Here is a 55,056-nt window from a genome sequence, read left to right as displayed (position 1 = left end):
CGACCGCAGACTGTCCCGCCAGCGCCCCGGATCCAGCTCCGGAGGCCGCCATTCGGACTCGAAGATCTCGGCTGCCACGGTGAGCAGATCGCGCCGGTCCTCGACGTAGTTGTACAGCGCGCGGGGCGAGACGCCGAGGTCGGCCGCGAGTGAGCGCATGGTCAGCTCGGCGGGGCCGTGGTGGTCGAGGAAGTCCAGCGCGGCTTGGCCGACCGATGCGCGGGTGAGGGTGGGGCGGCCCTTGCGGTGGGTCGGCCGCCGCCTGGCCGCAGGGTGACTGCTCATCAGGCCCGAGGCTACCAATCCCTTGAACTTCACACATGTTGACTTTATTGAGGGTGATCGACACAGTGGTCTCGATAAGGCTTACCTAACTTCGTTTGGAGTCGCCTCATGCGCCGTTCGGTCGGTCTCGCCATGGATCTCACCCCGCTCCGCGTGAGCCGCGACTTTCGCCTGCTGTACGTCGGGTTCCTCGGCGCGATGTTCGGCACGTTGATGACGAGCGTCGCGGTGGCGGTGCAGGTGTACGAACTGACCGGATCCCCGCTGCACATCGGCCTGGTCAGCCTCGCGCGGGCCCTGCCCCTGGTTGTCGGAGTGCTCGTCGGCGGCGTCCTGGCCGACCGCCACGACCGACGCACGCTGATGCTGGCCACCCGACTCCCGCTCACCCTGGTAGCGGTGGCTCTGGCGGTCAACGCACTGCTGCCGGACCCGCGGTTGTGGCTCATCTATCTCGCCACCGCCCTGACCGGTCTTCTCGCCGGACTCGGCGGCCCGGCCATGCTGGCGGCCATCCCGGCCCTGGTCGGCACCGAACGTCTTGCAGCGGCAGGCGCACTCACCTCCGCCTCCACTCAACTCGCGGCACTGGTGGGGCCCGCAGTCGGTGGCGTGCTCATTGCGGGCCCCGGCCTCGCGGCCTGTTTCGCCGTGGACGCAGCCGGGTTCCTGATCTTCTCGGCGACCCTGTACTTCGTGCGGCCGCTCCCTCCGACGACAGCACACGCGGAAGAGGCGTACGGCAGGCGTTCACAGCGGTGGCGGACGGCGTGCGCTTCGTGCGTGGCCACAGGCTCATCGTGGGCCTGCTCCTCATCGACGCCGCGGCGATGGTCTTCACGATGCCGCAGGCGCTCTATCCCGTCCTGGCAGACCAGCAGTTCGGCGGTGGCCCGGGCGTGGTGGGCCTGCTCTATGCCGCGCCCGCCCTGGGAGCACTGGTCGGTGCGGCCACCAGCGGCTGGACAGGCCGAGCCGGCGGTCATGCCCTGGTCGGCGCCGTCCTGCTGTGGGGGCTGGCACTGACAGGCTTCGGTGTGACCTCGTACTTGCCGGTCGCCCTCGCACTGCTGGCCCTCGCCGGGCTCGGCGACCTCATCTCCGAGACCCTGCGCTCGGCGCTTCTGCAGCATGGCACACCGGACGAACTGCGCGGCCGGGTCAGCAGTCTGTGGATGGTCCAGGCGACCGTCTCGCCCGCCCTGGGCAACGCCGCCGTCGGCTTCCTCGCCGAACTGGCCACTGCCCGTACCGCCGTGGTCGCGGGCGGCCTGATCTGTGTCGTGGCCACTGTCGTGGTCGCCGCGGCCTTCCCGGCCCTGCGCCGTACTCGCCTCACGGTGGCGTCCCTCGACCTTCCGCGAAAGGAGAACGATGCCAAATCCGCCGAAACGGCGGCGCCCACGGGCGACTTGAAGCGCTAGCCGCCCGCGGGATGGAAGGCGCTGATGAAGTACAGGGCCTCATCGTCGATCGCGTTCTTCTCCCAGTCCAACGAGATCCGCACTGGACGCCCGTCGGCCGCGTACTTCGCCTCCGCAGTGTCAGCCCCGTCGCGCCGGGCTTGCTTCATTTCCTCCAACAGCTCCCCGATGGTGGGGACTTCACCGGGCATCTGCCTCACCACGCGCCGACCGCTCTCGTCGAGACCGACCGCCTTGGCCACCTTTCCGTCCCGGACTGTCACCCGGAATACCCCGAGCAGGGACCGTTCCCCCTCACTCGACTTCAGCGTGTAGGCGTACGAGGAGGGCTCCTCCCAGGCAACCTCGCTCTGCGTTGCGACGCTGTCCAGATCAGCGCAAGCGGCAGTCGCGCACATCAGCCCCGCGATCAGCGCAACAGTGGACACGACATGGAGACCGGGGCGTGCGGCAGTCATGGGGCTCCCTCAGAGACGGTTGCCCCTACGACGCCGCTCGGCCCGAAAGCGTTCAGGCGGGCGCGTCTGGGGGAGTAACTCCCCCAGACGCGGCGGGTGCCAGTCAGCTCTGAGACGAGGCGGAGCGCCTCTTCATCAGCCACCACACGGCGCCACCGAGAACAAGCAGCCCCAGCACCACTGCGCCGATGACCAGACCCGCCGAGCTTCCGTCGTTCTCGTCGACGGCCCCCTCTTCGCTTTCGGAGCCTGCGGCCGTGGTCGGCGACTTGGCGGCCGACGGCTTCTGGCTTGGCGTCTGGCTGGCGGTGGGGCTCGGGCTGACCGGCTCGGCGCCCGGTGCGGCGGCCTTCAACTTCAGGGCCAGCGCGGGCTGTTCCGGTTCCTCGCCGCCTCCGGGCAGCTCGATCCAGCGGGAGACCTTGCCGTCGCTATAGGCCTCAATCGTCTTGAACGCGATCTTCTTGGCGTTCGGGAGCTGCCGGACCTTGATCTTGTACTCCGCGTCAGTGCCGATCGCCAGCTTCGGACCGCCGACGGTGTATCCGTCGTTGGTGGCCTTGAGCTTCCAGCCCTTGGGTGCCTCATCGAGCGTGACGTCGCCCGGCGCGATGCCCTTGCGGCCACCGCCTCCGCCGTATCTCCGTCCACTCGCAGATCCCCGGCGGCGGACAACGCGTCGACCAGCTCGGCAACATAGAACGGATTGCCCGCAGCACGGGCAGCCTGGCGCCGGAGCACCGGGCCGGGCCGGGCGCCGGCCAGCTGCGCCAGCAACTGGTCCACGCCCTTCTCCGGCAGCGGCCGCAAGGTGATCGTGATCGCGCCACGCTGCGACAGCCGAGCGATGAGCTGGTCCAGCTGCGGCGAGCTCTCCCCGGAACGGGTCGCCAGCAGCACCAACAGCACCAGCAGCGGCAGCTGCTCGGCCAGCCGGCTGATCCGCTGCAGACACAGCAGGCTCTGCGAATCCGCCCACTGCGCATCATCGAGCACCAGAGCGACCGGGCTGTCCTCGCAAAAGACCTCCACGAAGGCGATTACCCGCTGCAACAGCACCATCTCGTCCCCTAGGGTCGGCACCGCTGAGCTACTGCTCCGCTCGGCCTGAGCCCGCCCCTGCCGCTCCCCCCGGCGATCGCCCGCGGAACACCGGGCAGCCTCCAGGCAGTCTCCGATCGCGCTGAACGGCAAGCGCGTCTCCAGCACATCCGCAGCACCGCTGCACACCCGCATGCCCAAACCGGTCAGCTCCGGCATCAACACGCGCAGCAATGTGGTCTTGCCGATCCCGGCCTCGCCCCGCACAAGCACCACACCGCCGTGTCCCGCCACCGCCCGGTGTGCCGCCTCCACGACCGCGCACACCTCACCCTCGCGGCCCACCGGCACTGCCCCGGCCGACCCGCCACGCGCGTGGTCAGCTCTGGTCACACCGAACGTCTCACCCAGACGCGATGGACCCGCCATGTCAAGGCGCCGCCCGAGAATGCCGACCATCGCGCCGTTCCAGCCGGCTCGGCTCCACTGCACCCAACCCACGCTTGTCGCCTCGGGTCAGTTGGCGTGAGGCGCCCCGAACATCGCGCCGTGGGGGAGTACCTGGTATTCAGATCCGGGCGGTCGACCCGCAGGACGTGCCAGCGGGCAACGACCGGGTCGCGAGATCGCTGGCCGCACCGTCGCCGCATCAGTGCGGCCGTCAGGCATCCGCGCCGCATCCCTTAAGTCGCGACCAAGAAGCCGAGCCTGCTGACTACCCGACATGCGGGTCCGCCCCGCTTTCGAGGAGGCCCTTCGCACCGCGCGGGAGATCAAGACACACGCCCCGCACTGCCGGGTCATCTTCACCGTGCATGAGACGGCATCTGCCTCCGGCCGGCCCGGGCCACGACGAGCACCGGCCGTACGAGTTCGGCTGGCGTCATCGGGTCCGCCACTGGTGGTCGGGCAGGAATCGGACGTCGTACTGCTCGGGGACGCTTGCGAACTTGCCGGGTTCCGGGATGACCGGTTCGGTGGGCAGGCCGAGCTGTTCTACGGGCGCGCCGAGGCTTTCGAAGAACCGCTCGAAGGTGCCGCCGCGGCCGGCGGCGACACCGACGACCTGGCTGTGGTGCCGCTCCATGCGGTAGGCGTGCGGGCAGTTCCTGGGCACGAAGCCGAAGTCGCCGGGGGTCAGTAGCTTCTCCTGCTGATTGCCCTCGATGTCCTCGACGAACAGTCGCACGGCGCCCTGGGCGATGTAGAAGACCTCGTGGGTGTCGGGGTGCAGGTGGGCTGGGATGAGATCACCCTTGGGGCCTTCGACGGTGAAGAAGTTGAAGGTGTTCTCGGTCTGCTCGCTGCCGGCGTAGATGGTGATCAGGTCGCCGAACAAGTGGGCGCGGTCCCCTTCGCCCTTCTCGATGAAGTAGGGCTTGCCCGGCTCGGCGGGTATGCGCGAGGCGCGCCGGTAGCGGGTGGCGTACTCGATGGTCATGCAGTCTCCTCGAACGACTCCCAACAAGAGTGTCAGGTAGCCTGACACTCTCGGGGTAGACAGGCAAACCGCCGAAGTGAGCCCGGCCCCGCCGCCATCGCGAGGAACAGATGCAATCCACCCGCCGCAACCTCCCCCAGCTTCTCGGTGACGCCCGGCGCTGGTTCGAAGAAGGACTTCTGGCAGCCCTGGAAGCGGACGGCACCACGCCTGTGTCCCCGACGCAGGCGCAGCTCTTCGCCGTACTGGATGACCAGGGCACCACAGTGTCGGAACTGGCGCGGCGCATGGGCGTCACCCGGCAGACCGCGCACCAGGCCGTGCACGGCCTGGTCGCCGCCGGACTGCTCGAGCAGGTCCCCGACCCCGCCTCTGCCCGACAGCGACTGATCCGGCGCACCCGGGAAGGGGAACACGCGCACCGCCAGGCCGGCCTCATCCTGGAACGACTGGAAGAACAGCTCGCCGAACGGATCGGCCGGGAGACGGTCGACACCCTGCGGACCACACTGGAGGCGCCGTGGGGTCAGCCGCCCTCCCCAGGACAACCGTCCCGTCAGTGCCGACCCTGAGAAGCTGTTGTCGTTCCGATTTTGAGGGGTGTGTGTCGAACGGGAGTCTCGATCGGGTGATCGCAGTTGGCCGCGGGCATGAGAACAGGGCCTCTTGGTAGCTCGGGGTTGCGAAGCCAACCGAGAACCTGGCGACCCTGTTGCCGCAGTTGTACGCGCTGGCGCCGGTGGAGTTCAACTCGGCTGCACCGACGTGTGATTGTGTCGCTCACCGGTTCGGGAATGCGGCCGATCACCCGGAACGTGTTCGGCGGTATCCCTCGGACATGACAGACGCGGAGTGGGCAGCGGTCCGGTCGCTGCTGCCGGTGCCGGGCTGGATGCGCGGCCGGGGGAACTGCCGCACACTCCACCGAGGTGGCGTTCCACAGACCGCCCTTGAGCCCGGAAGGCGAACGAGGCAGCTCGAGGCAGAGACCGGGCAGCGCCACCTCCCTACGACGGAATCTCCCAGACGTCGACGGAACTGCACTTTGCACTGCTGATGACCACAGGGCGACCGTGGAGCTCGGCCAGCCGTAGCCCGAACACCTCGGCATCGTACTTCTGGAACGGCCGGCCCAGCAGCCGACGTTCCGCCAGGTCCCAGACGCAGATGGTGCCGTCCTCGGCCCCGGTGACAGCGACCGGGACCCCGTGCACGGTGCCGGCGTCGAGGCACACGATCTCGCCACCGGGCACGGTGAGCTCTTCTCCCCACTCGCCGGACCTCGGATCTCCCACCAGGAGCCGCTGCCGGCCCGCCGCCACGACCTGGGTACGGCCGTCTACCGCCGCCAGGGCGAAATCGGTGAGCGTCGCGTCGGGGAAGCGATCCGAGCTATCGGAGTCGTCGAGGCGATCGAGGCGGTCGAACTCGGCCAGAGGCTTTCCCTCGACATCCCATATGACCACGCCTCCGCTCGGGTGACCGGCGACCACCACAGGGTGGTCGTCCAGCAGTCCCGCCGCGGCAGCGCTACTGGTCCTCGAGTTGCACGCCAGCCTGATGCTGACCAGAGAATCGAACGGTGAAGGCTGCTCCGGCTTGTCCTCGTCGCCCTCGTTGCCTTCGTCGTCAGGTTCGGCCAGGGACGGGTCCCAGAGTTCCACGTCCATGAAGCTCGAACCCCCCACGACGAACCTCGAGTACCCCCCGAAGTCGGCCCTGACCGCGGAGGCCGTGCCGCCTTCCTGTGCGCTCAGCCGTACCCTGCCAGTCGTCAAGTCCCACATTGCGAAGCCTTGGTGGTCACCACCACCGCCGATCACGATCCGTCCGTCCACCACCGCCGCACAGAGCGAGGTGAGCTCGGTGTAGCGATAGTCCTCGTCCGGAGCGTCGAGCTCGTACGTCATCCAACGGTCGGCTCCCGGATCCCAGGTGCAGGCAAGGCAGTCCCGGTCAGGGGTGCCGACGACGAGCAGTTGACCGTCGAGGGTGACGAGATCGAAGTCGTACATGTGACTGCCGGACGGGCTGCTGATGAGCGGCTCATTGCTTGTCATGCCCGAACCTTGCCAGCACCCTCTGACATCCAGGAATCCAGGTACGCCACGCGCACCGGAGCCAGGCGGTCGCACGGGTGGACTGCGTGGGTACACGGCGACCGTGAGCGGTGCTGAGTCGATATGTCGACCCAGTCAGGAGTCCACCGCCATCTCGTGAAGGGAGCCAGCATCTACGTTAAGAAGCTGTCCTTCCGATCTTGAGGGATGTCCGTCGAACGTGAGTCTCGATTGGGTGGTCGCGGGGTGCTCGGTGCATACGAGGCCTCCTGAACAGCTCGTTGGTGTCGAATCACCGAGCAGCAACAGGAGGCCCTGGTGCCGCAGTGTTCCGTGTCGATGGCCGGGCAGTCCAGTTCCATCATGCTGGAGTGTGACTGCCTGGCTCACCGGTTCGGAAACGCCGCCGACAACGGCTGTCGGCAGCCGCGTTATCCGACGGACATCACGGACGCGGAGTGGGCAGCGGTCCGGCCGTTGCTGCCGGTGCCGGGCTGGATGCGCGGCCGGGGAGGGCAGCCGGAGACTTATTGCCACCGGGCGATGCTCGATGCGATCCGCTACCTGGCCGACAACGGCATCAAGTGGCGGGCGATGCCGGCTGGCTTCCCGCCGCGGGACCGTGTCTATGCCTTCTTCCGCCGCTGGCGCGAGAACGCCCTGGTCAAGGAGTTCCACGACCGGCTGCGCGGGCAGGTCCGCCAGAGGGCGGGCCGCGAGGTGGAGCCGAGTGCGGGTGTGATCGACTCGCAGTCCGTCAAGGCGGACGCTGTCGTCGGCTGTGACAGCCGCGGGTTCGACGGAGGCAAGCTGATCAACGGCCGTAAACGGCACATCGTGGTCGACACCCATGGCCTGCTGCTGGGCGTGATGGTCACGGGCGCGGACATCGGCGACCGCGCCGCCGCCCAGGTCCTGCTCTAGCAGGTGGCAGGCGCGCATCACCTGCTCGCTCTGGTCTGGGCCGATGGCGGTTACACCGGCAGCCTCGTCGAGTACTGCCTGGCCACGCTCGCCCTGGTCCTGGCGATCATCAAACGCAGCGACGACGTCAAGGGGTTCGTGGTGGTGTCCAAGCGATGGATCGTCGAGCGCTTCTTCGCCCACCTGATGCGCACCCGGCGCCTGGTGCGCGACTTCGAACGGCGCACCGCCAGCGCCGAAGCGATGGTCTACTGGTCGATGATCTCGCTCATGGCCCGCCGCCTGGCCCGGCCACGCCCGCAGCCAGCGTGAACCGGCCCGGCTGCTGCTCAGCCAGCCAACCGCGGGCAACCAGGCGCTTCGCCTTCGACCGCAGTGCCTCCACCCGCGCCGGCACCACGTCCATACCGAACGCGGCAGCCATCTCCCGGCAGGTCAACGGGCCTTGATGGAGCCGGACCCGGTCCGCGAGCGCGGTGAGGATGCGCTGGTAGTCCACCGACAGCACCGACCAGGTCAGCTCCTGACGCCACAGGGGCACTTGCGACCTCGCCTTCGCCGCACCCCGGGGCGCCGACTGCGCTTCCGTCTCCCCGCGCGGATCCTCGGTGACCTCCGCCTCGGGGGCGGTGCCGTCGTCTGGAGCCAGCACCGTATCGACCCGCGTGCGGGCAATCGCCCACTCCCTCCATTCCTGCTCGGCCTCGGCCAGCTCGGCCTGGATGCGGTCAGCCTCCTCCCGCAGCCCCTCGACTCCACGCCGAGCAGCGAGCTCGTGCTGCTCCAGCAGTCCAACAACCGGTGGCATCCGCAACCTCCTCGGGAGCAACGACCCGACAGGCCACCACTCCCACGGATCCACCACCCCTATCCCCGACCAGCGGAAACGCGTCGATCACGTCCGGAAAGACAAGAGCTTCTTAGACCGAGCGGCATTAGGCGTCCGAGAGGTGGGGCGGGCACCAGCGGGCATGGGTCCGCGTGATCATTGAGCTCTCTACGCTCAGTCGTCAACTACGGCCATGGGCGCGCTTCGTACGGGCGCGCCATCGACGCCTTGTCGCCCTTCCCGTAGTTCGTCGGGATGACGCTGTCTGATTGGCCCCGCCCGAGTCTCGGCAACGTTGGTCAGGACCTCGCCATGCACAGACTTGGCGAGGGACAGGACGGTGCGGGATGGGATGGGGACAGCCCCCGTATCAACCCGGGTGCCAGCAGGACGGGCGACTGGTGCGGCGGCCCGGCACGCTGGGGCAGGAACGGCACAGGCAACAGAAGCAGGAGCAATCGGTGAAGGCACGTGCGGGGGCCGCAGCACTGTGGGCGGGGATTTGCGCGGTGGTGGTATCGGTGGCGATATCAGGGACCTTCGCGGCGCCCGCGGCGGGAGAGCGGGCGTCGGCCTCTCCGCCCGCCGGCCTGAAGGAGGCCATCGAGCAGACGGTCGCGGACGGATTTCCGGGTGTCGTGGCGTATGCCAGGCACGGAGAGCGGGAGTCGCGGATGGCGGCCGGGCTCGCGGATACGGCGAGCGGTGAGCGAGCCCGGCCGGACCAGCGGTTCCGGATTGCCAGTAACACCAAGTCATTTGTGTCGACGGTGCTTCTGCAGCTAGAGGGCGAAGGACGGCTCTCGATCGACGACAGCGTGGAGAAATGGCTGCCCGGCGTGGTCCAGGGAAACGGCAACGTCGGCAGGGCGATCACTGTCCGGCAACTGCTCAACCACACCTCGGGCATCTACGACCCCACCGCTGAGCCGGAGTTCTTCGCCCCCTACCTGGAGCGCCACGACTGGGGCCACGTTTACACCCCTCGGGAGGTGATCGCTCGGGCCGTCCGGCACAAGCCGCTCTTCGCGGCCGGGGGTGGCTGGTCGTACTCCAATACCAACTACCTGCTCGCTGGTCTGGTGATCGAGGCAGTCACACGTCACAGCGCGCCCTCCGAGATTCATCGGCGGATTCTCGCCCCGCTCGGTCTGAAGGACACGTCCTTCCCGCTGACCGACCCGGCGATTCACGGCCCTCATCTGCACGGTTACGACCTCACGGGACGCGATGTGACCCGATTCAGCCCGTCGTACGACTGGACCGCCGGCGCCATGATCTCCACGGTCGACGACCTGGCCCGTTTCCACCGGGGCCTGTTCACCGGCAAGTTGCTGCGCCCCGTCCAGCAGCGCGAGCTCCTGACCACGGTGCAGTTCCCCGACGCGCCGGAGTACGGACTCGGCGTGCAGCGCATGGACGTGCCATGCGGCTCGAAGCCGGACACCAAGCCGATCAGTGCTTGGTCGACCGACGGCGGCGGACCCGGATTCACCAGCGTGTCCCTCACCACCGCCGACAGTGAGCGACAGCTGGTCCTCGCCGTCAATGTCTACGACCTGGGCGCGGATCTGAAGGGTGAGCCGCCCGTCCCGCGGAGCAAGGGAATGATGAAGGCGCAGCTGGCAGCCCTGTGCGACTGAGGCAGCGTCATGTCGTCGCGGATGACGTCGCACCGTGCGCGGCGCAGGACCTGCCAGGAAGCCGGACGTGATGACCGCCCACTCAGTGATCACGAAGGACGGCGGTCACGCTTCCCCTCCTCAAGCAACCAGACTGCGACGCGCGCACTGTGTCCGGTCGTCCTAGTGACCTGAGCCGGGGATTTGCTGAATAGGTACCGACCTTGTCCGGGATCTCGTCGGCGGTCTTGGTCCAGGTGAAGGGTCGTGGGTGGTCGTTCCAGTCTGCGACCCAGGCCCGGATGTCGCGGTCGAGTGCTTGGACGGAACCGTGGATGCCGCGCTTTCCTCGGGTGTGGCGTCTGCGAGCGTAGCGAGTGCTCGCCGTGAGGAGCGCTGTTGCTCGGCTACCTGTTGCGAATTGGTCGTGAACGATCGGCCGGTGTCAGATCACGGTGCCGTAAGGGCTGGGACTGAGCATGCTGCCTGTTTCCGTGTGGGAATGCTGTGGCGGGCGGGAGGATGGGTGGGTGCTGTCCCGGGTCTGGGTCTGACTCATGACATCTCTGACCGGAGCGTCTGAATTTCCAGTGTCGGCTGTTGGTCGGGGATGGTGCGTTGTCGGTGCCGGGCTGGCGGGGTGTGTCCCGATAGGGGCCTGCCGATGGTTGTGGCGTTCTCACGATTCTGACGGTCTGACGCGGCCCGGTACCGGCGACGAGACGCGTCGTCGGACCGGAAGGGGAACGGGCATGTCGACTTCGACGGTGCCCAGTACGTCGCTCGCTCCGCAGGCCCGCCGTCGCCGTCCTGCGGGGGAGGTGGTGTTGGGAGTGGACACGCACCGGGATGCGCATGTGGGTGCGGTGCTCTCCGTGACGGGGGCAGTGCTGGCCACCGACGAGTTCCCGGCCACGGCAGCCGGTTACCGGGATCTGCTGAAGTGGGCCAAGAAGTCGGGAGCCGTCAGGCGGGCTGGTGTGGAAGGGACCGGCTCCTACGGGGCGTCCCTGTCGCGCTATCTGCTGGCGCAGGGTGTGGACGTGTTAGACGTGAACCGGATGGACCGGGCGGATCGCCGTCGGCGCGGCAAGTCGGATCCGCTCGATGCGCAGAGCCCCCCGCGAGCCGTGCCGAGCGGGCGGGCGCGAGCCCGGGCCAAGGCGGGCGACGGGCCGTGCAGATCGCGAGGATGTACAAGCTCACGAAGGTGTCGGCCGTCAAAGCCCGCACGCCGGCCATCAATCAGCTCAAGGCTGTCCTCATTACTGCCGACCCCGCCCTACGGGAAGAACTGGAAGGGCTGTGCAATGCCGAACTCTTCCGTACCTGTGCGGGGTTCGCCGATCTGAGCAGTCGCGAGGAGGTCGGCGGGGAGTCGGTTTTGCAGGCCACGCGGATCACGCTGAGGCTGTTGGCTGGCCGGATCGGGCAACCTTCCGAGCAGATCCGGGATGTGGACGCTCGTCTGGCCCGGCTCGTGGAAGGTCATGCCCCGCAGCTGTTGGAGGTGGTGGGGATCGGCCCGGACACGGCTGTTGCTCTGCTGATCGCGGTGGGGGACAACCCGGAACGGCCGGGCAGCGAGGCGTCCTTCGCCGCGCTGTGCGGGGTCAGTCCGGTCGAGCGTTCCTCGGGGCGCCGGCAGTTCCGTCGCCTCAACCGCGGCGGCGACAGGCAGGCCAATGCCGCGCTGCATCGCATCGTGTTCACGCGTCTGCGGGTCGATCCACGCACCCAGGGCTACTACGAGCGCCGGATCAAGGAGAGCAAGACCGTCGTGAAATCGTTCGTTGCCTCAAGCGCTATGAGGCTCGGGAGGTCTTCCACCTCATCGGACAGGCCGACGGGGGACAGCGCAGCTGTGCTGCCGAATTTCGGCCAAGTTGCGGTGAGCGTGTGTGGACGTAGCCGGACGTCCACGGACTGACGCGAACACAGTGAGAACTACTGAGACTGAGCCCTTTTCAAGCTGGCGGTGCCGACCGTGAGTTGGACTGTCCTGCGCAACGACGAAGCTCCTGGTAGACGGGCTCTCGACCAAGATCACCTGTGTTCGCCAGGAGCTTCGCGTGCTTGTCTACCTGTCCTCGATTGATCTGTCCCGCCGCACCCTGCGGTTCCTGACCGGGCAACTGACAGCCAGGCGGCAGGAGATCGGGACGCGGTGGCGGCGCCTTCCTCGACGGCGCCCTGCTGCCGATCGACCGCATCGCCGCCGACACCCCGTACTACTCCGGGAAACACAAACGCCACGGCATGAACGTCCAGGTCCTCACCGATCCGTTCGGACGACTGCTCTGGGCCTCGCCGGCTCTGTCCGGCTCGACTCACGACCTGACCGCCGCACGACAGCACGGCATCATCGAAGCCCTCGCCGATGCACGACTCAAATGCTGGGCGGACAAGGCGTATCAAGGCGCCGGCGGACCCGTCCGGGCTCCGTTTCGGGGCTGCCGCCTCAAACGTTGGAAGCGCCGTCACAACACCACCCATGCCAATATCCGCTGCCTCGGCGAGCGGGCCATGGCCACCCTCAAGGGCTGGCGCCTCCTGCGGAAGCTGCGCTGCAGCACCAACCGAATCACCAATATGGTGAAGGCCGTCCTCGTCCTTCACTACGCATCAGCGTGAGGTTGGAAAAGGCTCACTGTCATTCACCGCGCTCGCCGCCGTCCTCGGCCTGGGCATCGGCATGATCGTCCGCCATGGCGCCGTTGCGATCTCCGGTCTCCTGGTGTGGGGCTTCGTTGTCGAGAACCTGCTCAACCTCTTCCTGTCCCCACAGATCTCCCGCTTCCTGCCCTTCCTGGCGGGCGACGCCCTTCTCGGCATCGACTCCGACACGGCCACCCCCGAATCGATCGCCGTCGCTCTGACCAGGACACAGGAGGCGCTCGTCTTCGGCGGTTACACCGCAGTCGTTCTGGTCGTCGGAACCGTCCTGCTGCACCGGCGCGACACCAACTGAGTACGTGTGTCGCTCAGCTCGTACACACGCCTGACCTGCCCTTGCCGGTCAGGTGGCCACTGCGGCGGCAGCCGTACGTCATCTGGCAAGTACGTCACTCACGGCCTTCATATGGCTGACGCCTTCACAGGACGCTCCCTGCGGAGGAGGCTGTCTCGTGAGCGGTCCGGCGGCTTCGGGGTGTGAACGGCCTCGCGCGCCGGGCCCGGCCAACCGTCTCGGCGGCCCTGGCTACCTGCTCGATCGAGGGGGATGCCATGGCTTGGCCGGCCGACGGCAGAGCGGCTCGAAGGCACCGCAGCGCGGCCGCCTATCAGCATGATCCACTGCAATTCCTGGCGGCAGAGTTCGAAGGCACCCAGGATGTGTGGCGCTCGGCGTCTGGCCGGCTCTGCGTGGCAAGCCCGCAGGTGGCCCGTGATGTGCTGGGCAATCGGCAGGGCGCTTTCAAGGAGACCTCCGACTTCTTCCACACCCGCACCGGGGTCTTCGGCCCCAGAACAGCCCAAGCCGAAATCGGTCGCGCGGCACGTGATCTGATACGCCACCACCTGGATGCCCGCCGCGCGGACCTGCCCCGCCTGGTCGGCACGCGGCTCACACCCGCCAGCACCTGGCCGGATGCGGGCAACCTGCTGATCCACGAGCACCTGCAGGATGTAATCCTGCGCCCGGACGCTCCCGCAGAACTCCACGCAGTGGTCGACGGCATCATCGCCCGCGCGGTACTGGCCGGCGCGCGAGAGCGCCATGCGGTCCTGTCCCGCCTGCGATTCCGCCGCAGGGCGATGCACCTCCTGATCCAGAACATCGAGGCACGCCGCGGCGCCGGCCTCCTCGAACCACACGATCTGCTGGACGTTGCCGTCATCGGCGCCGGGCTGTCGGCGGATCCCGGCCAGGTGGCCGAGGTCTACCTGTCGTTCCTGTTCGCCACGGTCGGCTCGATCGGCTTTGCCCTCGGCTGGTCGGTCTATCTCGCCGGTACGCACCCGTCCACCACCGGCGACGAACCAGCCTGGATCGTCCGGGAGGCCCTGCGACTGTGGCCGGTGGCCTGGCTGTTCGCCCGCACGCCGAGCCGCACACACGAACTGTCCGGCGTCACGGCCGGCCCGCACGATGAGGTGAACGTGTGCCTGTACCTCGTCCACCGCAACCCTCAGCACTGGGAGCGCCCGAACGAGTTCATACCCAGTCGCTGGGCGGCACCTCCTCGCGAACCGGCCTACATGCCGTTCGGGTTCGGCCCGCACACCTGCGCCGGGGCGACCGTGACGATGACGCTCCTTCAGGACCTGATCCGCGTCATCACCCGCGACTGGCACATCTCGATCAGCGCGAGCGACGGCGGCTGCCCCCAGGTGGGGCCCGCGCTGGCCCCGCCTCGTTTCACCGCGGAGCTGCACCAGCGAGCCGTCGGCCAAGAGAGGAGGTGAATGACATGAGGAAGCTCATACGCACGGCCAAATCGGTCCTCAACATCCGGTCCGGTTACGGCGGGGTCCACTTCTGGTACGTCTACCACCACATCTGATCGGAATCGGTGTGGGCGGCCCCCGACCGGCGGCCGCCCATACCGGCCGTGAGAGGCAGTGCCATGACCACACCGCATCACGGCGAGGACTTCCTGCACGATCTGCGGCTGCGCAGCGCGGCCGAGGGCGGCATCTTCTGGCTGGAAGACGATCTGCTCGCCGTGTTCGAACCGGACGCGGCACGCCTGGTGAGCCGTGCGAACTGGAACGGCCTGGTCATGACCGACCGACTCGTCGACATGATCCGGCGCCGCCACAGCACAGAGGTCCCGTGGACCCGCATACGCACCGTCTGGCTCACCCAACTGCACACACTCACCACCGGCGAGCACACCGCCGAAATGATCACACGGATGGAACGGATCATCGACGCCCAGCTCGGCGACGACATCGACCTCGTCCTGCTCGCCCAGGACATCGCCGTGCAGTCCATCCTGCCGGTCGCGCTGTCCGGTCTCACCGCCGGCGAGTCAGCCCGCATCACACAGGACTTGCATCAGAAACTGCTACGCCTGATCGACCGCCACCCCGGCCGCGGACTGCGCCATCACGCACGCTTCGCCGCCATTCAGATCCGTGCCGGCCTCGTCGTACGAAGCGTCCTGCGCGACCGCGCCTCGGGCCGCCGCGCCCGCGAACTGGACCTCACCGACCCCATCGTCGACATGCTCCCCGAACTCGGCATGGACCGTGCGCTCGACGTCGTCACCACCGTGCTCACCGCGATCGGCGGACCGCCCGGCTCCGCGGCCGCGAGTGTGCTCTACGAATTCGTCCGCAATCCGCAGTGGGCACAGCAGCTCGACCTCGAACTGCACAGCGTGGACCCGGTCGAGTTCTGCGCCGCACCGAGCAAGGCGGCACCGGTCACCCACCGGTTCGTCAAGGAAGTCCTGCGCATGTGGAGCCCTCCGCTCCTGCTGGTGCGGCGTGCACGGGTCTCGTCCGACGTCGGCGCCACCCGGCTGGAGAAGGGGCAGAGCTACCTGGTCAGCCCGCACATGATCCACCGCGATCACCGGTTCTGGAAGCAGGCCGACATCTTCGACCCCGACCGCTTCCTGCCCGGCGCACCGCACGGTCCGGCCGACCGGACGTGCTACGTACCGTTCGGCTGGGCACCGAAGAAGTGCATCGGCGCAGACATCGGCACCTCCCAACTGATGGCACTGTGCTATCTGATGTGCACCCGCTACCACCTCACCGTCCCGAACGCCGACACCGTCACCATGGCCTGCCGCTTCGCCCCGGTACCGCAGCACTTCCGGGGCGGCCTCATCCGAGCATGACCGTGGCGCGCGAGGCCGTGCGCCCACAGTGCGGTGAACACTGCGCCTGCCGGAAATGTCATCCATGCAGCTTCGGAGCCTGGTCGGTTGTGCGGCAGGATGAGCACTTGCGCTGCTTCGTCTCGGCTACCTGACCGTCACCAATATGTTCGCCGAGCTGCGATTGCTGCCGATGAGCGACCGCGACAAGCACGCGGAGATCCTCGCCCTGCGCCATCAACTCGCCGTCCTGGAGCGGCAGCTCGGTACGGAACGGGTGAAGCTCGCTCCCGAAGACCGGGCGTTCCTCGCCGCTCTGCTGGTGACCCTGCCCCGTCAGGTCCTGCGCCGGCTCAGGCGATCACACTCCGCGCTGGCGACGGCTGGTCGTCCTGGGTGCCCTGATATCCGCAGTTGTGGCGGCGATCTTGATGGTTACAGGACATCCAAGTGAGGGTGCGGTCATTGCGGCTGCGCTCATCGGCGCTGCCGGAACGACATCTGGTGGGAAGCCGCCTGCGGGAGGATGATGGCCTTCGCTCAGCAGTGGGAAGCTGCCAAGTCTCCGCAACATTGGGCTCGTTGGAACGGACCTGACCCGCGCCACGCTTACTGGAGCGGACTTCATCGACGCGCGATTAAATGGGCGAATAAATGGGCGAAGCTCACCGACTCCTGGCTCCACGGGGCAAATTTGCACAGTGCTACGGGCCTGACTGTTGAACAGGTAGTAGCGGCTCGGCTCAGTCCAACGACCCAGCTTCCTCCTTTCCCCCGGCACTGGCACGACTGGGCGCGGCAGAGTTCCCCAATGGGCCCTCCGGTACCAGCACCGGCATCCGCCGCAGGCCGCGCCGATCGGGCAGGGCCCGCTCTCCATTGTCCCGTGCGGATACCGGTCCTATGCTCGCCGTGAGCACGCCGTGCAGTGCTGTCCGACATGGTGGCTTCCGGGGGAGCCAACAATCTCCCTACACCACTGACGAGTTTCGTGGGCCGTCGGCAAGAGGTCACTGAGATCTGCCCCCGGCTGGCGCGGACGCGCCTGCTGACGCTGACTGGCACCGGTGGGGCGGGCAAAGCCGCCTCGCGGTGGAGGTGGCCGCCAAGCGGGCGCCGGGCCACCGACGACCTGTTCGGCACGCCGGACGTCGCCCAGTTGGATATTGCTTCGTAGCCTTGGTGGTTACTCGCTCGGACGCTTTCACGCCGCTCGAACCAATGAGGATCGATGTTGGTGTGACTGGGCCACGCCAGGGCCGTAGGCGGGGCGAGCTGAGCGTCAGCCAACGTCCGGGCGGGACCGAGTGGCGGCACTGCTCGTTCGGAGACCGGTACCGGCTTAGGGGCACGGTCAAGGATGATGAGGCTCCTTGAAATTGGCTCTGACCGAAGGTCCGTCGGCGTCGGCCTATGCTCCGGATCATGAAGATCTATTTGACCAGGGCCAGTGTCGCGGCAGGCGACGATCACGACGCTCCGCACGAGGACACCAGGGATCTACCCGCCGGGATGCCGCTCCAGGAGGTGGTCGCCACGGTCGCCAAGAGCGGCTACCTCGCCTCGATCGCCGAACAGATCACGACCAGTACCGGTACCGCGATCGTAAAGGCTGATGCCACCTGGGTTCTGACCAGTGCCGGTTCCGCGATCGCTGTGGTCGCACAGCAGTGGAACGAGCCCTTGCTCCTCACGCACTGGGATTCCGAACTGGCTTCGCTTGCTGACGGCGACGGAGTCGTCCACTGGCACTTCGACTACCTGTGCCAGCAGGACCCCTTCGCCGTCTACGACGAGCTGAAGGGTCGAGCAGCCTAGGATTCGGCCACAAGATCATTCATGGGACTCCAGCCAGAGTCGAATTCAAAGATCCTCATCAAGGACGAGGCCGCAGCGTTTTAGCAACGCAGGAGCGTGGAGGACCAGGAGCCTAGCGAACTCGCCTGCGGCAGGCGGCGCAGGCGTGGGCGGAGCCGGGGCCGTAGCGGTGGATCGGTGTACCGCAGCCGGCGCACGGGCCGATATGCCAGATGGGACAGCCATAGCGTTCCACGGCGGCCACCCGCTGTTCTGGGGTGGCTGTGAGGCGCTGGGGCCGGCGCGGGGGATGCGGAAGATGCGCTGGGGTACTTCGGGGAAGGTGTGCAGGCCGGACGCGTCCGTGTGCCCGGCAGATGCCGGTGTCGTGATGCTGCAGACACTGCAGCAGCTCACGGTCGCGCTGCTCGATGGGCAGGGCTATCTCGTCCAGCAGACCGGGCTGGTCCGGGTGCCCGAGATCCGCATGCGTCAATTCGATCTTGATGTGGTAGCCGGTGTGCCACACGCCGTTTGCCATAACACATTAGGCTAAGGGCTGTCCCGCAATTGATCTTCGACTCGTGTTGGACGCGGGTCCCCCTGGCGCGGCTTGCTCGCCTATCCGGCGAGGGCGAGGTTGTGCGGGCGGGCAATGCCGAGCATGGCGTGGTGGACGCCGTCGCCTTTGAGGCGGCAGTCGCGCAGGATCTTCCAGCCCTTCATCCGGGCGAAGACATGCTCGACGCGGGCCCGGACCTGTTTGTGGGACCTATTGTGTGCCTGCTTCCAGTCGGGCAGTTCTTCGCCTTTGCGCCGGCGATGTGGCAGGACGAGTCCTGTGCCTGGATAGCCGCCGTCGGCGATCGTGGTGGTCCTGCCGACAGCGGCCTTGGCGCCGGATTCCGTCCATGCCTTGCAGTCGGCGCGGTTGCCGGGAAGCGGTCGGCCGACCATGACGATCAGGCGGGTGTCGGCGTCGATCACGACCTGGTGGTTGGTGGAGAACCGGTAATTCTTCGACTGCTCGGCGACGGTGTGGTCCCGGGTGGGTACGAGCGTGCCGTCCACGATGAGTACGGTGTCCTTGCGGAATCGCTTGCGCGCCTGGAGCGCAAGCCTGGGGCCGAGGTGGTCGATGACGCGGTCAGCTGCGGACTTTGAGATGCCGAACAGCGGAGCGAGCTGCCGCATCGTCAGGTTCGTGCGCCAGTAGGCCGTCACGAGCAGGACTCGGTCCTCCAGTGGAAGGCTCCACGGCCGGCCTCTACGGGCCGCGTCTGCGCCCTCGCGCCGCAGTGCGCTCACCAACTTGGTGAAGCATCGCAGGCTCAGCCCGGTGAAGGGTCCTATCCAAGACGGCTCCGACGCCGTGATCACACCAGCCATGGAAAGATCATCTCTGTCGTGGGCAGCGATATGAGACGACCGTCAGGTGTGCAGAATGCGCACGGCGAGCAGCGTCTGCCAGGTCCAGCCGATCGTGAGTGAGACGCGCTGGATCAGTCCGCCCAGATCCACCCAGCGTTGATGCTGGCTGAACGCGGCACTGGCCAGCGCCATCGTGGTTGCGAAGAGCACACCGCTCGCGATCGAGTAGAGGGCCCAGCCCGGCGAGTTGGACAGGGCGAAGACGAAACAGGCCACGGCAAGGGCGAGGAATCCGATGAGGGAGAACAGGTCATGCAGAGCCCCGACGCGGGTGGGGCGCTGAAGCTGATCGGGGGTGCCGACCGGGTAACCGCTCACCGGATCCGTGCGGCAGGCGCCTGCGCCCAGCAGACCGACCGCCCATACGCCGATCAGCAGTGCACCCCAGTGGGAAGGCCCAGTGCGCCACAGGCCCACGGCGAAGAGCAGCGACAGTAAGCCCGTGAAGAGGAAGTTGACGGTCTGCGCCCACCCGGCGCGGCCAAGGGCGAGCGAACTGACGGGATGGCGGAAGGGCTTGTAGTCCACACGGCTGGCGCCTTCCAGTAGGTACGCGACGGTGAAGAGCGGGCCGGCGGCCATTCCGCAGGCAAGCAGCGTTTGATTACCCATCACGTCAACCTATGTTGACAAAGTGAGCACGTCAACCTTCGTTGACATGAGGGGCGGGTAGGTGTCAGTCATCAACCGGAACGTGTGATCGCCAGCCCGGACAACGGCTCATGCCTCTACTGCGGAAGATCATTTGCGGGACGGCCCTTAGGAACGGGCACTGACAACGCGCCAGACCGCATCGAACCTCCTTTCCTTGCATTCGTACACGGGAGTCGGGGTCAACGTTTCACCAGGCATGTATCAGTCAACTCCTGTACTCCTGGTTCGAATCCAAGCCGCATGTGCGAATTCTTCAGCAGCGTTGTCAGTGGCCTCGTCCACTCTCCGGTCACGGACGTACCGCTCCGCACCGAGGGCTGAAGACCGGAGAACGCCGCGTTGCCCACTCGGGCCCCACCAGCGAACAGCAAGGTGCCGTAGCCGAGTTCGCCACCGGCAAGGACCTCGTCATCCAGGCCGGCGCAGGAACCGCCCGGCACTTTCTTCCCACCGCCGTAGCCGCGTGAGGCGGCCCGCAGCCCGGGTCCTCTGTCTGGACGCTGCCCATCGCCTGCTTCTTCTGCACTGGCGTGATTCCTTCGAGAGGACATGGCTCTGGGAGCCGCCCGGTGGCGGCATCGAGCCGGGCGAGAAGCCGCTGGCGGGGCACGACGCGAGCCGGCAGAGGAGGCTGGACTCGACCCTGCGGCGGCGCGCAGCAGACAGCCCCGGACCGTCGTACCGGTCCGGGGCTGTCCGTGAGAGTGCGTGGGGATCAGAAGTCGTACGGCTTGGACGTGTTCCAGTTCGGGATGTCCGCGCTGGTCCAGGGCCCGGACCGCGACGCACGGTCCCGGCACTGCTGCCCTGCCGGCCGCGCCCGGTAGGGCCCAGCTCGCGGCCGAGCACCCGCGTCTCAGCCGACCACCCGGGGACCCGCAGATACAGCAGCCCTGTCACCGCCACCAGCCGAGCTGCACCAGCGACATCGCCGCCAGCGCGTTGCCCGTGCCCAGCCCGGGCGGCACCGTCAGGAAGAGCGTGTCGGGCGTCGCCACCCCCACGGCCAGAGAGGACTGCTGCACGGTCACCGTCCCCCTGCTGTTTTCTCGGCAGGGCGCGATCTTTGGGACGCGGGAGGGTCGAAAAGTGCGGTGCGCGCCGGTGATGCCGTGGGAACGATCGAAGGCGTAGCCAGGAGACGAGGAAGCCGAATCGTGCGAAGAGTTCGGGTGGTTGGTGGCCCAAGAGGATCACTTCGCAAGACTGAGGGCTCGGTTTGCGGGCCAGGAATGGAGCCTCATTCCCTGCCTGCTCTACGCGCCCGATGGGCGGCTGATTTGACGCGGCTTTGGCAGGTGGTGGAGGAGAATTGACGGGCGGCGTTGCGTGAGGCATCGACGTAGACGCGATCGCATTTCGGGGCCTGGCAGACGCCGAGACGTCCGGCGAGGTCACTGCCGATGGCGAGGGCAAGGGCGGTGACGCATCCGGCGCTCCAGCCCACCGCGAGGGTGTCGCTGGTTACCGCGCGCAGCCCTGCGCGCCGTGGCGACGACGGCACTCCACCGCACCACTTCCACATCAAGCATCAACACTGGAGTGTCCACGTGTCCGCTGTGCTTGCCCGCGTGCTGTCCGCGCGCGCCGACGCGACGCCTGAACCCGACGAGAAGTACATCCCTTAGCAGCCTTCCGACGACAGCGGTTTCACCGAACTCCTGTCGTCGGCAGAGATGATCGCTGCCGTCATGGTCGGTGTGATCGCCCTGGCCCTGCTGATCATTCAACTGGTGGCGAACCACAGAGAGAAGAGAGGAAGCGAGGCGGCGGAAGAATGAGAGCCGACCGCTGCGTCAGGCATCGCAGACCGGCGCGGCCCGCGGAGCGCCCTTCGCGGGACAGGACAGGGGCGTGCCGTCTGCCCGATGCACAGCGAGCCAAGGCCGATGTGAAACACGCAGGGTGCGGGTGTCGTGAGGGGCGGGAGGATGAGCGGGTGCTGTCCCGGGTCCGGGGTCTGACTCATGACATGCCTGACCGAAGTGTCTCGATCACGCAGTGTCGGCCGTTGGCCGGGGACGGTGCGTTGTGGGTGGCGGGCCGGCGGGGCGTGTCCCGATAGGGGCCTGCCGATCATTGTGGCGTCTCACGATTCTGACCGTCTGACGCGGCCCGGTACCGGCAACGCGACACGTCATCGGACCGGAAGCGGAACTGGCATGTCCAGATCGACCATGCGCACATCGATCATGTCGATTACGCCGCCTGCTCCGTAGGCCCGTCGTCGTCCCTCCCTTACGGGGGAGGTGGTGCTGGAGGGGACATGCACCAGGATGCCCATGCCGCTGCGGCGCTCTCCACGACGGGATACCGCGATCTGCTGAAGTGGTCAGGAGGTGGGGAGCCCTGAGGCGGCCCGAGAGGTCTTCCACCTGGTCATACCAGTTGCAGCCAGGACCCCTTGGGCCCGATCGTGTGCCGGGCGACGAAGCCGATGCGGGTGCGAGCGGTGTCGAGGACGTAATCGCCGGTCAGCCGACCGGGGGTGGGCGTCGTGGTCATGCGGATCGCTCCTCTGTGAAGGGGGAAGGAGAGGTGAGGGCTCCGCGGTGAGGGGCCGGGCGCCGTAGGTGATGCGGATGACGCCGTCGGGATGCCGGTCGGCGGCGGTGGCCACGCCGATGACGTCGCGCAGGGGGTCCGGTTTCAGGACCGGATGTCGAGGTGGCTCCTCACTCGGGCTTGTTGCCGACGGGGCCGCCGATCTCGTAGGGCGTGGTGACGTTGTCGTATGCGAGGTGCATGACCATGCCGAGCTTGCTGTGCCAGAAGTTGTGGCAGTGGTCCATCCAGATGCCGGGGTTGTCGGCCTTGAAGGCGACCTGGACCTCCTCGCCCGGCCGGACGAGCACGGTGTCCTGCCAGATCGGGCTGCCGGAGGCGCGCTTGCCGTTCTTGCTCAGCACCAGCATGTGGTGGCCGTGTAGATGCATCGGATGGTCCTCGTTCCCGCGGTTGATGAAGGTGGTGCGGGCCAGGTCGCCCTCCTTGATCATCAGCATCGGGGTATCCGGGAAGACACGGCCGTTGATGGTCTGCTTCAGCCCGAAGCTGCCGTCGTAGAAGCCCAGCCACTCGTCGAAGACAAGCCGGTAGTCGCGGTCGAAGTCGCTGTCCGGGCCGAATTCCGTCCTCTTCGGGCTGCCGTAGCTGTACGGATCGAATTCGGGGCCGCCCAGATCCGCTTTCAACTCCCCCTTGCCGTCCGGCGCGTACACGATGCCCGCGTCCGGCGCGCTGCCGTCGGTCACCCGCACCGGCCCGTCGGGCATGGTGAACTCGACGTCCATCCGGTTGCCGCCGCCGAGCACCAGCTTCTTGCCCTTGAGCGCGGTCGGCTTGTTCACGTCCGTGCCGTCCAGGGCAGTGACCTTGTACGGGACGCCGTCGACGGCGAACTCGCGGGTGCCGCCACTGGTGTTGGCGAGCCGTACGCGCACCTTCTCGCCCGGCTCGGCGCGGCGCCGCTCCAGCTCGTCCAAGGCGCCGATCGCGGACACCAGGCCCTTGTCGGTCTGCCAGTCGTGGGCGAGGACGCTGACGTCCTTGTCCACCGGCCGGGTCTGCTTCTTCGGCTCGATGATCAGGGCGCCGAAGAGTCCGCGGTCGACCTGCTCGGAAGCCGCCTGGTGGGAGTGGTACCAGCGGGTGCCGGACTCCTCCACGCGGAAGCGGTAGGTGAAGGACTTGCCGGGCAGCACCGCGTCCTGGGTGGCGCCGGCCACGCCGTCCTCGCCGTTGGGGACGTCGACGCCGTGCCAGTGGATGGTGACAGGGGTCTTGCCGGGCAGCTCGTTGCGCAGCTTGATCTCGACCAGATCGCCCTCGGTGACCCGCAGTTGAGGGCCGGGGACCTGGCCGTTGTACGTCCAGGCGTCAACCGTCTTGCCGGAGGCCAGCTTTACCTTCTTGGCCTGCGCGGTGAGGGAGAAGCGCCGGTCTGGCGTACCACTTGTGGGACCGCGCAGTTTGTCGACGGAGACCTCGTCGGCTCCAGCGGTGCCAGAGGCCATGTGGTGGCCGCCGGCCATGTTGTGGTGCTGCCCGGCGCCACCGCCGCCCCAGTCGGCCTCACCCTTCATCATCGAGAAGGTATGCGGAAGCCGGCTGCCGGCGATCCCGTAATTGACCAGCCCCACCACGGTGCCGAGCACCACCACAGCCGTACCAAGGCGGACCGCCAGGGCCCGTCGCCGGGGGATCTCACGGCCCATGAACAGGCGTTGCAGCCGCGCGTGGGCCCGCCAGACCAGCAGCCCGGCGACCGCGGCGGTGATCAACCCGTACGCGCCGAGGCTGATCCAGAACGACCGGTCCGGTGGCAGGAACATCTGCGCGAAGCAGGCGAGGCCGCCGAAGGCCGCGAGCCGGGGCGGCACGACATGGCGCGGGGACCGGGCGCGCGACTGCTCCTCCAGCGGCACCGGCGCAGCCGGGTCGGACAGCCTCATCCGGGCGGCGGATGCCAGCCACGGCACCGTGCAGACGGTGGTGGCGATCACGGCCGGAAGCAGCGTGACGAAGGTGGTGAACAGCCGCCGGTCGCCGACGAACACCCACCCCTGGCGGGCAAGCAGCCCGTACACGACGAGCCGGGCCGCGGTGAGCAGCAGGGCGACGGCCACCAGCACCAGCGCGATACGGGACATCCGCCGCATGCGGCCGACGGTGCGGCGGCCTGGCTGCAGGCCCGTCGTGACGGCGGCGATCAGCCAGGCGGGGAGCAGGACGATGCCCAGCGCGAGCTCGAGTCCGGATGCGGCGACGTACATGGCCGTCACCCCCGGCCCTGCGACCGGAGGGCTGCGGCCGTCGGCGGCTGTGGTGGGCGTCTGCGCGGCCGGCGGAGGTCGCGGGCGATCTGGTCGCCGAGTACCCGGAGGTGGCGGCGCCCTGCTCTGGTGGATTCGGTGATCTCAGGCATGCCGTCAGCGTGGCGATCACCGCACCGGCCGGGCATCCGCCGATCCTCGCTCTCTTCCTCGGCGGAAAGTTGCAGGCCGGGCAGTGCTGCGTACAACTATCGATCGACGCCTGCCCTCCCGCACCGCGGCTAGCCTGCAGCCATGACATGGCACAGCCTTCCCCAAGCTCTCGGCTTCGCTCGAGCAGGGGATGCCCCATTCTCGAGCCACCGGCAACGCCTGCGTCCGGTGGAGGGCGCCCTCGTGGCGCTGGTCCTCGCCGCGACCACGGCCACCAGCGACGGGATTTCCGCGAGGTTCGACTACCTTCCCGCGCACCCGCCGCTCTTCGTGGCGATCCCGGTCGGGCTGCTTGTCGGCCTCGCGGCATGGTTCCGCCACCGCCGTCCCGTGCTGCTTCTGCTGGCCGCGCTCGGCGCCTATGTGGTCCTTTCGGCCTGGTTCGCCGTGGTGTTCGCGCAGTACACCCTGGCCGACCGCGCCGCTTCCTGGCGCCGGGTCGCCGTCGCCTCCACGGTCGCCGTCACGGTGGTCGCTCCGCCGATCTGGCGGGGCGGCGGCCTTGACGCATCGATCATGAGCGTGGGCATCTGCGTCTTCCCGGCCCTGCTCGGCCTGTACACGGGCGCCCGCCGCCGCCTCATGGCCGAGCTCCGGGAACGCGCCGAGCGGGCCGAGCGCGAACAGCAGCAGCGGGTGCTGCAGGCCCGCAGCGACGAACGCGCCCAGATCGCCCGGGACATGCACGACGTCGTCACCCACCGGGTAGCCCTGATGGTGCTGCACGCGACCGCGCTCGAGGCGACCAAGGGCGCGTCCGCCGTCGACATCGGCAAGCAGATCGGCGCCATCGGTCGCGAGGCGCTGACCGAGCTCCGCTCGCTGGTGGAGGTCCTGCACACCGAATCCGAGGCCCCGCTCGCCCCGCAGCCCGGCCTGGCCGAGCTGGAGACCCTGATCGCCGACTCCCGCAGCCTGGGGACGCCGGCCACCCTCGAACTAACCGGAGAGCATGGCACCAACCGCCCACCCGAGCTGCCGGCCCTGATCGAGCACGCCGTCTACCGGGTGGTGCAGGAGGCCCTGACCAACGTCCACAAGCACGCCGCCGACGCCGAAACCCACGTCCGAGTCCACTGCACGCGCCGCCTGCTGCACCTCACGGTGATCAACCAGCACGGTATCGGCGGCAACCCCTCCGGTCTGCCCAGCGGCGGCCACGGCCTGCTCGGCATCGCCGAACGGATACGGCTCGTCGGCGGCGAACTCACCGCAGGCCCGACCCCGGACGGCGGCTTCGAGATCGCCGCCGAGATCCCGCTGGACGACGTACTCCAGAAGCAGCCCACCCACATGGAAGCCACGCGATGAGCGAGACGACGACCCGGGTCCTGATCGTGGACGACGAATGGATGGTGCGCTCCATGCTCAACACCATCATGACGTCCGCCCCCGACATCGAAGTGGTGGGCGAGGCATCGGACGGCACTACGGCGGTGTCGATGGCCGCCGCCCTGGAGCCGGACGTCGTCCTGATGGACATCCGGATGCCTCGCTCCGACGGCCTGACCGCCACAGAGCGCCTCACCCGCTCACCCCGCCCGCCGCACGTCGTCGTGCTGACCACCTTCGACCTGGACGAATACGTGCAGACAGCGCTACGTCACGGGGCCGTCGGTTTCCTGCTGAAGGACGCCACCGCGGATGACATGATCGCTGCGGTGCGCAGCGCTGCCCGCGGCGACGCGATGCTCTCCCCGCAGGTGACCCGTCGCCTCATCCGCCGCTTCACGGAGGACGACGACGGCCCCTCCGCCGAGCGGCAGCGCCGCCGTTCCGAGGCCCGCAGCCGCCTGGAGGCCCTGACGGAAAAGGAGCGCGAGGTCCTGATCGCCCTGAGCAGCGGCCTCTCCAATACCGACATCGCCGCGGCCCTGCACGTGAGCGAGGCCACCGCAAAGACCCACATCAGCCGGATCCTGTCGAAGCTCTCCCTCACCAACCGCGTCCAGGCGGCGATCCTGGCGCACCATGCGGGGCTTGTGGATTAGGGCGCCCGGCGATCGAGTGCGGCCGCGGTCGTGCCGCGCGGATGAAGGGCCGATCAATCCAGGAAAGTGCCGCTCCAGGTCCGCGTGACGAAGTGAGATCAGTCGGTGCTTGCCGCCATGCCGGGTGGTGGTCACGCCTGACTCACGCAGCACCCGGAAGTGACGGGACAGGCCCGGAGATCGGCGCCGCGCTTGAAGCGTCACGACGGCAGGGCGGCCGACGTACCCGTGGGCCTGCTCGACGAGCTGGTCGAGCTCGTCGACACCGTCGCCGACCGCATCGGGGAGGACGACTGGAGCCTGTGCGCCTGTGGCGAAGCGCACGGCCGGCAGATGTGGACGCCGGCACTGTGCCGGTCATGCGCCGGCACGCGGCGCTCGCCTGTGGGCTTCGCGGCTGAGTGAGGCAGGAGGCAGGGACGGCGCCTGGTCACCGAGGGCCCTCGCAGCTGGGGGTCGGGCGCGCGTGGAGGGAGCGCGGGGTCAGGCGCAAGGCGGCACGGCAGAGCTACGCAGCTGCCTCCGTTGGGGATATGGGAGGTGCACCCGGCGGAGGCAGAGGACATGGGGAGTGCCGTGCGCTAGCGGTTCTCGTTCGCTCCGAGGTGATCAAGGTGGGTACACAGCGCTTCCACGGACCGCGCCAAGTCCTGGGCGTATTTGCGTGCAGTGGGCTGGGCCGCACCAGGAACTGGCTCCTCCAGACGGCGCTGTGCCTCGCCGACTCCGGCGAGCGCCGCCTCGCGGGCCACCGAGTCTTCGGGGAGAAGCCGCGTACGCTGCTCGACCTCAAGGACGAGCAGCGACAGGTGTCCGTGCAGCAGGAGGCTGACGTCTTTCAGCTCGTCGCCGGAGGGATCCTGCACGTCGTCGAGGAGACGGCGTGCCGTGCCCCGACCGAGCGTGACGTCGACTGCACGCGCATCTGGCGCGTCGCTCTGGCCCTGCGATTCCATCCCGGCTGCCAGAGCCAAGGCCAAGGTATTGGTCTGAGTGAGGAAGCGGTCGCGCGAAGGCGGGACCAGCCAGTACGGGCCGGGCGGCGAACTTTTGTGATCCGGTGGCAGCATAATGTGGGTGGCGATGCCGAGCGCCGTCGTCTGGGGCGTCTCCCAGCGCTCCGCACTCCCCGCCGGCACGAAGAAGTACAAGACCGGCTCGGCCGGCGCCGGGTCCACGGCCACGGCGCCCGGATGCTCCAGGTGTTCCAGTGCCCGGAGTGCGTGGAACCGGCCGACTTTGATGGCGTCCCACCGGACGCCGGCAGGCGCGAGTCGAGTGCCACCCGGGCTCAGGATGTTTGCTGTACCGCTGTCCATGGCTTCCGTCCTCCGCTGCGATGTGCGGCGAAAGTACTGCCGTGCCAACGGTGCGACACGAACTGGGAGTTCGGGTGACCCGTCAGGTCGGGTAGTCACGGTGCCCCAGGCCGCTGCGTCCTGAAATCGATCTGTTGACCCGACAGGATGGGGCGGCTCTCGAACGGTTCTCAGTACAGTGATCAGCCAGTCAGCCGTCGACCCGCAGCGGCGGGCAACCGGCTCAACTTCTTCTTCAGGAGAGAACCCGTGCCAGCGCATCAGCCGCTCCACCGTGAGCGCCGGGCCGTCCGGACGACAAGGCGGAGGGCCACTGCGGTGAGTGCCATAGTCTTGCCGGCGGCGCTTCTCGCTCTGCAGCTCGGGCTCAGCCCTGCGACCCAGGCATACGAGCCCGCCAACGCGGGACCGCGTGCTGCGAGCAGCCTGACGGCACCCGACAGAGCGACGGTCACGGAAGGGCAGGTCAAGGAGGTCGCCCCCGGGGGCGTGATCACCTATCCGAGCGTCACCAGCTGTCTCACCGTCACCGTGCGGTTGCGAGACGGCGGTCTTGTCGGCGCTCACGCCAGCCTGTTCCAGGTACCGGGCGAACTGCGATCCGATCAGATCCTGGCCGCGCTCAAGGGCCTCGTCGGCCATCGCCCCGTGACCGCGATCCAGGTCAAGGGAGCTGTCGGCGCCTGGCACCCGAGCTACTTCGTGAAGGCGATTGAGAGTTACGGCGCGGGCGAGGAGGTGCCGGTCCCCGCAGGCCGTGATTTCGACGGGCTTGTCCAGGCGGTGTCTCAGGGACTCGGGCTGCCCAGCAACCTTGTCACGGTTGAGGACGTACCTGACGGGGACCAGATCATCGATTGACGACGCCGCTGATCAAGGGGACGTGAGCGCGGGAGCCCTGTCAGACCAGGCTGAGGCGTTCGGCGAGGCCGGTGACCTGGCGGCGGAATGTGGGGCGGACCCGTCTACGGGCCAGCTCGAGACCGAACGTGAACCGGCGCTCGAGACTCGGAAGCTGGCTGGTGTCGATATGGTCGGCGACGCGCAATCCCTCGGCGGCTTCCCCGGCCAGCATTTCGATGCTCATGGCGTGCATACGGATGTTGGTCGGCCCGAACACGGTCCACTGGACATTGCCTCACCAGACTGGCCGGCCAGCGGTGTGGCGCGCTCCTCCAGGCGTCGGCGAGCCTCCCACCAGTGACGGCGGCGTGCGTCGGAGACGACGGCGACGAGTTCTAGTGCACCTTCAACAGCCTTGGTCTCCGCGGTCTCGGGCACCGAGATCTGGCGCAGCTGTTCGGCTGCCAGGAGGGCAACTTCCTTGGCCTCTTCGACGGCACTGGTCTCGTTGTGGGACAGCAGGACATGGCCGACGTTCCACTGCGCGGCCGCAATCCGGACGGGTCGTCTGCGTCCTCAGCAGCGCGGATGGCCCGGTCCGCGACCATGAGGGAGAGGTCCAGGCGACCCGCGCGCCGGCAGTACGACGCAGCAGTCCGTACAAGGAACGGTTCAGCCCATCAACGCACGTGTGACCGTGGGTGCCGCAGTGAGTGGCACCGCAGGACCATCGCGCGGCTCTTCGACAAGCAAAGCTGAAAAGAGGAATCCCCCTGCTTCAGCTGGGGGAGGACGTCAACCGTAGAGTCTCAGGGCAGCTCAAGGCCCACACGAGGAGACGCACGTTGCACCCACTGGCGGTCGAACAGAACTTCCTGCTGCGGGCGGAGCGGCTTCGGAACTGGGGGATCGGGGTGTTGGTCTGCGCTTCCCTGTTCTGGGTCTATGCCGCATGGCAGGTGTTCACGCCGTACGACTCCACCTACAACGCGGTGGACTGCTCGGCACCGGCCAACTCCGAACGCAGGGATGTCTACTTCGAGGATTCCGGTTACGCGCATGAGAGCGCGCTGCAGTGCGCGTCCGACCGGGACTGGCCCAAACCGTTGGCCGCCCTGGTGATCTCCGTGCCTCTCTCGGTCGTGGGCACCGCGCTGGTGACCGTCGGCGCGGTCAGCGTCCGGCTGCGCCGTCACGACGACGCGCTGCAGCGAGCCCAGAGCTGAGGCGGCGGGCCGTGCGGGGGAGGCGGTCCTGTTCTGCGTCGTGGGTGTTGCCGGGCGGCAGAAAAAGCCCCGGGCTCCCTGTGGGAACCCGGGGCTTGTAGCGAGCGCTGGGCAGGCCTTGCACCTGCATTTCCCCACGGGAAGCGGGGCGTCTTTCCTTGGACCACCAACGCGAGGCCCGGTGCCGGGAGTTCCGGCTGTGGGCTCAAGATCAACTATAGCGCAGGTGCCGGTGCCCTCGTGCCACCCTCTTCGCACGGGGTGGGCCCACCCTTCTCCCGCTCGCGGGCGGTCAGGCCAACAGCCCTGCCACCAGCTCGGCGAACTCATCCGGCGTGGTCAGGCGTACGTCGAGGGACTCGGCCTTGGCGCGCTTGGACCCGGCGCCTTCGCCCGCCACCACGAGGCTGGTGCGCTTGGAGACGCTGGAGGACGACTTGCCGCCGGCGCGCTCGATCAGTTCGTTCATCTGGTTGCGGCTGAGCTGCTCCAAGGGGCCGGTCATGGCGCCGGTGACCACCACGGTCATGCCCTCAAGCGGACCCGCCTGCGCGGCGGGCTCGCCCTGGCCGTCGGGGGAAGGTGCCGTGGCGCCCGGCTCGATCATGTTCACCCCGGCCGCGGTGAGTTTGTCGATGACCGGGGCGAGCGCGTCCAGTTCGCCGACGATGACCGGGGCCTTCTCGCTGCCGATGCCCTCGACCTGCTGCATCGCCTCCGCGTCGGCGGACCGGATGTGGTCCATGGCGGCGAAGTGCCGGGCAATGCGGCGGGACATGGAGCGGCCGGTGCCGCGCACCCCCAGGGCGCACAGGACCCGGGACAGCGGCTGGGCCTTGGCCGCCTCGATCGCGGCCAGGAGGTTGTCGGTGCTGGTCTCGCCCATCCGCTCCAGGCCGAGGAGCTGTTCGCGGGTGAGGGCGAACAGATCGGCCACATCGGTGACCAGCCCCGCGTCGACGAGCTGGATGACGCGGCTGGCGCCCAGTCCCTCGATGTCGAGCTGGTCGCGGCCCGCGGCATAGGAGAGCGAGGCGACCAGGTGGCAGTCGCGGCCGCGCTCGCACCGCCAGCGCAGTTCACCGGTGTCGATGCCGGAGCCGCACTGCGGGCACAGCTTGGGAAAGACGATCGGCTCTTCGCCGCCGGTGCGTAGATGGGCGACGGGGGCCTCGACGCGGGGGATGATGTCGCCCGCCTTGTAGACCATGACGTGATCGCCCAGGCGGAGATCGCGCCGGGTGATGTCGGACGGGTTGTGCAGCGTGGCGTACGTGACGGTGGAGCCGTCGATGTCGACGGGCTCCAGGACGGCGCGCGGGGCGATGATGCCGGTGCGGCCCACGTTCCACTCCACCCCGACCAGCTTGGTGATCTTCTCCACGGCGGGCAGCTTGAAGGCGATCGCCCAGCGCGGCGCCCGGCTGCCGGATCCGGCCGCCTGCTGGTCTTCCGCGAGGTCGGCCTTGATGACGATCCCGTCTATGCCGAAGGGCAGTCCGGCCCGCAGCGCCGCGATCTCCTCCACCCGGCGCAGCACGTCCTCCACGGCGGTGAGCGTGACGCCGGGAACCGGAGTGCCGGCCGGGGTGTGCAGACCGAGATCGGCGGCGTACTGCATGAGGTCGCCGTGGGGCAGCGCGGCCAACCGCTCCGCGGCGTCGGCCGGTGTGGCCGGCAGTGGCAGCAGGCCGTACGCGAAGAACGTCATCGGCACCGTGTAGGCACGGTCCTTGGCGCGCAGGGTGCCGGCGGCGGCATTGCGCGGGTTGGCGAACGGGGCGCCGCCGTGCGCGGTGCGCACGGTGTTGGCGTGCTCGAACTGGCCGGTGGTCATCAGGACTTCACCGCGAACCTCCACGGTCAGCGGTTCGGTGAGCTTGTCGGGCAGCCCCTCGATGGTGCCTATCGCATGCGACACGTCCTCCCCGGCCATGCCGTCCCCGCGGGTCACCAGGCGGGTGAGGCGGCCATCGGTGTAGCGGGCGGCGATGGCCAGGCCGTCCAGCTTGGGCTGAACATTCCACCGCGCCACCTCGCGGCCGATCCGGCGGGCCACGGAGGCCGTCCAGGTGGTGAACTCCTCGGGCGTGAAGACGTTGTCCAAGCTGAGCATGGCCACCGTGTGCGGGACGTCGCCCTGAATGGCACCGCCGGCGACCTTCCCCGTCGGCGAGTGGGGCAGCACCTGCTCGGGATGCCCGGCCTCGAACGTGGCGATCGCCCGCACCAGCCGGTCGTAGGCGTCGTCGTCCAACGCCGAGGTGCCGCCCGCGTAGTAGGCGGCCGCGGCCTTCGAAGCGTCCTCTACCGCCTGGGTGTAGGCGGCGGCATCGGCAAACACAGGGGCGTTGGTTGTCATGTGGGCCATCGTGCCTGGCGGCACTGACAATCGCGTCTGACCAGGACGTCTGGGTGCGCAGGGCGCGTGGGAGGAGACGGTCGGGCAGACCGCAGTGCTCCGGCATCAGCGCGGCGCTGCCGATCGCGCCGATCGGACGGGCGAAACCCTGCCCGGCGATCTCGGGAGCTGAGCCGATGTCCGTCGGTCGGCGCCTACAACATCCGATCCAGCTCACTGCCGGCCTCGTCGTACCCGGCGTCGGAGATCCGTTGCAGCTCGCGCAGGTCGCCGGCCGCGGCCGCGCGCCGCGTGAGCAGGAAGCCGGCGTGGATGCATCCCTCGTCCAACAGCGCGCTCAGCTCGTCGAGATCGCCGGCTGCATCGGCGAGGTCGGCCAGCCGGTCCGCCGCGGTCTCGTTGCCCGCGTCGGCCAACACGCGCAGAGTCTCTCGATCGTTGTTCGCCTTCATGTTCGCGCCCGCGCCCGTGTTCATGCCCGCGCCCGCGCCCGTGTTCATGCCCGCGCCCGCGCCCGTGTCCGTGCCCGTATTCATGCCTGTGCCCGTGCCCGTGCCCGTGCCCATGTTCGTGTTCGTCATGGCCCCATGCTGCGACCCTGCCCCTGGGGAAAGGTCAAATGCGACGATGGCCGAGTGATCACCATCGGGCAGTTGGCCGGGTACGTCGGAGTGTCGATCAAGACGATTCGCGTCTATCACGACAAGGGACTGCTCCCCGAGCCCGACCGCGATGCGTCGGGCTACCGGCGCTACGGCGCGAGCGACGCCATCGACCTCATCAAGATCCGCACACTCGCTGAAGCCGGCGTCCCCCTGGCCCGTATCCGGGACCTGCGATCAGCGACAGACGACGCATTCCAGGAGGCGCTGCGCGAGATCGACGACGAACTGACCGCCCGCATCCACGGCCTGCGGGCAACGCAGGGGCGCCTGCGCCAGCTCGCCGCCGGGCAGCTGACGGCGCCGCTGCCCACCGAGGTCGGCGCGCATCTGGAGCAGCTGACCCGCTGGGGATTCACGACGCGCTGGGTGGACCTCCAACGCGACCTGTGGATCCTGGTGTTCGCCACCCACCCCGACCGCGCGACCGCACTCTTTAACGACCAGGCAGAGACCCTCGCCGACCCGGCGCTCCGGCAGCTCTTCCACGACTACGACCACGCACACGGCCTGGCCCCCGACGATCCCCGCATCGACGACCTCGCCCGCCGGATCGCCGAGGCGACCCGGGAACGCTACGGCACCGACGCACCACCCGAGCTGGACGCGGCCTCCGAGATCCCCGCCCTCATCCAAGGCACGGTCAACGCCGCGTCCCCGGCATGGCGACGACTCGACGGGCTCCTTCGCGCACAACTGCACGTATGACTCGACAGATACGCAGGCCACCCCCCAACCAGGAGGCACCATGCAACGGCGTACGTTCCTCACCGGCACCCTGCTGGGCACGGCGTTCGCCGCCGTGCCGCCGCTCGCCTCGATCTCGGCGGGCGCGGTGTCGGCGGCAGCGCCGGTCGGTTCCCTGCCGGACCTGCAGAAGGCGATCGACCGGGCGGTTCCCGGAGATCAGATCGTCCTGGCCAACGGCACCTACACCGTTCCGCCGGGCGGCGCCATCAGAGTGTCGGGCAAGCACGGCACCGCTGACGCACCGATCACCATCGTCGCGCAGTCACGCGGCGGAGTGGTGCTGCGCGGCGAGCGCGGCTTCGTCTTAAGCGACGCGAGCAACATAACCGTCCGCGACTTCGCCTTCCGCCAGAGCACCACACTGGAGATCCCGGCGACCTGTACACGTATCCGGCTGACTCGCAACGACTTCGGATTCACCGACGCCGGCGCCGGGTTCGACTGGGTCGTCGTCCGTGGCGACGACGTCAAGATCGACCGGAACCGCTTCCACGACAAGAAGACCGAGGGCATCTTCATCGTCGTCGACGGCCCCGGCCCGACCGCCATGGCGCAGCGCCTGACCATCTTCAAGAACCACTTCGCCGACCACAGCTTCGCCGGCGCCAACGGCGGCGAACCGATCCGCCTCGGCGTCAGCGGACGGGCGCTGTCCAGCGCCGACGCCGTCGTCGAGCACAACTTGTTCGAGCGGTGCGACGGCGATCCCGAGGCCATCTCGGTGAAGTCCTCGGACAACACCATCCGGTACAACACCCTTCGCGACAGCCGCGGCGGAATCGTGCTGCGCCACGGCAACCGCTCCACGGTGGAGGGCAACTATCTGATCGACGGCGCCAACGGGGTGCGCGTCTACGGAAACGACCATCTGGTCGTCAACAACTACCTCGGCAACCTGTCGGACCGCGCCCTGGTGATCGGCAGCGGCACGACCCGCGATCACCACACCGGCGAGACGACCGAGGAACGGCGGGGCAACGACGCCTGCGACCGCGCGGTGATCGTGCACAACACTCTGTACGGCAACGCCGTGACGCTGTCGGGCGAGAGCAGGGAGTACGAGCCCCAGAAGGTGATCATCGCCGACAACCTCCTGGTCGGCGACGCCGGCAGCCTGGTCGCGATGGGCAAGACCACCGGTTTCACCTGGCAGAGCAACATCCTGTGGGGAGCGGCGTCCGACGGCAACATCCCCGCCGGCGGCTACCGCCGGATCGACCCGCTCCTGCGCAAGGACTCCGACCGGGTCCACCGGCTGGCGGCCGGCAGTCCGGCGATCGGCTCGGCGACGCTGGGGACACCGACCGTGACCGACGACATCGACGGCCACCCGCGCGGCAGCGCCCGTGACATCGGCGCCGACGAGTACGCGACCGCGGCGCCGCTCCGCCGTCCCCTCACGGCGGCCGACGTGGGCCCGAACGCGCCCTGAGCGACCGCCGGGGACGCCAGGACGCCGGGGCGGCGGGGACTCGGCGCGGACTATCGACCGTCCGCGGCGGGCCCGACGGGCGTACGCCTGCGCTCGCGGCACGCCGCGCAGAACTCCAGGCACACCCACACGCCCACGGCGGCGACCGTGAGCAGCACAGTGACGCCAACGACAAAGGGGATGATCATGCGGTGAGCCTATCTCGGCGTGCCGCATGACCATCGCCCGGCCGGCCGCGACAGGGCTCGCTTCGAAGGGCATCGCTTAGGCGCGAGCAGTTGTGGTCAATTGCGACAAGCGGCAGCACCTGGACCGTCACCGGCCCGTTGGTCCTCGCATGACTGATGCTAGCAGAATCGTTTCTGCGACAACCGACGCCGACCCATCCCGCACCCCCGCCGGGGAGGCCGCGCCCTCCTCCCAGACGCCGATCTAGCGCGGGCCGGGTGACACGGTGACCGAACAACGTGGCGCTGCGGCTGAAGGACACCATCGGCAAGGCGCTTCCCCGGCTGCCGCGTGCATGGCATCGGGTGACGCTGCGGCAGCTCCTGAACCACACCAGCGGACTGCGGACTTCTCCGATGACCCGGAGTTCCTGGCCCTGGTGACCGAGGAGCCGCGCCGCCGCTTCGACTCCCGCCGACTCCTCGACTGCGTGGCCGACGAGCCGTTGGCGTTCCGTCCGGGGGCCCGGTACGCCTACTCCAACTCCGACAACATCGCCGTGGCGCTGATGGCGGAGGCGGTGACGGGCCGCCGCTACGAAGAACTGCTCGCCCAGCTCGTGTACCGCCGGCTGCATCTGCGCGGCACCAGCCTGCCGCAGGGCTACCGCATGGATGCCCGAGCCGTACATGCACGGCTATGACGTCACCCCCCCGATTCCGCCCGAGGACGTCAGCGAGGTACTGAGGGCGTCCGGTGTGGGCATCGGACGGGATCATCTCGACGCCGAAGGACATGACGGCCTTCATCCGCGGCTACGCCGGCGGAAAGCTGATCTCCGACCGGATCCGTCGCCATCAGCTGAACTGGGCAGTAGAGGAGAGCACCCCGGGTTGACCGGCGTCGCGATGGCTGCCATGACATCGTGACGCCATGACCATCGATGTGCGCCCGGCTTCGGTCTTCGAGGACGTCCGTAGTGTGATCGGCCCGAAGTCACCGCAGGCCAACGTCTGCTGGTGCCTGAGCTATCGGATCCCCTCCAAGCTCAACAACGAGCTCCGCGGCCCGGACCGCGGCGAGTACGTCGCCGGGCTGTGTCGTGCGGACCCGCCTCCCGGCGTGCTCGCCTACGACGGTGACGAGCCGGTCGGCTGGGCCGCCGTGGCACCGCGCTCGGAGACCTCCTTCGCGCACAGCCGTAAGATCCCGCACGTCGACGACCTGCCGGTCTGGTCGCTGTGGTGCATCCGCGTACGCCCCGGTCACCGGAAGCAGGGCATCTCGCACGCCCTGATCACCGGCGCGGTCGAGTTCGCCCGCGCGCACGGTGCGCCGATGGTCGAGGCGTACCCCCTCGACAGCGGTGATGCCAAGGTCGACCTGACGATGGCGTACGCCGGTATCCGCAAGAACTTCGCACGCGCCGGATTCACCCACGCCGCCGACACGACCTCGGTGCTGGCCGGTCACCCCCGGGTCCTGATGCGGCTGGACCTGCGCTGAAAGGCCGGCTGTCGGTAGTCCCGCAGTTCGCGGGCGACCCGGCGGCCGGTGTGGAATGAGGATGCTCGCGCGGACGTTCGAGGAGACATGACGAATGATCAGCGCACCATCACCAACCCCGCGACTCTCCACGACCCGACACCGTTCGGCTACAGCCACGCCGCCTCGGCGCCCGGCGAACTCGTCTTCATCGGCGGCCAGTACGCCTCCGACTCCACCGGCGCACCCGTACCCGGAGACTTCGCCTCTCAGGTGGACCTGGCCTTCGACCGGCTGCGATCCGCACTGGAAGGGGTCGGTCTCGGATACGAGCATGTGGTCCGCCTCGGAACCTTCATCGTCGACCACGACCTCGACAAGCTGGAGGCCCTCGGCAAGGCGCTGCACGCCCGCTTCGGCGACCGACTGCCGGCCCAGACGCTGAGTGGCGTCGCCTCACTCGCGCTGCCGGGGATGCTGTTCGAGGTGGACGCGGTGGCGGTACGGCCCTAGCGGATCGCTGGGTCGGGGCTCGGCCACCGGGCACTGGCAAACCTCGTCAGGCTTCCCTGCCGGCGGATTCCTCAACTGCCGCCGGAGCGAAGTCGGTTGGGCGTCGACCCTCTGCCCTGCGCAGATTCCGGATCGCCGGTACGGACAGCAGCGCCACCGCCACCACCATCGCCATCACCGCGTTGAACCCCAGCACCTCGCGCACCCCGAAGATCTCCGACGCGGGGCCGGCGAGGGCCTGCCCCACGGGCATCATCGCCACCGATCCGGCGACGTCGTAGGCATGGACCCGGCTCCGTACGTCAGTTGGCACCTGGGTCAGGTTCACCCACGCCGCCGACACGACCTCGGTGCTGGCCGGTCACCCCCGGGTCCTGATGCGGCTGGACCTGCGCTGAAAGGCCGGCTGTCGGTAGTCCCGCAGTTCGCGGGCGACCCGGCGGCCGGTGTGGAATGAGGATGCTCGCGCGGACGTTCGAGGAGACATGACGAATGATCAGCGCACCATCACCAACCCCGCGACTCTCCACGACCCGACACCGTTCGGCTACAGCCACGCCGCCTCGGCGCCCGGCGAACTCGTCTTCATCGGCGGCCAGTACGGCTCCGACTCCACCGGCGCACCCGTACCCGGAGACTTCGCCTCTCAGGTGGACCTGGCATTCGACCGGCTGCGATCCGCACTGGAAGGGGTCGGTCTCGGATACGAGCATGTGGTCCGCCTCGGAACCTTCATCGTCGACCACGACCTCGACAAGCTGGAGGCCCTCGGCAAGGCGCTGCACGCCCGCTTCGGCGACCGACTGCCGGCCCAGACGCTGAGTGGCGTCGCCTCACTCGCGCTGCCGGGGATGCTGTTCGAGGTGGACGCGGTGGCGGTACGGCCCTAGCGGATCGCTGGGTCGGGGCTCGGCCACCGGGCACTGGCAAACCTCGTCAGGCTTCCCTGCCGGCGGATTCCTCAACTGCCGCCGGAGCGAAGTCGGTTGGGCGTCGACCCTCTGCCCTGCGCAGATTCCGGATCGCCGGTACGGACAGCAGCGCCACCGCCACCACCATCGCCATCACCGCGTTGAACCCCAGCACCTCGCGCACCCCGAAGATCTCCGACGCGGGGCCGGCGAGGGCCTGCCCCACGGGCATCATCGCCACCGATCCGGCGACGTCGTAGGCATGGACCCGGCTCCGTACGTCAGTTGGCACCTGGGTCAGGATGCTCGTCGTCCACATCACGCCCCAGAAGGCGTTGGCCGCACCGGCGGCCGCGAGCCCCGCGGCGATCAGCGGCACCGGAAGCCCGAGCGCCACCGACGCCGGCTGCAGCCAGTACAGCAGCAGCGCGGCGGAACCGGCCCGCAGCGGTCGCACCGGCCGCACCCGCATGGCGACGAGCGCACCGGCCACCATGCCCGCGCCCATGGCCGAGTTGACGAGGCCGAGCGTGCTGGGACCGTACTCGGAAACGACCTCGGTCGCGATCAGCGGGACCATCGGCCCCCAGGACGAGATCATGAGGACCATCCAGATCACGATCACGCCCCAGAGCCAGGTGCGGGACCTGAACTCGTGCCACCCCTGCACTAGATCGGACCGAAAGGAGTTCTCCTTCGTCACCACGGACTTCGCGACGACGGACTTCGCGACGGCGGACTTCGACGTCGCAGACTTCGCCACCACGGACCGGTCCGCCGGCGCAGGCAGTCGCAGCAGCGCCAGACAGATGGCACTGGCCAGATACGTGAAGGCGTACGCGACGAAGACCCCGCCCGGCTCGGTGAGCCCCACCAGCGCACCGGCCACCGCAGGACCGGCCATGGTCATCAGGGACTCGATGGTGCGGATGGCCCCGTTCGCGCCCTGCACGTCCGCGGCGATCCGCGGGATGAGGGTGGGCAGGCCGGGCTGGAAGAGCGCGGCGCAGATGCCGTTGACGGCGGACAGCAGACAGATCTGCCAGACGACGATGTGGCCGGTGAAGAAGAGCCCGGCCATGACGGCTTGCACGACGACGCGTACGAGGTCCGCCCCGATCATCAGCACCCGGTTGTTCACCCGGTCGGCGATCACCCCGCCGAAGATGACGAACCCGGCGAAGCAGGCCGTCATGCTGGCCAGTACGGCACCCACCACCCCGGCCCCGTATCCGCTCAGGACCAGCCCGGTGGCCAGCGCCACCGGAGCCATCATGTCGCCGAGCCGGGCGACTCCGCGGGCGGCGAAGAAGAGCGAGAAGTTGCGGGACCACAGGCCCCCTGGCGCGATGGACATGTCCCCGGGAGCACTAGTCATGGTGGGCGCAGTGTCGCGGCCGCAAGGTGCTCCGGGCAACCGAATTGCTCTGGACCAGGGAGGTCGGCGCTCCGGCGTTGAGTAGATCGGCGCCCAATTGCGTGAGTATGTGCCGGACTTGCTGGCGCTCCCGCACGCTGGCCACAAGACCGGCCCTGCGGAGTACCGCCGCGTGCTCACTCGCCGACGACAGCGACACTCCGGCGTGCTCCGCCAACTCCGTGGTGGTGTGCGGTTCTTGGAGTGTCTGCAGCACCGCGGCGCGGGTGTGCCCAAGGAGGGGCGCCAGCCTGGAGTCCGGCGTGATCGTGTCCGGCAGAAGCGGGCGCGCCGGGTAGACCAGAACGGGCAGCAGCCTGTCGTCCAGGAGGGCGACCGGCGTACGGCGACAGAAATACGACGGGACGAGCAGCAGTCCGCGCCCGCCCAGGTGGACCTCCCTGTCGACCGGGTAGTGGGCGGTCAGCACCGGGGGCTGCCAGTGCAGCATGGGCCCGAAGGTGCGCAGCATCGCCTCCGTCCCGGCGCGGCACTGCACCCCGGTGCGGTGGCGCCGGTCGGCCTCGACGCGCGTGGCGACGTCTCGCCATCTGGGGCCGAGGACGCTTGAGTGGTACTGGTGCAGGGCGCGGCCCAGCCGGCGCAGGGCGTCGACGTCGCCGTCGGCGAGGGAACGTGTCCAGGAGGGCAGCGCGTTGTCCTGTGCCAGCAGGGAGAGTTCGGCGCGCAGCCGCGGCTTCGGAGTGGACAGCACCGCGTCGATGCCACTGTCCAAGCCGCCCGACGCCGCCGCGGGAGTCAGGAAATCCGGAAAGTAGCCGCGAGTCGGCATCAGCGGGGCCAGCACACTCAGCATCGTCCGCCGATCCGAAGACGTCCGTCCCGCGACGGCGGCCGCCTGCGAGTTCCTTGCTCCCTCCTGGAGTTGATGCATGCTCAGGACGACTTCCCACAACGGGTCAGGCCCGTCGGCCACCCTGGTCCGCGACAGATCTCCTTCAGTGAAGTGCATGCGCAGCACGGCATCCCCCGATGGTCCGCTACAGCGTCGTCCTGCATACGCTGGCTCGCTCTGTTCCTTGCAGCCGGCACCGTTCGGGCAGGTCCGAAACACCGAGGGAGGCGGGTGCGGCCCTTCAGTGCGGGTCCGCCGGTCCTGGTCAGGGGCTGGCGGTGTCGGTGCACGGGCGGTCATGACCACGCTAGAAGTCACCGCACCCTGCGGCCAATGTGCACGGTGCTCAACCAAGGGAGCTTGTTGTGCACGATGCTCACAGGGCCCGTGCCGCGGTGATGTCCAGGGCGTGGACGACGTCGTGGGTGCCGGTGCCTGTGGTCAGCAGATCGAGCCCGAGGACGGCCTCTGCGGTGCGCAGGTGGGCCCGTACCGTGTTGCGGCTGATGTCCATGCGGCGAGCGGCTTGTTGGGCGTCCGTGTTGGCGTCGATCCAGGCCTGGAGAGTGCGGCGATACCGCGCGTGCAGGGGGCGCAGGACCGTCTGGGCCCAGGCGGCGGCGGGCTCGTTGCTCAGCAAGTCGGGCAGAGCGGGCGGCAGTTGGCGCTGATCGGGTTCGGGGCCCGCGCATGAGCTGCCCAGAGCGATGGCCAAGTGGACGGCGGCGCGGCAGCGGACGTCGGACAGGTCCTGCCCCAGGGCGAGTTCGGCGCGCCGGAGATGCGCGGCGACGGTGTTGCGGCTGAGACCGAGCAGCCGGGCCACACCGGACCTGGGCATGCTCACGGCCAGGCGGGTGATGTCGGCACTGGCCTTGGGGACCGAGTCCAGCGGACGCAGAAGTGCGCGGGCCCAGGCGAGTGCGGGCTGAGCGGGAAGGATGCCCGTCAGTGGCGTCTGACCGTGGTAGTGGGCCACACGGCCGGGAGTGGTACGGGCGGCGGCCAGCGCGTGGGCGGCCTGGCTGTAGGCCTCGGCCGTCGCGCCGAGGGGCTGCGCGCCGCTGACTCCCAGCGCATAGCGCGGATCGTCGCGTACGAGCAGACGCAGCGTCTCTCCAAGGCCGCGCGCCGACCCGCCGGAGCCGCCGACGCCGCCGGAGCCGCCGCCGGATCCCCCGGGCGTGCCGTCGTCGGCGATGAGGCAGATCAAGTGCTCTTTGAACACGGGGCAGTGCACCATCAGAGCCTGCCCCTGGTAGCCGTACGGATCCTGGTGGGCCCGAGCGATCCGGTCACGGTCGGCCGACGGGCAGCGCAGCAGGTGCACGCGCAGCCGATCGGCGTCCAGCAGCGGCGGAACGGCACCGGTCGTCATCCGCCGGGCCAGTAAGGGACCTCCCGTCAACAGCCCGTGCAGCACGGCGAAACGCAACTGGCGTGCCTTGTCGTGATAGTCCCGCCGAGCCCGGTCCACGCCGTCGGCGTGGCGCAGCAAGGCGAGCACCTGGCCGGCGTGCGAGGCCAACGCGACGGTCTCCGAACTGGGCGCAGAGCGCCCGACCACCACAAGTACCGGACGCGGCTCGTACGGCTGCCCGAGGGCTTCGCAACGCACGTCGAGCCCATCGGCCTGGGTCGCGGCTGCGGCCAACTGCCCACCGGACAAGCGCCCGAGCAGCCCGGCAAGCGAGCCCAACACCTCCCGCGGAAAACCCGCCGTGGACGACTCCACCGTCCTCGCGTCGCCCGCGACCACCGCGACATCGACGCCGGTCTGCTGATGCAGCCAGTCGAGAATCCTGCCTGCGTCGGCCCCGGCCCCGCACGATGCCTGACGTCTCACCTCACGCAGCAGCCCTGCCAGCCGGCCGTCCTGCCACTGCTCCTCCGCGTCCCCCACGGCTCTCTGTCCCTCTGCCGACATCCCGTTCTCTCCGCGCGCTGCCCAACGACCCAGCCGCCCACGGGCTACGCCCCTGCTCCAACCCCCGGGGAGTCCGCTCCCAGCGTCTCACCGGGCCGGTGGGCGGGGGAGTCCTGACGCCGGACGGGCTGCTGTGGTGCGGCGGTTCGGCGGGGCGCCGACCGGTTGCCGCTCCCAGTGCCGTGCAGCAGGATGCGGGAATGCGCTTCTCGGTCAACATCCCCAACTTTGGTGACTTCGCCGACCCCAAGACTGTGGCGAAGGTGGCAGCAGCGGCGGAACAGGCAGGCTGGGACGGCCTGTTCGTCTGGGATCACGTGCTGCATCGCAAGCACGCGGGCCTGCCCTTCGGAGACCCTTGGATGCTGCTGACTGCCGCGGCGTTGGCGACCTCCCGGATCAGGCTGGGCACGCTGGTCACCCCGGTCGCCCGGCGGCGTCCGCAGCAACTCGCCCGCCAGGTGGCGACCTTGGATGCGCTGAGCGGCGGTCGGGTCACCTTCGCTACGGGTCTGGGCGGCCCCGTCGAAGACGAGTACGAGAGCTTCGGCGACGCCACGGACCCGAAGGTGCTGGCCGAGCGACTCGACGAGGGCCTGGACCTGCTGCAGCGCTACTGGTCGGGCGAGCCGGTGAACCACGACGGCCGCCACTACCGGGTACGGGACGTGACCCTGCTGCCCGCCACGGTGCAACGCCCTCGGCCCCCGGTCTGGGTCGCCGGCTTCTGGCCGAACCGCCCGCCGATGCGCCGGGCCGCCCGCTGGGACGGCGCGGTCCCGCTGTTCACCGATGCCAGGCACGGCCACGTGCCGCCCATCGACCAGGTCCGCGACCTGGTTGCGTACGTGCACAAGCAGCGCGATGACCGCTCCGACACCCCCTTCGAGATCGTCCTCGGAGGCGCCACGCCGGGCGGCGACACCGCCAAGACCCGCGACCTGCTCGCCCCGTTGGCCGAGGCGGGAGCCACCTGGTGGGACGAGCGACAGCTCCAGAGCACCGAGGCCCTCCACCGGCTCACACCGGTGCTGCGGCGCATCGAGCAGGGACCGCCGGTCCTGTAGTACGTCGTCCATGACGGCGGGACCGCCCTTCCCGGCGGTCCGTGCCGCTCGGTATGGGAGCCGACCGGGGCGGCTACGTCCCCTGCCGCTGCCGTGACGCATACGACCGGCTCTTGTTGCGGTTGCCGCACACCTTCATCGAGCACCAGCGGCGGCTGCGGTTCTTCGACACGTCCCAGAACGCCCAGCCGCAGGTGTGCTCCGCGCAGCGCTTGAGCCGGGCGGCGTCCCCGGTCGTGACCAGCTCACTCCAGGCGATCGCCAGCGCGGCCAGCGGCCTGCGCTCCGCGGGCAGTTCCGTCATGGGGGTCAGGAAGCCGCGTGCCGTGACCCGCACGGGGTGTTGGGCCAGCACCTGGTCCGCGGCGGCGAGCAGGTCCGGGTCGGGGGTGTCGCCGACGTGGCCGCCCAGCTCTTCGCGGATGCCTGCGCGCAGGGCCAGATAGCTCGCGTGTACGTCGGCGGGGATGCCGACAGGGACGTCGACGGGGGCGTCGCCATGCGCGTCGAGCAGGCCGCGGCCCGTGAGCCACTGGGACAGCCCGCCCGGGGTGGCGATCTCGTCGCTCGCCTCTTCGACATCGACGGTGTTGGCGAATGCCTCCACCAGGACGGCTGAGGCCGGCGGCTCCAGCATGGCGCGTCACCTCCTGCGGCTTCCCTCCTGCGCGTTCCCGCCATTCTACCGCCTAAGCGTTTTGCCGGTTGCGTGATGGCAGGGGAGTGCGCCACAGTGACGTAACCGGTTAAAGCGTTAGACGGTTAGGGGTGGGTCATGGTCACGGCAGTGCCCGAGCGGACGGAGACCGGCAACGGCCTCGGTGGTGTGACGCTGGAGGGTCGCCCTCCAACAGACACCGGCCGGCGCAACACCGCAGTCCTCGTCGGCTTCACCGCCGTGACCAACCTCGCCGACGGCGTGATGAAGATGGCCCTGCCTCTGCTGGCCGCCCGGCTCACCGGCTCGCCCGCCCATGTCACCGCCGTATCGATGACCCTCACGCTGCCCTGGCTGCTCGTCGCCCTGCACATCGGCGTGCTCGTCGACCGTTTCGACCGGCGGCGGCTGCTCTGGGGCGCGAACGGGATGCGGCTCGCGGCGATGGGCTGGCTGACCGTGTCAGCCGTGACCGGCGGCATCACGCTCGTCCAGCTCTTCACCGCCGGGGTGATCCTCGGTGTCGCCGACGTGCTCGCCTCGACCTCCGCATCCGCGCTCGTCCCGGCCGCGGTGCCGCCGGCGGGGCGGCAGCGCGCCAACGCCTGGATGGTGGGAGCCGAGACCGTGGGGCAGGAGTTCGCCGGGCCCTTCGTCGGCGGGCTGCTCCTTGCCGCGGGGACCGGCATCGCGCTGGGCCTGATCGGAGCCTCGTACGCGATCGCCGCCCTCGCGCTGCTCCTGCTGGTGGGCCGCTTCCAGGCCGCCCGGCCCGCCGCGGATGCCGCCCCCGTCTCGGTCAACAGCCGTATCGCCGAGGGGCTGCGGTTCCTCTGGGGCGATCCGGTGCTGCGCACGCTCTCGCTGGTCGTCGCCGTACTCGCCGCCGTCTGGGGCGCCTGGCTGGCCCTCATGCCGCTCTACGCACGGCAGGCCATGGAGCTGGGGCCGCAGGAGTACGGCATCGTCCTCAGCGCACTGGGGATCGGCGGGGTGGCCGGCACAGTGGCCGTGACCTGGGTGAACCGGCTGCTCGGCGCCCGCTGGGCGATGTTCGCCGACCTGATCGGCACCACCGCGAGGGTGGCGCTGCCCGCCCTCACCACCAACATCGCGGCCGTGGCGGTGGGTGCCTTCCTCGGCGGCATGGGCGGCACCCTCTGGACGGTCAACGCCCGCACCATCACCCAGCGCATGGTCCCCGACGCGATGCTCGGCCGCTACGGCGCGGCGGCCCGGCTCTTCAGCTTCGGCGCCATGCCGCTGGGCGCGGCCCTGGTGGGCCTGCTGGCCGAGCTGGGCGGCATGCGGCCGGCCTTCGGAGTGTTCGCCGTGGCCACGGCGGCGACACCGGTGCTGTTCCTCAGGAACGTCACACGGCAGGCCCTCGCGTCCCGATAGCAACCGGCCGAACGGGATGCGGGGGAGGGGCGGGAAGCCGGTGCCAGGAATTTCTTCGCCCGCACATGTTCAGCTTCCCGACCCCACCCGGCAATCGCTCGGCCCACCACCTGCCGCAACCTGAATCACACGAGTTCGGGTTGCGGTTCCGGTTCGGATCGCTGCGCTGGTACGGCCGCCTTCGGTTCCCACAGCTTGCTGGTCCGCATATAGCCGTAGACCACGGAGGCCATCGCAAGAATAAGAAGCGGTCCAAACACCCACGGATATTCGGACATCTCCACCGGCAGGTAGCGATACGACACCAGGAGCAGAGCAAAGACCGTTACACCGTAGGCGACCAGCTGGATTCCGTGCCGGTCCCAGCCGCGGTCGTGCGCGCGCAGCGCCGCGTCGATCGTGAACGCGAACACCACGCCGGCAACGATATCCACGCCGTAGTGATAGCCGAATCCCAGCGTTGCGCCGAGGGTGGCGATCAGCCAGAACGTGCCCGCGTAGCGCAGAACGCGTGGCCCCTTGCGGGAATGAATGAAGATCGCGGTGGCCCACGCGGTGTGCAGGCTGGGCATGCAATTGCGAGGGGTGAGCTCGTCGAACGGCATCGGTTGCGGATTACCGATCGGCGGCGGCGTGTCCGGCCACAGATTGGCCACCGCCAAGTGCTCGCTGCCCGTGCCGAAGGCGCCGGTGCCGTAGGCGAAGATCGGTCCGACCACCGGGAAGATCATGTAGATCGCCGGCCCGAGCAGGCCGATGACCAGGAACGTACGCACCAGATGGTGGCCCGGGAAGCGGCGCTCGGCCGCCACGTTGCGCAGCTGGTACACCGTGACGACGACCGCGGCCACTGCGAGCTGAATGTAGACGTAGTCGAGAACATGGGCACCGATTGAGCCGGTGGCCTCGACGATCCGGCCCGCGACCCACGACGGATTGCCCAGCGCGTGATCGGCGCTGGCCAGGTACTGGTCGAGCACCAACGGGCGGGTCTTGGAGGTGATGAGGAGCCAGGTGTCGCCCGTCTTGCGGCCGGCCACCAGCAGCAGGCCGAGACCGACGCCCTTCAGCAGCAGAACCCGTTCCGGGCCCGTGCGGCGCGTGACGGCGATGACCCCATAGGCCAGAAGCACCCACAACGCACCGTTGCCGAACATCATCTTGGCGTCGAGCACCCAGCGAACCAGCAGGAAGACGAGGTCGATGCCGATCGCGAAACCGACCGCGATGAACCGCTGACGCCAGGTGAGGACCACCATCATCAACGCCATGCCTGCGTAAAGCAGGGGGCCCGATTTGGGTGCGAATATCACCTCTCGCACCTGGTTGGCCATCGGCCCCGGTACGCCGTAGTGACGTGCGGCGATCTCCAGCACGATGAGGAATCCGAGGCCCACAACGGCCGCTGTGGTCCACAGGATCGCCCGCGGCTGACGCCACGCGGCGAGCACTTTTCTGCAGTTTCTCCGCGAAAATATTCGCGATGCTATAGATATCAATGTTTGGCCGATTTGTTAGTTGTGGTTAATTGGCTCACTCTTCGTGCTAGATAGCATGGTTTTCTGGTGAAGTACGGGCGATCAGGGCACTCCTGGTGAGTTCGATCATGTTAGCGGAACGGTTCGGACGGCTTTCGTCGGCCATCGGTGTCGCGAACGCCACCGTGAACCGGCACTTACGGCAGGGATGTTGGCGTGATCGTATTGGCCGGACGCGACAGTGCCCCCGGCCAGGCGGAGGAAGGCCGAGGGCGCTGCCGTGTGCTGTCACACGGTGAAGGTCACCAGGTGATCGGCAGCCGCTCGGGGATGCGCTTCATGAACCCGGTGCGCCACACCAGTTGCTCGATCGGCACGGCCAGGTCCAGGGCGGGCATCCGGTCCAGCAGAACCGAGATCGCGGTCTGGGCGTGAGCTTTGCCCAGCGCGGTCGCCGGGCAGTAGTGCTGTCCTCCGCCGAACGACAGATGCGCGCCCGCATTGGGCCGGTCCAGGCGCACGGTGTGCGGGTCGGCGAACTCGTCCGGGTCGTGGTTGGCGGCCTCGACCAGGACAAGGACCAGCTCGCCCGTGCGCACCGTGACGTCACCCAGCTGGACGTCCGCTGTCGCGATGCGGGGCAGCCCGTCGGCGATGGAGAGGTTGATGCGCAGCAGCTCGTCCACGGCGGCAGGGATCAGGACCGGGTCGGCGGCCAGGTGCTCCTTCAGCTCGGGGTGCTGGATCAGGGACACGACCGCCATCGTCAAGAACCCCATGACGGAGATGACTCCGGCGCCGAACATCGTCACTCCGACCGTGGCCAGCATCTCGTCGCTGACATCGGCGTAGTCCGGCGTCCCGCGCAGCGCGGCCAGGTCGCCCATCAGTCCGCCGTCCGCGTCGTCCAGCCGGTCGGTCATGTAGGCGATGTCACGGTCCCAGTTCATCCGGGCACCGGGGATCTCCCGGGGGCTGTTCATGAACGCGATGTGCAGCGACCGGTACAGCAGGCCGGCGTCTGCCGGCGGGATGCCCAGGATGCGGCAGTGCAGCCCCGTCGAATAGGGCACCGTGAACCCTCGGCGGAGATCGGCCGGCGCTCCCTCCGCCATGAGCTGGTCGACGAGCCGTTCGGCGTGGCCGCGCATCCAGTCGCCCAGGCCAGGGGCCTTGGGGTTCAGGGCTTTCATCACGGCCTTGCGCAGCCCGGCGCCCGTGATGTTGCCCATGTTGTTGACGACCTCCGGCGGGATGGTCAGCGCGTACTGACGCGGCACCCCCGCGGCGGACGTGTCCTTGAGGGAGAACCGGGCGTCGTCCAGCACTTGTTTGCACAGGGCGTACGACGACACCAGCCAGGCCGTATCCCCGGCGATGGTGCGGACCCGCTTGATCGGCTCGCGGCGCAGCAGGGTTTCGATCTCGGGCGGGAGCTGGTCACCGCGTGGGGAGAACGGGAAGTCGAGCAGAGGTGTGGTGCCCGTGGTCATACGAGTTCCCTTTGGGTGGCGTCGGCGGGGGTGACGATGGCGTGCCCCTGGTTGCGGGACGCCCGCAGGCCGTGCCCCCGCGCGTACAGCAGGTCGGCCATCGGCAGGGCCTGGTGGTAGCAGTTCAGCGAGGACGGGACATCGAGGATCGCCGGAGTGTCCAGGAACAAGGGAGCTTCGGCGATGACGTAGGCGCGGCACACGTCGCGCTGCCGATCGGTGGGCGCTTGGCCGCCCAGCACCTTGCTGGTGAGGAACTCGTCCACCAACTGGTCGCACACCGTGCGGAACTCCCGGTCGGTGGCCAGCAGATCGTCCAGGTGGGCGCGGAGCTGCCGGTAGGCGGGCAGGTCGAGCAGCGCGGACATGGGCCTGCCCCGCAGGCGCTTGCCGTCCGGGTCCAGGCTGGTGACGGCGGCGTTCGCCTTGGCGCGCACTCCGCGCAGCTGCTTGACCGCCTTGCGGCGCGCGTCGTCGAGCGGATAGCCCAGGGCTTCGTACATGTCGGCGACGTGCAAGTCGGTCCAGATCAGATCCACTTGCTCGAACTGGTCGAGCCCCCAGGCGGCCAGTTCGGCGATCCGCCGGTGCGTGAAGTAACTGTTGCCGGGCGAGATGCCGATCACGGCGTGTGCGCCGTCGTCGTGGATGACCTGGCAGTGAGGTGTGTACGGACGAGCCTTGATCATGTCGGTCGTGATCGTGATCGTGGTCGTGGTCAAGGAGTGTGTCCTCTACGGCGCGCTAGTCCCTGCGGGGCCCCGTGCCCCCGGTGTGGCGACGCCGTCATGAAACTAGCCGATCAAGGGCGTGCGCAGGAGGGTAACCAGGCAGTAACTCTCTGGCATTTCGGCAGGTTGAAAGCTGGATCATCCTCACTCTCGCGCACCTCGGCATCGCCGCATTTCGTGACGATAGCGATGCTCCGCCCGTCATGGGATTATTTATATGAAGTGATAATGGGCACGAAGAAGGCGACAAAGAGGGCAAAATGTCCACCATCAAGGAATCCATCGACATATCCCGCAGCCCCGAGGAGGTCTTCTCCTACGTGACCGACCCGACCCACCTGCCCGACTGGCAGGAGAGCGCCGTCTCGGTCCGCCTCCTGGGCGACGCGCCCATCACCGCCGGCTCGAAGGTCGCCGTGACGCGGCGGATGGGGCGTCGGGAGATGGTCACCACCATGCAGGTCATCGACCTTGATCCGCCGAGGAGTTGGCACATCCACGGCATCGACGGTCCGGTGCGCGGCGATGTCCAGGGCACGATCGAGCCGATCGACAACGGCGAGCATTCACGTCTGACGCTCTCCCTCGACTTCGAGGGCCACGGCATCGGCAAGGCGCTGGTCCCTCTCGTGGTACGCCCGCACGTACGCAAGGAGATGCCCAGGGACGAGCGGACCCTGAAGGGCATTCTGGAGGCGGGGGCACCCAGGTGAGGCCCCGCGGGGGCCGTGGGCCAGCCTCCCGGCCGTGCGCCTGCGTGCGTTGGACTTGACCAACTGAACACCGACGCCAACGACGCCGATTGAGGGGGCAGGGGACTGTCGGTGGCTGGTGGCAGGATCACCGGCATGGTCTTTGTACGTACGACTCCGCCGCGGCCTGTAGATGTGAGCGCGGTCTTTCCTGAGCTGGTTTCTTTGGCGCGCCCCGCGATTCGGCTGCATCCCCGCCCGGGGTCGCCTTCGGTCAGGGAGAGCTCGGTCGGCGGGCCGTTGCTGTGGCCGGCCGAGGAGCCGTGGCCGCACTGCGAAAGCTCGCACCTGCACCGCGACAGCGGGTTCCGCAAGTCGCCGGCTATGGTGCGGCTTGAGAGACGCTTGCAGGCCCGGTGGCACCCTGATTCCGGTGACTTCGAGGTGACGCCCGAGGAGGAGACGCTCAAGGAACGGAGCGCCGCGGGGCTCGCGGAGCGACTCGACGCCAGCCCTCCGTGGCCTGCGGACTGCCCGGTCCCCATGCTGCCCGTGGCTCAGCTGTATCTGCGCGACATACCCCTGCTGCGGCCGCCCGGCCAGGCCGATCTGCTCCAGATTCTCTGGTGCCCCTACGACCACGAACCGGATTACAAGCCGTCGACCGCGCTGTTCTGGCGGTCCGCCGCCGCGGTCGTCGACATCCTCGCCACACCGCCGGAACCGTACGAGGCGAACTATCCGGGCTATGTGCCGGAGCCGTGCGTGCTGGCACCAGAAGCGATCACCGAGTACCCCGGCAGCCTCGATCTGAGCCCGGAGATGCGGCTGATGGTGGAGGACCGGAGCAGATGGCAGGGAGCCGGCGTCGGCGTGGACAGCGCCTACGGGGACTATCCGCGGGACTTCTATGACTGCGAGCTGGCTGACGCTCCCGGCTGGAAGGTCGGCGGCTGGCCCCCGTGGGGGCGCACCGACCCGTATAGCCGATACTGCACTGTCTGCGATGTGCAGATGGTCCCGCTGCTGACCATCGCTTCCTTCGAATGGGACGGTGATGGGGGACGCAGCTGGGCGCCGTGCGAAGACCAGGCCGCCGCCTACGCAGCCCATTACGCCGGCCAAGACCCCTCGCAGCCGACTGCGGTCGAAGTGGGCAGCACCGACAACATGCAGCTCTACGTCTGCCCGACCTCCCCCGGGCATCCGCACACCGACCTGATCCAATGAGCCATTGGGCCCGTCACGCACCCTCCGTAGCCGGTGACGACTACTGAACCTCGGCACAGCGGCATGATGCCGGTCGTGGGTGCTGATCTGTCGAAGCGTCTGGTTCCTGATGAACTCGGGGAATTGGCCGAACCGTTGCTGCCGTCGTTTGCTGCTCGTGCGCAAGGTGGTGGGGCCGCGCCGCGCGACGAGCGGGCCGTGTTCACGGCGGTGGTGTGTGTACCGACCAGTGGGTGGATGTGCCTGGCGGCATCTGCCGCCGACGTTCGGCACGTCGCCCGTCACCGCGCATCGCCGCTTCACGGTATGGACCGAGGCCGGCTTGTGACGGCGGCTGCACCGGGCGGTTCCGTGCGGACACAGCGTACTTCTCCGCCGACCATGTCGCCTGGCTCCGCGGCCGGAACGCCGTCGAACGCCCCGGTTGTGTGGGCTGCAGGTTCACACCGCAGGCTCAGTCGTCGGCTGCCGCGCGGTGGTGTTCCTCGCGGTGGGCGAGTACGTCGCTCATGTGCGCTTCGGCCCAGTCCTTGAGGCCGGCCATGACGCGGTTCAAGGACAGACCGAGGTCGGTCAGTTCGTAGGTGACGGTGACGGGCACGGTGGGTGTGACGGTCCGGGTGACCAGACCGTCGCCTTCGAGGGAGCGCAGGGTCTGGGTGAGCATCTTCTGGCTCGCGCCCGCGAGCCGGCGGGACAGTTCGGAATAGCGCATCGGCCGCGGCCCGTCCTCGTGGTCGACCCCGGGACGGTGCGGGCCGTCGCTGCCGAGCGCCGCGAGGATCAACGCGACCCACTTGTCGGAGATCCGTTCGAGCAGCTGGCGGCTGGGGCAGCCCGCCATGAACGCGTTGTAGCTCGTCTTCTCATCGGCCCGCTGCTGGGCCGCCGTCCGCGTCGACATCGATCGCTCCTTCCGTACCCGACGGGGGCTTACGCACTTTCAAGTGCCTTCTTTCCCAGTGAGGTTAACGAAACCAGCATGGAGCTCGGAATCGATCACCCCACCGCAAGGGAACAAAGCCATGAGTGCTGCCACTTTCCGCACCGCCGTCGTCCGCGTCCCGAACGGGCCCGACTCGATCGAGATCATCGACGTGCCCGCCGCCGAGCCCGGCCCCGGCCAGATCCGCGTCGCCATTGCGGCGGCGACGGTCAACCCCACCGACCTCGGCGTCGCAGCGGGCTTCTTCCACACGATCGGGCTGGTCAATCAGCCCGAACACGCCGGCCTGGGCTGGGATTTCGCCGGCGTCGTGGACGCGGCCGGGCCGGGCGTCGATCTGGCCGTCGGCACCCGGGTGGCCGGACTGGTGGCCGGCTTCGACCGCGACTACGGCACCTACGCCGAGCAGATCGTGGTCGCGGCGGCCGACGTCGCCCCGGTCCCCGACGGTCTTGACCTGCTGGCCGCGACCACGGTCCCCCTCAACGGGCTGGCCGCCGCGCAGGCCGTCGACCTGCTCGGTGACGCGCCCGCCGGGGCCGGCCGGCTGCTGGTGACCGGCGCCGCGGGGGCGGTCGGGGCGAACGTCGCCGTACTGGCTCAGGAGCGCGGCTGGCAGGTGACCGGGCTCGCCCGCGTCGGCGACGAGGAGTTCGTCCGGGGCCTCGGCGCCGACTTCACCGTACGCGCCGAGCCGGAATGGGACGCAGTCGTCGACCCCGCACAACTCAATGACCAGGACCTCAAGGTGGTCCGCGACGGCGGCGCCTACGTCGGACTGCGGCCCGGCCTCGAACCCCCCACCGAGCGCGGAATCTCGGTCACCTCCGTGGTCACCGCCTCCGACCGCACCCGACTCGCCGACCTCCTCACCCGCGCCGCCTCCGGCGAACTCCCGACCCGCGTCCACGCCGCCGTCCCGCTGGACCAGGCCGCCGCCGCCCACCGGGCCACCGCCGAGGGCGGCCTCCGCGGCCGCTACATCATCTGCCCCTGACCAGCCTGCCGCCGAGCGCGATCACCGGCACCTGCCTGACGGAAGCCTCGAACGCCAAGGTCCGGTCCCTGCCGCGCAGTTGGCCCTTGGCTCTTGGCCCTGCCACGACATCGGCGGCATCGCCGAAACCGGCGAGCTGCAGCAGCCCCGGCCATCACGACGTCGGGCCAATGCCGAGACGTCCGGGGCAAGAGACGAAGTCTCAGCCCGCTCCCTGCTGTCAGTGATGCGGTTGCGATGCGTCGCGAGGCGATGCCCGCCGCCGATCCCGTCCTGCCCTGCGCCGTACGACACCCTCAGGAGATTCGCCATGACCATGAAGCGCCTCGCCACCATCCTCGCCGTCCTCGGTGGCCTGTTCCTCCTCTACATCGGGGCCCTCTTCCTCCTCGTCCCGCAGACGTCGGCCGAAGGCTTCGGGCTGCCGACCTGGCCACAGGGCCAGGGGGAGGGGATCCTGGCGGCCAAGGGCATGCGCGACACCGGCTTCGGACTGGTGATACTCGCGCTGCTGCTGGCCGGCCAACGCAAGGCGCTCGGGCTGGCGATGGCGGCCATGGCCGTCGTCCCGGCCGGCGACATGCTGATCGTGCTGAACGAAGGAGGCCCGGCAGCGACCGCGTACGGCGTCCACGGGCTGACCGCGGCCGCAGTCGCCGTGACCGGGGGGCTGCTGCTGCGCGAGCGGCCGGCAGCCGCCTGAGGTCCGCACGAACGTGGATCTTGGTCATGTCTGGCGGGCAGGTGTCGATCGCTCAAGGGGATGCGCGAACAAGATCGCTGGGTAGGGCCACGACAGCGGCGTCGTGTGTGGGGACAGGTGCACATCGAACTCGCGGAGACTCCCCACCCACCCGTCGCCGTCACGCACGCCGCCTTTCATGCGGTCCTGACCGGTGCGGCACAATGCAGGTCAACTGCGCGGGGACAACGGTGAGGTGGGAACGTGGGGCGTTTTGGCTCGCGAAGTCGGCGTAGAGGCATACCGAGCGAGCCGGCGCTCCTGGCCGCGGCTGCGGAGAATCCCGGTGGCAGCGTCGCCGAGATCGACCCGGCGTACATCGACGACCCGAACGGCTACGTACCTCCCGAGGCAATCCGCGGCGCGTGGTTGGTGGATGGCAGCGGGAATCTGACAGGTGAGTACCAGGAGAATCCCGGTCACGGGGTGCCGCAGGACGACTTCAGCAAGCTCACTGATCCTGATCACTGGCTTGGCTGGCTCGGCGATGATCCCGCGACCGCCGTCCGGAAGGGCATCGAAGACTCCTTGCGCGCCCAGGTGGCAGACGCAGTGGTCGAGTGGGTCAAGATCCTTGAAACGCCCCGGTTCCTCACGGGTGGGCGTCGACATTCCGAGGACGAACAGGCCATGTTGGTCACCCGCGCCGCACTCGCCGCGCCGTTTGCGCTGTCCGTGCGCACAACGCAGCACGGGCGTTCCGTCCTGCTTGGGGTGTTCTCCTGGGCGGCGGTGAACCTTGCAACGCCCGAAGGCCGCAAGGATCGGCACTGGTTTGACCTGGGCGCCGGGCTGGACTGGCCGGTGAACAGCTTCACCGGCGGATCTACGAGGTTGATGGTGAGGACGGCACCACCGAGCAGTAAAGCGGCACTGCCACTCCGCACCGGAATGCAGAGCAAATACACGACGCCGTAGGCGACGCCTTGTCGGGGGGGGGGGGGGGGGGAAAAGTCAAATCGGAACACCACACCTATTAACACCAATAACCAATAAACAAAAATGGGTTTGGGGGATGGCGGGTGAAC

General features: G+C 68.7%; 53 protein-coding genes and 10 pseudogenes (1 of these 63 only partly in view). 35 read left to right on the top strand and 28 right to left on the bottom strand.

Translation table 11 applies throughout. The features are described from left to right. Positions 1–285 carry the start of a TetR/AcrR family transcriptional regulator C-terminal domain-containing protein gene (locus AB0G47_RS38805; RefSeq protein WP_360780134.1) on the bottom strand. 417 nt of this gene lie to the left of the window's left edge, so only the first 285 of its 702 coding nucleotides appear in the window; its start codon is at positions 283–285; the stop codon falls past the left edge of the window. Positions 286–393: 108 nt separating this feature from the next. On the opposite strand from AB0G47_RS38805, the pseudogene AB0G47_RS38800 reads away from it, so the two are divergent. Both AB0G47_RS38800 and AB0G47_RS38795 read left to right on the top strand, forming a co-directional pair. Next, positions 394–1,083 (top strand): annotated as a pseudogene (locus AB0G47_RS38800) (MFS transporter); the annotation flags it as partial. Next, the gene (locus AB0G47_RS38795; RefSeq protein WP_360780132.1) at positions 1,044–1,709 is read left to right on the top strand and encodes an MFS transporter; all 666 of its coding nucleotides are present in this window, start codon (positions 1,044–1,046) and stop codon (positions 1,707–1,709) included. The pseudogene AB0G47_RS38800 and the gene AB0G47_RS38795, both read left to right, overlap by 40 nt. On the opposite strand, the gene AB0G47_RS38790 is transcribed toward AB0G47_RS38795, so the two are convergent. The 5 genes and pseudogenes from AB0G47_RS38790 to AB0G47_RS38770 form a co-directional block, all read right to left on the bottom strand. Next, positions 1,706–2,167 (bottom strand): DUF6174 domain-containing protein, encoded by a 462-nt coding sequence (locus AB0G47_RS38790; protein ID WP_360780130.1) that lies wholly within the window; start codon positions 2,165–2,167, stop codon positions 1,706–1,708. The genes AB0G47_RS38795 and AB0G47_RS38790 overlap by 4 nt on opposite strands. Positions 2,168–2,270: 103 nt before the next feature. Next, a complete protein-coding gene (locus AB0G47_RS38785; protein WP_360780227.1) occupies positions 2,271–2,522 on the bottom strand; it encodes a hypothetical protein in 252 nt (83 codons plus the stop codon). A 57-nt stretch (positions 2,523–2,579) separates the two neighbouring features. Then, positions 2,580–3,122, bottom strand: a pseudogene (locus tag AB0G47_RS38780) (hypothetical protein); the annotation flags it as partial. Beyond that, positions 3,083–3,637 (bottom strand): annotated as a pseudogene (locus tag AB0G47_RS38775) (ATP-binding protein); the annotation flags it as partial. The pseudogenes AB0G47_RS38775 and AB0G47_RS38780, both read right to left, overlap by 40 nt. A 454-nt stretch (positions 3,638–4,091) precedes the next feature. Then, the gene (locus AB0G47_RS38770; protein WP_360780128.1) at positions 4,092–4,649 is read right to left on the bottom strand and encodes a quercetin 2,3-dioxygenase; all 558 of its coding nucleotides are present in this window, start codon (positions 4,647–4,649) and stop codon (positions 4,092–4,094) included. Positions 4,650–4,759: 110 nt separating this feature from the next. On the opposite strand from AB0G47_RS38770, the gene AB0G47_RS38765 reads away from it, so the two are divergent. Continuing rightward, complete coding sequence (locus AB0G47_RS38765; protein ID WP_360780125.1) at positions 4,760–5,221, top strand: MarR family winged helix-turn-helix transcriptional regulator; 462 nt, start codon at positions 4,760–4,762, stop codon at positions 5,219–5,221. A 435-nt stretch (positions 5,222–5,656) separates the two neighbouring features. Here AB0G47_RS38765 and AB0G47_RS38760 read toward each other — a convergent pair whose 3' ends face one another. Further along, a complete protein-coding gene (locus AB0G47_RS38760; protein WP_360780122.1) occupies positions 5,657–6,664 on the bottom strand; it encodes a hypothetical protein in 1,008 nt (335 codons plus the stop codon). A 384-nt stretch (positions 6,665–7,048) separates the two neighbouring features. Here AB0G47_RS38760 and AB0G47_RS38755 point away from each other — a divergent pair. Further along, positions 7,049–7,945, top strand: a pseudogene (locus AB0G47_RS38755) (IS5 family transposase). Here the strand turns inward: AB0G47_RS38755 and AB0G47_RS38750 are convergent. Then, on the bottom strand, positions 7,902–8,441 hold the full coding sequence (locus AB0G47_RS38750) for a hypothetical protein (protein ID WP_360780119.1): 540 nt from the start codon (positions 8,439–8,441) through the stop codon (positions 7,902–7,904). The pseudogene AB0G47_RS38755 and the gene AB0G47_RS38750 overlap by 44 nt on opposite strands. A 542-nt stretch (positions 8,442–8,983) precedes the next feature. Between AB0G47_RS38750 and AB0G47_RS38745 the strand changes: the two genes are divergently transcribed. The 11 genes and pseudogenes from AB0G47_RS38745 (at position 8,984) to AB0G47_RS38695 (ending at position 18,214) form a co-directional block, all read left to right on the top strand. Continuing rightward, a complete protein-coding gene (locus tag AB0G47_RS38745; RefSeq protein ID WP_360780116.1) occupies positions 8,984–10,105 on the top strand; it encodes a serine hydrolase domain-containing protein in 1,122 nt (373 codons plus the stop codon). Positions 10,106–10,641: 536 nt separating this feature from the next. Beyond that, positions 10,642–11,139: pseudogene (locus AB0G47_RS38740) on the top strand (transposase); the annotation flags it as partial. A 122-nt stretch (positions 11,140–11,261) separates the two neighbouring features. Further along, entirely contained in the window at positions 11,262–12,014 is a 753-nt protein-coding gene (locus AB0G47_RS38735) for a transposase (protein ID WP_360780113.1), read from the top strand. A gap of 142 nt (positions 12,015–12,156) precedes the next feature. Next, positions 12,157–12,718, top strand: a pseudogene (locus AB0G47_RS38730) (transposase family protein). Between the two features lie 61 nt (positions 12,719–12,779). Beyond that, positions 12,780–13,055 (top strand): hypothetical protein, encoded by a 276-nt coding sequence (locus tag AB0G47_RS38725; protein WP_360780110.1) that lies wholly within the window; start codon positions 12,780–12,782, stop codon positions 13,053–13,055. Positions 13,056–13,237: 182 nt separating this feature from the next. Next, entirely contained in the window at positions 13,238–14,494 is a 1,257-nt protein-coding gene (locus tag AB0G47_RS38720; protein WP_360780108.1) for a cytochrome P450, read from the top strand. A 161-nt stretch (positions 14,495–14,655) separates the two neighbouring features. After that, positions 14,656–15,882, top strand: coding sequence for a cytochrome P450 (locus AB0G47_RS38715; RefSeq protein WP_360780105.1), 1,227 nt, complete (start codon positions 14,656–14,658; stop codon positions 15,880–15,882). A gap of 145 nt (positions 15,883–16,027) precedes the next feature. After that, the gene (locus AB0G47_RS38710) at positions 16,028–16,315 is read left to right on the top strand and encodes a hypothetical protein (protein ID WP_360780103.1); all 288 of its coding nucleotides are present in this window, start codon (positions 16,028–16,030) and stop codon (positions 16,313–16,315) included. A gap of 100 nt (positions 16,316–16,415) precedes the next feature. After that, positions 16,416–16,577 (top strand): pentapeptide repeat-containing protein, encoded by a 162-nt coding sequence (locus AB0G47_RS38705; protein WP_360780222.1) that lies wholly within the window; start codon positions 16,416–16,418, stop codon positions 16,575–16,577. Positions 16,578–17,286: 709 nt separating this feature from the next. After that, positions 17,287–17,679: a hypothetical protein gene (locus AB0G47_RS38700; RefSeq protein WP_360780100.1), complete on the top strand. Its 393-nt coding sequence runs from the start codon at positions 17,287–17,289 to the stop codon at positions 17,677–17,679. Between the two features lie 370 nt (positions 17,680–18,049). After that, on the top strand, positions 18,050–18,214 hold the full coding sequence (locus AB0G47_RS38695; protein ID WP_360780097.1) for a hypothetical protein: 165 nt from the start codon (positions 18,050–18,052) through the stop codon (positions 18,212–18,214). 65 nt (positions 18,215–18,279) lie between these two features. Here AB0G47_RS38695 and AB0G47_RS38690 read toward each other — a convergent pair whose 3' ends face one another. Then, a complete protein-coding gene (locus AB0G47_RS38690) occupies positions 18,280–19,047 on the bottom strand; it encodes a transposase (protein ID WP_360780095.1) in 768 nt (255 codons plus the stop codon). 42 nt (positions 19,048–19,089) lie between these two features. Continuing rightward, complete coding sequence (locus AB0G47_RS38685; protein ID WP_360780093.1) at positions 19,090–19,701, bottom strand: DUF998 domain-containing protein; 612 nt, start codon at positions 19,699–19,701, stop codon at positions 19,090–19,092. A gap of 238 nt (positions 19,702–19,939) precedes the next feature. Between AB0G47_RS38685 and AB0G47_RS38680 the strand changes: the two are divergent. Continuing rightward, positions 19,940–20,284, top strand: a pseudogene (locus AB0G47_RS38680) (hypothetical protein); the annotation flags it as partial. A 355-nt stretch (positions 20,285–20,639) separates the two neighbouring features. On the opposite strand, the gene AB0G47_RS38675 reads toward AB0G47_RS38680, so the two are convergent. The 4 genes from AB0G47_RS38675 to AB0G47_RS38660 all read right to left on the bottom strand — a co-directional run bounded on the left by AB0G47_RS38675 (position 20,640) and on the right by AB0G47_RS38660 (position 24,518). Continuing rightward, positions 20,640–20,768 (bottom strand): hypothetical protein, encoded by a 129-nt coding sequence (locus tag AB0G47_RS38675; protein ID WP_360780091.1) that lies wholly within the window; start codon positions 20,766–20,768, stop codon positions 20,640–20,642. Positions 20,769–20,983: 215 nt separating this feature from the next. Then, positions 20,984–21,268: a CGNR zinc finger domain-containing protein gene (locus tag AB0G47_RS38670; RefSeq protein WP_360780219.1), complete on the bottom strand. Its 285-nt coding sequence runs from the start codon at positions 21,266–21,268 to the stop codon at positions 20,984–20,986. An 854-nt stretch (positions 21,269–22,122) separates the two neighbouring features. Next, positions 22,123–22,248, bottom strand: coding sequence for a hypothetical protein (locus AB0G47_RS38665; protein ID WP_360780088.1), 126 nt, complete (start codon positions 22,246–22,248; stop codon positions 22,123–22,125). Between the two features lie 170 nt (positions 22,249–22,418). After that, the gene (locus tag AB0G47_RS38660; protein ID WP_360780086.1) at positions 22,419–24,518 is read right to left on the bottom strand and encodes a multicopper oxidase family protein; all 2,100 of its coding nucleotides are present in this window, start codon (positions 24,516–24,518) and stop codon (positions 22,419–22,421) included. Positions 24,519–24,899: 381 nt separating this feature from the next. Here AB0G47_RS38660 and AB0G47_RS38655 point away from each other — a divergent pair, with 381 nt between their 5' ends. The 3 genes from AB0G47_RS38655 (at position 24,900) to AB0G47_RS38645 (ending at position 27,127) form a co-directional block, all read left to right on the top strand. Continuing rightward, positions 24,900–26,042: a histidine kinase gene (locus AB0G47_RS38655; RefSeq protein ID WP_360780084.1), complete on the top strand. Its 1,143-nt coding sequence runs from the start codon at positions 24,900–24,902 to the stop codon at positions 26,040–26,042. Next, positions 26,039–26,722, top strand: a complete 684-nt coding sequence (locus AB0G47_RS38650) for a response regulator transcription factor (protein ID WP_360780081.1) — start codon at positions 26,039–26,041, stop codon at positions 26,720–26,722. Before AB0G47_RS38655 ends, AB0G47_RS38650 begins: the two co-directional genes overlap by 4 nt. 192 nt (positions 26,723–26,914) lie before the next feature. After that, positions 26,915–27,127, top strand: a complete 213-nt coding sequence (locus AB0G47_RS38645; protein ID WP_360780078.1) for a hypothetical protein — start codon at positions 26,915–26,917, stop codon at positions 27,125–27,127. 176 nt (positions 27,128–27,303) lie between these two features. On the opposite strand, the gene AB0G47_RS38640 is transcribed toward AB0G47_RS38645, so the two are convergent. Then, the gene (locus AB0G47_RS38640; RefSeq protein WP_360780075.1) at positions 27,304–28,041 is read right to left on the bottom strand and encodes a DUF6415 family natural product biosynthesis protein; all 738 of its coding nucleotides are present in this window, start codon (positions 28,039–28,041) and stop codon (positions 27,304–27,306) included. Positions 28,042–28,530: 489 nt separating this feature from the next. Between AB0G47_RS38640 and AB0G47_RS38635 the strand changes: the two genes are divergently transcribed. Beyond that, a complete protein-coding gene (locus tag AB0G47_RS38635; protein WP_360780072.1) occupies positions 28,531–28,902 on the top strand; it encodes a hypothetical protein in 372 nt (123 codons plus the stop codon). 40 nt (positions 28,903–28,942) lie between these two features. Here AB0G47_RS38635 and AB0G47_RS38630 read toward each other — a convergent pair whose 3' ends face one another. Continuing rightward, a complete protein-coding gene (locus AB0G47_RS38630) occupies positions 28,943–29,128 on the bottom strand; it encodes a hypothetical protein (protein ID WP_360780068.1) in 186 nt (61 codons plus the stop codon). 601 nt (positions 29,129–29,729) lie between these two features. On the opposite strand from AB0G47_RS38630, the gene AB0G47_RS38625 reads away from it, so the two are divergent. Further along, a complete protein-coding gene (locus AB0G47_RS38625) occupies positions 29,730–30,110 on the top strand; it encodes a hypothetical protein (protein WP_360780066.1) in 381 nt (126 codons plus the stop codon). Positions 30,111–30,402: 292 nt separating this feature from the next. On the opposite strand, the gene ligA is transcribed toward AB0G47_RS38625, so the two are convergent. Next, positions 30,403–32,481: an NAD-dependent DNA ligase LigA gene (ligA, locus tag AB0G47_RS38620; protein ID WP_360780063.1), complete on the bottom strand. Its 2,079-nt coding sequence runs from the start codon at positions 32,479–32,481 to the stop codon at positions 30,403–30,405. 185 nt (positions 32,482–32,666) lie between these two features. Next, positions 32,667–33,053 (bottom strand): hypothetical protein, encoded by a 387-nt coding sequence (locus tag AB0G47_RS38615; RefSeq protein WP_360780061.1) that lies wholly within the window; start codon positions 33,051–33,053, stop codon positions 32,667–32,669. 54 nt (positions 33,054–33,107) lie between these two features. Between AB0G47_RS38615 and AB0G47_RS38610 the strand changes: the two genes are divergently transcribed. Both AB0G47_RS38610 and AB0G47_RS38605 read left to right on the top strand, forming a co-directional pair. Beyond that, positions 33,108–33,842: a MerR family transcriptional regulator gene (locus AB0G47_RS38610; protein WP_360780058.1), complete on the top strand. Its 735-nt coding sequence runs from the start codon at positions 33,108–33,110 to the stop codon at positions 33,840–33,842. Positions 33,843–33,882: 40 nt separating this feature from the next. Continuing rightward, complete coding sequence (locus AB0G47_RS38605; protein ID WP_360780055.1) at positions 33,883–35,316, top strand: polysaccharide lyase 6 family protein; 1,434 nt, start codon at positions 33,883–33,885, stop codon at positions 35,314–35,316. Between the two features lie 50 nt (positions 35,317–35,366). Here AB0G47_RS38605 and AB0G47_RS38600 read toward each other — a convergent pair whose 3' ends face one another. Then, positions 35,367–35,504, bottom strand: coding sequence for a hypothetical protein (locus AB0G47_RS38600; protein WP_360780052.1), 138 nt, complete (start codon positions 35,502–35,504; stop codon positions 35,367–35,369). A gap of 285 nt (positions 35,505–35,789) precedes the next feature. Here AB0G47_RS38600 and AB0G47_RS38595 point away from each other — a divergent pair. From AB0G47_RS38595 to AB0G47_RS38585, 3 genes and pseudogenes are all read left to right on the top strand, one after another. After that, positions 35,790–36,324: pseudogene (locus tag AB0G47_RS38595) on the top strand (serine hydrolase domain-containing protein); the annotation flags it as partial. Between the two features lie 93 nt (positions 36,325–36,417). Then, positions 36,418–36,990 carry a GNAT family N-acetyltransferase gene (locus AB0G47_RS38590; protein WP_360780049.1) on the top strand — a complete coding sequence of 191 codons (573 nt, stop codon included), beginning with the start codon at positions 36,418–36,420 and terminating at the stop codon, positions 36,988–36,990. 87 nt (positions 36,991–37,077) lie between these two features. Further along, positions 37,078–37,482 carry a Rid family hydrolase gene (locus tag AB0G47_RS38585; RefSeq protein ID WP_360780046.1) on the top strand — a complete coding sequence of 135 codons (405 nt, stop codon included), beginning with the start codon at positions 37,078–37,080 and terminating at the stop codon, positions 37,480–37,482. A 46-nt stretch (positions 37,483–37,528) separates the two neighbouring features. On the opposite strand, the pseudogene AB0G47_RS38580 reads toward AB0G47_RS38585, so the two are convergent. Continuing rightward, positions 37,529–37,801 (bottom strand): annotated as a pseudogene (locus AB0G47_RS38580) (MFS transporter); the annotation flags it as partial. A 4-nt stretch (positions 37,802–37,805) separates the two neighbouring features. Between AB0G47_RS38580 and AB0G47_RS38575 the strand changes: the two are divergent. Both AB0G47_RS38575 and AB0G47_RS38570 read left to right on the top strand, forming a co-directional pair. Then, positions 37,806–37,880, top strand: a pseudogene (locus AB0G47_RS38575) (GNAT family N-acetyltransferase); the annotation flags it as partial. A gap of 87 nt (positions 37,881–37,967) precedes the next feature. Next, complete coding sequence (locus tag AB0G47_RS38570; protein ID WP_360780043.1) at positions 37,968–38,372, top strand: Rid family hydrolase; 405 nt, start codon at positions 37,968–37,970, stop codon at positions 38,370–38,372. Between the two features lie 46 nt (positions 38,373–38,418). Here the strand turns inward: AB0G47_RS38570 and AB0G47_RS38565 are convergent, their stop codons facing one another. The 3 genes from AB0G47_RS38565 to AB0G47_RS38555 all read right to left on the bottom strand — a co-directional run bounded on the left by AB0G47_RS38565 (position 38,419) and on the right by AB0G47_RS38555 (position 42,593). After that, positions 38,419–39,771 carry an MFS transporter gene (locus AB0G47_RS38565; protein ID WP_360780040.1) on the bottom strand — a complete coding sequence of 451 codons (1,353 nt, stop codon included), beginning with the start codon at positions 39,769–39,771 and terminating at the stop codon, positions 38,419–38,421. Further along, positions 39,764–40,783, bottom strand: coding sequence for a helix-turn-helix domain-containing protein (locus AB0G47_RS38560; protein ID WP_360780038.1), 1,020 nt, complete (start codon positions 40,781–40,783; stop codon positions 39,764–39,766). The genes AB0G47_RS38565 and AB0G47_RS38560 overlap by 8 nt, the downstream gene beginning before the upstream one ends. Positions 40,784–41,042: 259 nt before the next feature. Beyond that, positions 41,043–42,593, bottom strand: coding sequence for a helix-turn-helix domain-containing protein (locus AB0G47_RS38555; RefSeq protein ID WP_360780036.1), 1,551 nt, complete (start codon positions 42,591–42,593; stop codon positions 41,043–41,045). A gap of 200 nt (positions 42,594–42,793) precedes the next feature. Here AB0G47_RS38555 and AB0G47_RS38550 point away from each other — a divergent pair, with 200 nt between their 5' ends. Continuing rightward, entirely contained in the window at positions 42,794–43,660 is an 867-nt protein-coding gene (locus tag AB0G47_RS38550) for an LLM class flavin-dependent oxidoreductase (RefSeq protein WP_360780033.1), read from the top strand. Between the two features lie 73 nt (positions 43,661–43,733). Here the strand turns inward: AB0G47_RS38550 and AB0G47_RS38545 are convergent, their stop codons facing one another. After that, the gene (locus tag AB0G47_RS38545) at positions 43,734–44,297 is read right to left on the bottom strand and encodes a CGNR zinc finger domain-containing protein (protein ID WP_360780031.1); all 564 of its coding nucleotides are present in this window, start codon (positions 44,295–44,297) and stop codon (positions 43,734–43,736) included. Between the two features lie 138 nt (positions 44,298–44,435). On the opposite strand from AB0G47_RS38545, the gene AB0G47_RS38540 reads away from it, so the two are divergent. Then, positions 44,436–45,719, top strand: a complete 1,284-nt coding sequence (locus tag AB0G47_RS38540; RefSeq protein WP_360780028.1) for an MFS transporter — start codon at positions 44,436–44,438, stop codon at positions 45,717–45,719. A gap of 125 nt (positions 45,720–45,844) precedes the next feature. Here the strand turns inward: AB0G47_RS38540 and AB0G47_RS38535 are convergent, their stop codons facing one another. The 3 genes from AB0G47_RS38535 to AB0G47_RS38525 form a co-directional block, all read right to left on the bottom strand. Beyond that, positions 45,845–47,170, bottom strand: a complete 1,326-nt coding sequence (locus tag AB0G47_RS38535) for a phosphatase PAP2 family protein (RefSeq protein ID WP_360780025.1) — start codon at positions 47,168–47,170, stop codon at positions 45,845–45,847. A 329-nt stretch (positions 47,171–47,499) separates the two neighbouring features. Then, positions 47,500–48,690 carry a cytochrome P450 gene (locus AB0G47_RS38530; protein ID WP_360780023.1) on the bottom strand — a complete coding sequence of 397 codons (1,191 nt, stop codon included), beginning with the start codon at positions 48,688–48,690 and terminating at the stop codon, positions 47,500–47,502. Next, positions 48,687–49,412, bottom strand: coding sequence for a tRNA-dependent cyclodipeptide synthase (locus AB0G47_RS38525; protein ID WP_360780020.1), 726 nt, complete (start codon positions 49,410–49,412; stop codon positions 48,687–48,689). Before AB0G47_RS38525 ends, AB0G47_RS38530 begins: the two co-directional genes overlap by 4 nt. Before the next feature lie 269 nt (positions 49,413–49,681). On the opposite strand from AB0G47_RS38525, the gene AB0G47_RS38520 reads away from it, so the two are divergent. Further along, positions 49,682–50,134 (top strand): SRPBCC family protein, encoded by a 453-nt coding sequence (locus tag AB0G47_RS38520; protein WP_360780018.1) that lies wholly within the window; start codon positions 49,682–49,684, stop codon positions 50,132–50,134. 135 nt (positions 50,135–50,269) lie between these two features. Beyond that, positions 50,270–51,343 (top strand): hypothetical protein, encoded by a 1,074-nt coding sequence (locus AB0G47_RS38515; RefSeq protein ID WP_360780015.1) that lies wholly within the window; start codon positions 50,270–50,272, stop codon positions 51,341–51,343. A gap of 454 nt (positions 51,344–51,797) precedes the next feature. On the opposite strand, the gene AB0G47_RS38510 is transcribed toward AB0G47_RS38515, so the two are convergent. Continuing rightward, positions 51,798–52,247, bottom strand: coding sequence for a helix-turn-helix domain-containing protein (locus tag AB0G47_RS38510; RefSeq protein ID WP_360780012.1), 450 nt, complete (start codon positions 52,245–52,247; stop codon positions 51,798–51,800). A gap of 121 nt (positions 52,248–52,368) precedes the next feature. Between AB0G47_RS38510 and AB0G47_RS38505 the strand changes: the two genes are divergently transcribed. The 3 genes from AB0G47_RS38505 (at position 52,369) to AB0G47_RS38495 (ending at position 54,946) form a co-directional block, all read left to right on the top strand. Further along, complete coding sequence (locus AB0G47_RS38505) at positions 52,369–53,286, top strand: zinc-binding dehydrogenase (RefSeq protein WP_360780010.1); 918 nt, start codon at positions 52,369–52,371, stop codon at positions 53,284–53,286. A 310-nt stretch (positions 53,287–53,596) separates the two neighbouring features. After that, a complete protein-coding gene (locus AB0G47_RS38500; protein ID WP_360780008.1) occupies positions 53,597–53,989 on the top strand; it encodes a DUF4267 domain-containing protein in 393 nt (130 codons plus the stop codon). A gap of 243 nt (positions 53,990–54,232) precedes the next feature. Continuing rightward, positions 54,233–54,946 carry a hypothetical protein gene (locus AB0G47_RS38495; RefSeq protein WP_360780005.1) on the top strand — a complete coding sequence of 238 codons (714 nt, stop codon included), beginning with the start codon at positions 54,233–54,235 and terminating at the stop codon, positions 54,944–54,946. Positions 54,947–55,056 lie beyond the last annotated feature (110 nt).

The organism is Streptomyces sp. NPDC021622 (assembly GCF_040640795.1).
Classification (GTDB): Bacteria; Actinomycetota; Actinomycetes; order Streptomycetales; family Streptomycetaceae; genus Streptomyces.
The sequence above is the reverse complement of the archived record's forward strand: the minus strand, read 5'-3'. Positions and strand labels throughout refer to the sequence as shown.

Bases quoted from the DNA above. Each gene is read 5' to 3' on its own strand.
- AB0G47_RS38640 (WP_360780075.1), bottom strand. From the start codon at position 28,041: ATGGACAGCGGTACAGCAAACATCCTGAGCCCGGGTGGCACTCGACTC.
- AB0G47_RS38750 (WP_360780119.1), bottom strand. From the start codon at position 8,441: ATGCCACCGGTTGTTGGACTGCTGGAGCAGCACGAGCTCGCTGCTCGG.
- AB0G47_RS38690 (WP_360780095.1), bottom strand. From the start codon at position 19,047: ATGGCTGGTGTGATCACGGCGTCGGAGCCGTCTTGGATAGGACCCTTC.
- AB0G47_RS38530 (WP_360780023.1), bottom strand. From the start codon at position 48,690: ATGACCACGGGCACCACACCTCTGCTCGACTTCCCGTTCTCCCCACGC.
- AB0G47_RS38760 (WP_360780122.1), bottom strand. From the start codon at position 6,664: ATGTACGACTTCGATCTCGTCACCCTCGACGGTCAACTGCTCGTCGTC.
- AB0G47_RS38790 (WP_360780130.1), bottom strand. From the start codon at position 2,167: ATGACTGCCGCACGCCCCGGTCTCCATGTCGTGTCCACTGTTGCGCTG.
- AB0G47_RS38695 (WP_360780097.1), top strand. From the start codon at position 18,050: ATGCTGCAGACACTGCAGCAGCTCACGGTCGCGCTGCTCGATGGGCAG.
- AB0G47_RS38700 (WP_360780100.1), top strand. From the start codon at position 17,287: ATGAAGATCTATTTGACCAGGGCCAGTGTCGCGGCAGGCGACGATCAC.
- AB0G47_RS38715 (WP_360780105.1), top strand. From the start codon at position 14,656: ATGACCACACCGCATCACGGCGAGGACTTCCTGCACGATCTGCGGCTG.
- AB0G47_RS38510 (WP_360780012.1), bottom strand. From the start codon at position 52,247: ATGTCGACGCGGACGGCGGCCCAGCAGCGGGCCGATGAGAAGACGAGC.
- AB0G47_RS38600 (WP_360780052.1), bottom strand. From the start codon at position 35,504: ATGATCATCCCCTTTGTCGTTGGCGTCACTGTGCTGCTCACGGTCGCC.
- AB0G47_RS38605 (WP_360780055.1), top strand. From the start codon at position 33,883: ATGCAACGGCGTACGTTCCTCACCGGCACCCTGCTGGGCACGGCGTTC.
- AB0G47_RS38650 (WP_360780081.1), top strand. From the start codon at position 26,039: ATGAGCGAGACGACGACCCGGGTCCTGATCGTGGACGACGAATGGATG.
- AB0G47_RS38685 (WP_360780093.1), bottom strand. From the start codon at position 19,701: ATGGGTAATCAAACGCTGCTTGCCTGCGGAATGGCCGCCGGCCCGCTC.
- AB0G47_RS38505 (WP_360780010.1), top strand. From the start codon at position 52,369: ATGAGTGCTGCCACTTTCCGCACCGCCGTCGTCCGCGTCCCGAACGGG.
- AB0G47_RS38615 (WP_360780061.1), bottom strand. From the start codon at position 33,053: ATGACGAACACGAACATGGGCACGGGCACGGGCACGGGCACAGGCATG.
- AB0G47_RS38500 (WP_360780008.1), top strand. From the start codon at position 53,597: ATGACCATGAAGCGCCTCGCCACCATCCTCGCCGTCCTCGGTGGCCTG.
- AB0G47_RS38770 (WP_360780128.1), bottom strand. From the start codon at position 4,649: ATGACCATCGAGTACGCCACCCGCTACCGGCGCGCCTCGCGCATACCC.
- AB0G47_RS38660 (WP_360780086.1), bottom strand. From the start codon at position 24,518: ATGTACGTCGCCGCATCCGGACTCGAGCTCGCGCTGGGCATCGTCCTG.
- AB0G47_RS38520 (WP_360780018.1), top strand. From the start codon at position 49,682: ATGTCCACCATCAAGGAATCCATCGACATATCCCGCAGCCCCGAGGAG.
- AB0G47_RS38630 (WP_360780068.1), bottom strand. From the start codon at position 29,128: ATGAGCATCGAAATGCTGGCCGGGGAAGCCGCCGAGGGATTGCGCGTC.
- AB0G47_RS38765 (WP_360780125.1), top strand. From the start codon at position 4,760: ATGCAATCCACCCGCCGCAACCTCCCCCAGCTTCTCGGTGACGCCCGG.
- AB0G47_RS38540 (WP_360780028.1), top strand. From the start codon at position 44,436: ATGGTCACGGCAGTGCCCGAGCGGACGGAGACCGGCAACGGCCTCGGT.
- AB0G47_RS38725 (WP_360780110.1), top strand. From the start codon at position 12,780: ATGATCGTCCGCCATGGCGCCGTTGCGATCTCCGGTCTCCTGGTGTGG.
- ligA (WP_360780063.1), bottom strand. From the start codon at position 32,481: ATGGCCCACATGACAACCAACGCCCCTGTGTTTGCCGATGCCGCCGCC.
- AB0G47_RS38710 (WP_360780103.1), top strand. From the start codon at position 16,028: ATGTTCGCCGAGCTGCGATTGCTGCCGATGAGCGACCGCGACAAGCAC.
- AB0G47_RS38565 (WP_360780040.1), bottom strand. From the start codon at position 39,771: ATGACTAGTGCTCCCGGGGACATGTCCATCGCGCCAGGGGGCCTGTGG.
- AB0G47_RS38555 (WP_360780036.1), bottom strand. From the start codon at position 42,593: ATGTCGGCAGAGGGACAGAGAGCCGTGGGGGACGCGGAGGAGCAGTGG.
- AB0G47_RS38550 (WP_360780033.1), top strand. From the start codon at position 42,794: ATGCGCTTCTCGGTCAACATCCCCAACTTTGGTGACTTCGCCGACCCC.
- AB0G47_RS38585 (WP_360780046.1), top strand. From the start codon at position 37,078: ATGACGAATGATCAGCGCACCATCACCAACCCCGCGACTCTCCACGAC.
- AB0G47_RS38665 (WP_360780088.1), bottom strand. From the start codon at position 22,248: ATGACCACGACGCCCACCCCCGGTCGGCTGACCGGCGATTACGTCCTC.
- AB0G47_RS38670 (WP_360780219.1), bottom strand. From the start codon at position 21,268: ATGTGGAAGTGGTGCGGTGGAGTGCCGTCGTCGCCACGGCGCGCAGGG.
- AB0G47_RS38515 (WP_360780015.1), top strand. From the start codon at position 50,270: ATGGTCTTTGTACGTACGACTCCGCCGCGGCCTGTAGATGTGAGCGCG.
- AB0G47_RS38590 (WP_360780049.1), top strand. From the start codon at position 36,418: ATGACCATCGATGTGCGCCCGGCTTCGGTCTTCGAGGACGTCCGTAGT.
- AB0G47_RS38570 (WP_360780043.1), top strand. From the start codon at position 37,968: ATGACGAATGATCAGCGCACCATCACCAACCCCGCGACTCTCCACGAC.
- AB0G47_RS38560 (WP_360780038.1), bottom strand. From the start codon at position 40,783: ATGCACTTCACTGAAGGAGATCTGTCGCGGACCAGGGTGGCCGACGGG.
- AB0G47_RS38545 (WP_360780031.1), bottom strand. From the start codon at position 44,297: ATGCTGGAGCCGCCGGCCTCAGCCGTCCTGGTGGAGGCATTCGCCAAC.